Source organism: Halostagnicola sp. A56 (assembly GCF_000691505.1).
GTDB lineage: Archaea > Halobacteriota > Halobacteria > Halobacteriales > Natrialbaceae > Halostagnicola.
Genome location: NZ_JMIP02000014.1, coordinates 1 through 55,975, shown reverse-complemented (window position 1 = coordinate 55,975; position 55,975 = coordinate 1). Strand labels below are relative to the sequence as shown.

The window sequence follows — 55,975 nt, the reverse complement described above, 5'->3', positions numbered from 1 at the left end:
CGCGCCCGAACGACTACGTTTCGAAATCGGCGGCTGCGTTCGTCTCGAGCAGCTCCCGTTCGCTGTCGGAACACTCGAGGACGAACTCGGCGCCGAAGGCCGTCGCCGGCGTCTGTGCCCCCGCTGGAACGTCGCCCTCGAGCACCCGCGTTGCGGCCTCGACGGCCGATTCGGCGGTCAGCGCGTAGGGATTCGGCGTTCGAATCCGGCCTCGAACGGTTTCCTCGCCGTCGCTGACTTCACCCCAGACGACGGTTTCGCCCGTCTCGAGGGTCGACTCGCTGGGCCCGTCGATCAGGGCGTCGATCGCTGCTGCGCCAGTTTTTGGACCGGACGGCTCTCGAGTAGCCAGCCGATCGACTCGATGGCGGCCATTGCGGAGCCGGCCCACGATGGCATCGCGGCGTACACCGCGACGTTCTCGATGCCGGTCGTCTGCGCCGCGGTGACGACGTCGCCGAGCGGGACCGCGACGGCGTGTTGGGGGCCGTCGCCGAAGTCGATCCGCCGGCGTCGAAGACCGGGCAGTCGGACGAGCGTCCCGTTCTTGCGAGCGACGGCGGTCGTTCCGGCCTGATTGACGAGCGTCTTCGCCGTCCCTCTCGAGACGCCCGACGGCGCGGGGATACCCCGCCGCGAATCCATTCCCTGAACGCCGAGTGCGAGGTCGGTCGCGCTCGGGAGCCGTTCGGCCAGAAACACCGCCAGACAGTCGGTCGGGACGACGTCGAACCCGACGCCCGGAAGCAGCGTCACGCCGGCGTCTCGAGCGCGGTCGTCCCGGCGTCGAATCCGCTCGAACACGCGGAACTCGCCGGTGATGTCGAGGTAGTCGGTTCCGGTTTCGAGACACGCCTCGACCAGCGGCTCTGCGGTCTCGACGAACGGGCCCGCGCAGTTCAGGACTGCGTCGAACTCGGCGAGAAGGGATGTAACATCGTCCTCGAGGGAGAACGTGCGGGACTCGAGGCCGTGCTCGCGAGCCTGCGCGGTGACGCGCCCGTCGTCCCGTCCGGCGACCGTCGGGGAACCGCCGCGCGCGACGGCTTCGCGGACGATCAGCCGACCGGTGTAGCCGTACGAGCCGTAGACGAGAAGCCGCTCCATGCGGTTCGCATCGAGGTCGAGTCGTGTAAAGCTACGGCAGACGCGTGCTACTCCGTCTCGTACTCGACATCGCGGTCCACTGCTGGACCGTTCGTCTGGCGGTCCGCACGTCCACGGTCGCCTTCCGAACCGCGGCGCTGCTCTATGTCCTCTATCGTTTCCGTCTCGAGCAGTCGCTCGAGCTTGCGCTCGAACTGCTCGTCGGTCAACTCGCCGGCGGCGTAGCGGGACCGGAGCATCTCGAGGGCCTCGCGGTTGTTGGACTCCGGAGTCGTCGTTGGGTCGGAGCGGCTGTCCGATTCGGTTTCCGTGTCCGTACTCGTGTCCGACTCCTCCCAGGACCCGTCTCCCCACCACTCTTCTCGGTCCGTTTCGTCGCCGAACACCAGCGCGACGATCGGGATAACGACGACGTATCCCACGAGGAGGACCGCGAGCCAGAGGCCACTATCGACTCCCAGGAACATGAGCGCGAGCCATAATCCGGTAACGACCATCGTCGTGATCTCCGTGATGTTCTCACGGACTCGCGTCGCCGGATCCTCACTCATAGATGACACCTCATGGGCGACGATGAAAGATGTTTCTACCGATTTGAGAGCGAACGGCAGGACGAGCGATCCGAGTTAGGCGAGCGTCTCGCCGAGCGTCTCGAGTGCGGCCTCCTCGACGGCGTCGCGTTCGCCGACGAGGTACTCGATGTGGCCGTCGCGGCCGCCGACGGCCGAGACGCCGGCGTCGGGAACGCGCTCTGCGATTCCAGCCGCGAGATCGCGGACGTCGAGTTCTTCGGTCGCGCGGACGTGCAGTTCGGCGTCGCCGACGCCGAGCGTGACGAACGGCGGCTCAGTTCGCGTTCGTTCGCGACGGTGAAGCGCGTCGAGTAGAAGCGTCGTCGTCGGGAAGTTATACCGGTGCGTGAACGAACCGGTGTCGAGCACCGACACCGTCACGCCGTTGACGCCACGGGCGGCGCAGTTCTCCGAGGCGGCCTCGAGTTCGGTCTCGAGTTTGTCGCGGAACTGTTCGGAAACGTGGGCCGCGAGATCGCCGTCGTCGTCGAACAGCAGGTCGGTGACGAGTTCGCGTTTGTCCTTGTAGGACTGATAGAACGCCTCGAGCGCGACGGCTTCGCGGCGCTCGGCGAGGGTCTCCTCGTCGTAGCCCGCATCGGTCGCGAGCGTGAGGTAGGACTCGGGAACGTCCTCCCAGTAGCTCACCGCCGGGAGGTGCTCTAGGTCGCCGCGAACGTCGTCGTTGACGGCGGCGGCGACGTTCGCCCCAAGCGCCGTCGACGTCAAACTGGAGACGTCGGCTCCGGCGAGCGACGGCGCTACCGCGAGCGAGACGCGTCGGTGATCTCCTCGTCGGCGCGCGTGTCATCGATGACGATCGACTCGGTGTCGTACAGCGAGAGGAGGTCGTAGCCGTCCGCGGACTCGGCGGTCGCCCCGGCGTCGACGAGGATCACGAGCGGCAGTTGTTCGCCGTGGCGCTCGCGGGCCTCGAGCATCGAGGTGACGTCGTCGGTCGCAGCGTCCATGTCGTAGACGCGACCCTCGAGCGGCCGTCGCTCGAAGTAGTGATAGACGGCGTCGTCGCGGGTGTGTTTCTCACGGATCAGCGGCAGGACGGCGCGCTCGATCGCCGCGCCGGCGATGTAGCCGTCGGCGGTCGCCTGGTGGCGAACGACGATTGGACGCGACTCCATCACCGCGCGACGAATCTGCGTCGCGGCGTCGAACAGTTCGTCCTCGACAGCTGACACCGCGTCGTGATCGTCGATGAGTTCGAGGACCGACGGGCGCGCTTCCTGTTCGATCGCTTCCTCGAGTCGCTCGAGGATAGTCGCGCGCTCGTCGTCGGTCAGGACCTCGAGCGCTTCGGTCTCGACCTGGAGGTCGCCGTGGTGGCGCTCGACTTCGCCTTCGAGCGCGACGGCGTCGTCAATCTCCACGTCGGGGTAGGCTCGCACACCAGCCTCTTCGAAGGCGGCACATTCGACGGTGCCCGTCTCGTCGCTGAGTTCGAAGACGGTCGGACCGGACGTCTGTCGAATGCCGGTGATCTCGCCTTCGAGGCGAACGATGCTCCCGACCTGCGAGTCGATGTCGTTGACCGTCGTTCGGTTCAGTGACGGTTCGGTTCCGAACTCGAAGTCGGTGTCTTCGCCAGCCTCGGCCTCGGTCGCCGCAGCGGCTTGCTCGGCTGTCCCGGCGGCTTCGGTCGTTTCCGGTGTGTCGGTCGTTTCGGTCGAACTGGCCGTCTCCGTCGAACTCGAGTCCGTACCGACCGAGTCGGTCGCCGTCGATCCGCTACCGTTGGCGGCGACTTCGGCGCTCGAGTCGGCTGTCGACGCCGCGGATTCGGTCTGATCGGTCGACTCGTCCGTACCGTCAGCAGACTCGTCCGCATCGTCCTCGAACTCCTCGGGACGGAGTTCGTCGTCGGCGGTTTCGATCAGTTGGCCGCGGAAGTCGCGGTCGTCCTGTCTGATCGACCAGCCGAGGTCGATGTTTCCGTTGTCTCTGACGTCGAGAACCTGGACGTAAACGCTATCTCCCGGTTCCCAGTCGAGACTCTCGAGTCGCTGGTCCAGTTCGCTTCTGTGCAACAGTCCGGTGACGTGGTCGCCGACGTCGACGAAGACGCCGAAGTCGGCGTAGCCGTCGACGGTACCCCGGTAGAACCGACCGGGCGAGAGCTGTGAGGCGGCGGTGCCTTCGAACTCGAAGGCGACATCCTCCTCGTGGACCTCACAGACCAAGCCGTCGACGGGCTTGCCGCAGATGATACAGTTACCCATCTACTCGCACCAAGCAGGTTCGGACTAAAACTGTTGTCGAAATGCGTCCGCGACGGTCACCGCCAGCGGTCGCGATCTCGATCTTCCGGATACCGCCGTTTCTCTGACTCTCGAGCGACTRKTCGGCCGGCGGCGACTGGCGGGACCGGATAGCCGAGCGTGGTCCCGTGCTCGGGGCAGGCGAGCAGCAGCAAGTGCCTGTCGTGGCGGGCGACCAGCTGCCGATCACAGTGGGGGCAGCGCTCGTCGGTGACGCTCTCGCACGGCTCGGTCTCGCCGTCGTACGTTCCTGATCGAATCGCGGTGACGACCTCGAGGGCGGCGATTGTCGGCCGGTACTGTTCGTTTTCCTTGACGACGAACTCGTCCTGTAGCGTCTGGAGGTGGTAGTTGAATCGGCTCGTATCGTCGACACCGACTCGATCGCAGAGGGTCGAAAAGGAGAGCCAACCGGCCGACCAGGCCGCTTCGTAGTGGTCGGCGAGTTCGAACAGAATCTCGAGTCGCGTTTCGTCACCGAGGGCCGCGTACGCGTCGTCCGGAACGGTCCGAGTCATGTCGGCCATGCGTCTGCGATCGGTCGCGATTCGGATAGCTATTCCGGATATGACAGACGACAGACTTAAAATCCGTTCAGAGAATACATATTTACGAACGGTTCGACATGTCGTCTATGGTCGAAACGACAAGTCAGACTGACACGCTCGAGTCGCCAGTCGGGCAGATGTCTCGAGGCCGTGCGTTGGTAATTGTCGCGCTTCTCGGTATCGCCGCGGTTCTCTCGAATACAGCGTTTAGTCTCCTCACTGTCCCGTTCCAGCCGGGATCGGAGTGGGTAACGTTCGTTCTCAGCCTGCTCGCGGTCGAGGCTTCGTTTCTCGTCGTCGGCGTGGGATACATGTGGTATCGGCCGGCCGTCGACGTTCCGATCCAGTCACCGAACCGGCACGATTGGGGTGTCGCCGTCGCGGGCCTCGCTGCCGGGCTCGCCGCCGTGACGCTCTCGTTTGCCAGTACTGACGCATTGATACCCGCCGTCGAGGTGTCGCCAGGATTCACGGAGTATGCGGGGTACGACTCCTCGTCGGCGATCGTTCTGGTCCTCGGTGCGGTGCTGTCGCTGCTCGTCGTCGGTCCCGTCGAGGAGTTCCTGTTTCGCGGCGTGATTCAGGGGCGTCTGCGAGCGGCGTTCGGACCGGTCGCGGCTATCGGACTGGCCGGGTTCGTGTTCTCGTTTTTCCACGTATATCCGATCTTCTTGCTGGGACCCTCGGCCGCAGGTATCGTACACATGATCGCGTACTACACCGTGATGGGCGCGATCTTCGGTGAGACCTACGAGCGAACGAACACGCTCGTCGTCCCCGTGGTCGTTCACGGTGCGTTCAACACGATTTTGTTTCTCGGTTCGATGGCCTTCGTCTAGTTCGTTCCACCGTCGGTGACGCCCCCAGACGGCAGATTCACCGCGTTTCCCCACCGCGTCCGCTTTCTGCTTCTCTTCTTTCCGCTCGGATAGCCCCGACTCCGGCTATCAGAACGGCTCACGATCGAAAAACGCCGCGTGAATGTCCGGATCTGAGAGCTACCTGTCTCGATAAGAAGCGGGTTCGTTCGCCGTCGTTTCGACGAAACCGTGTTACAGCCGACTGACCGCGCCGATCGCACTGGAGAGCGGCGGCGCGTCGAAGAGGTCGAGTCCGGTGTATGCGTTGGTGCCGGCACAGTACAGATCTCGAGCCGTCTCGATGACCGCCTCGTCGAGCGGTTCCGGGTCCCGTTCGCACAGCGACTTCCAGTCGGCGACGTCGCGGCGCTCGGCCTCGGCTTTGGCGTGTTTGACCGCTTCGACCCACTCGGGCTGGGTCCGCTTGTGGTACTGTCGGAGCACCTCCTTCGATAGCTGGGTGCCCTCGTGGCTGAATCGGTTTTCGTCGAAGGTGCCGACCACGTCGGCGACTCGAATCTCGCCGTCGAAGGTGAGACACTCGATCTTGCCGTCCTGGTGGACCAGTTCGGCTCCGGTCGCCTGCTCGGTGATGATCTCGTTGACCTCGCGGGCGAGCGCCTCGAGGTCCGTAATCGAGGCCTCGCCCGCGATGTAATCCGCCTCTTCGCGGTCGAGGTATCGGTCGCCTTCCTCGTACTTCGTCGAAAATTCGACGATCGGATTCTCGAGGTCGACCGACTCGTCGGGCCAACTCGAGAACTCGAGGCCGTGGTCCGCCGGTTCGGTCCGTCGGCGGAGGCTCGAGCCGATCGGCACCGTGTTTCGGAAGACGATCTCGAGGGGGATCAGGTAGTTCGAGCCCGCCTCGGCGTGATAGGACTCGTAATCGTACTCCCGGCCCTCATTCGGGAGATTGGGTACCTGCGTCAGATCGATCTCCATCTCCCAGGGCGGGCGCGACGCGTCTTCGAGTCGGCTCACGTCGCCGTTCACGCCGACGCCGCGATAGTGGGTCGGCACGCCCGCCCGCTCGAGCAGTTCGAAGTTGAACGCGCCCATCGTACAGAGCGTCGCTCCCTTCTGTGGGATCTGGTCGGGCATCTTGCCCCAGTCGAACACCGAGTAGTCGTCGGTGAAGACGAACGCGCCGCGGCCGAGCGAGTCGGCCGTCGCCGGTTCCTCGATGCGAAACTCCTTGACGCTCGTCATTCGTGGCACCTCGTCGAGTGGCCCCCGCGGTTCATACTCAACGTCCCGTGTCCCCATCGTAAGAAGTTTTCAGTATTCGTCGCGGACCCGTTCGCTCGAGCGTACACACGGCGGCCTCGAGCAGGGAGTGCTCGGTCCGGTTCGATTCGACCCACCCCCGGAATCCGGTGCTCGGAGATAGCGGCGACTTCAGCCACGTTTCACCACGTTTTTGGCGCTGTAACGGGTTCGTTGCTACGATGGAGCGACCGGTGACCGAGGCGGACCTCGAGTTCGAGCACGTTCCCGAGACCGGACAGTCGTTCGAGAACGCGCTCGAAAAAGCACGGAACAAGGACCGACTCACAGTCGACGACGGGATCGAACTGTTGACGACGGGAACGGATGTTGACGGGATCGACCAGCGACGGAAAGAACGGGTCCTCGAGGCCGCAGACCACCGGCGCGCGGACGTCGTCGGCGAGGAGGTCACCTTCATCGCGAACCTGAACAACAACGTCACGACGGCCTGTAACGTCGGCTGTCTGTTCTGTAACTTCAAAGACGCCGCTCACACGTTCGAATCGGACGCCGAGATGGAGAGTCAGGGCTTTACCAAAACCCCCGCCGAGTCCCGCGAGATAGTCGGCGACGCGGTCGACCGAGGAATCTACGAGGTCACCTCCGTTTCGGGGCTTCACCCCGCGTTCGCGCTCGACGACGAGCATCTCGAGATTCTCGAGGCGACCGAAAACCGCAAGGAAGTCAACTACAAGCCGCCCAAACGGTACGACACCGATCCCGGCACCTACGCCGAACAGATGGCGGCGATGAGCGTCGACGGCGTCCACGTCCACTCGATGACCCCCGAAGAGGCCTATCACGCCCGGCGCGGTACCGACTGGTCCTACGAGGATGTTTACAGCCGCCTTCGAGACGCCGGCCTCGATACCGTCCCCGGCACCGCGGCCGAGATCCTCGTCGAGGAGGTCCGGGAGGTGATCTGCCCCGGCAAGATCAGTACCGACGGCTGGCTCGAGGCGATGGAAGCCGCGGCCGACGCCGGCCACGGCCTCACCTCGACGATCATGTACGGCCACGTCGAAAACGAGGCCCACCGAGTGATGCATTTAAAACGCATCCGCGACCTCCAGGAGCGCGTCGACGGCGCGATCGCCGAGTTCGTCCCGCTCTCCTTTATCCACCAGAATACGCCGCTTTACGAACACGACGTCGTCTCCAGCGGCGCGAGCACCGACGAGGACGAACTGCTGATCGCCGTCTCGAGGCTCTTCCTCGACAACATCGACCACATCCAGTCCTCGTGGGTGAAATACGGCGACGAGCAGGGCCTGAAGATGCTCTCCTGCGGTGCGGACGACTTCATGGGAACGATCCTCTCCGAGGAGATCACCAAACGCGCCGGTGGCGAGTACGGCGAGTTCCGCTCAGTCGAGGACTACGTCGACCTCATCACCTCGATCGGACGCGTCCCCGTCGAGCGCTCGACGGACTACGAAAAACGCCGCGTCGTCGACCCCGACGACCCGCCGTTCGGACCGCAACTCGGGCCGAAAGCCGACGGGACGCCGTTGCTGGCTCGAGGCGACGATACCGTTCCCGCCGACGACTGACGCCGTTTTTTGCCGTCTTGGCGAGCATCCCTCACCCCGAATACGAAAACTCGAGCACGTCGCCCTCTTCGATGCCCCGTTCTGTGGTCCACTCGTAGTTGACCTCGAGGACGAACTGGCCGTAGCCCGGATATCCCTGTTCGGAGCCGTCCTCGTTCGGGCCGGGCTCTGGCGCGTGGTGAATCCCCGTGATGACGCCCTCGCTGTCGGCGTAGATGATGTCGATGCCGAAGGACATCTCCCGCATGACGAATCGCAGATCCTGCTCGGAGCGGTTGATGAAGATCATGCCCCGATCCTCGGGCAACTCCTCGGTGTCGCTGAGCCCGAGCCACTGCAGGTCCGATGTGTCGGCGACCGCCGCCGTCACCTCCCCGAGTTCCTCGCCCTCGAGGGTCATCACGCTGACCTCGGTCTCGTCGTAGCCGGCGTGGACCGCCGCGGAGTCGTCGTCGCTCGAACCGTCGTCGCCGCCCGACTCGCCGTCCCCGCTCGCGCTCGTGTTTCCGCTCGCCGGGTCGCTATCGTCGGACTCGGTACAGCCGGCGAGGCCGAGAACGCCGACGCTCGCGGCGAGGCCGGTCAACAGGCTTCTTCGATCCGAAGCCGGTGGGCGAGGCGATGTCATCTGTGCATTTCTCACCACGAAGCCACTGATAAATATTTGTCGATCGTCACGTGTACGTGTACGTTTCTCTCGAGGGACGGCCCGATTCGGGAGCTTTCGTCGACCGGTCGTCACTCCTCGATGCGCTCGCGATCGGCGACCGGCTTCTCGAGGTCGAACTCGATTTCGGTCAACTCCTTGGAGACATCCCAGAGCTTTCGGGCCGTCTCGCGATCGTAAGACTGCTCGGCCGAGCGCTGGCGTTCCGGCGCGCCGCGCATGTTCATGAAGCCGCCGGGGCCGTAGTACTCCCCGCCTTGAACGTCGCTCGCGGTCGCCGCGTACAGCGTCGGCAGCGCGCCCGTGGCCGCCGACTGAGCGAGCACGGCGTTGGCGACGTCCATCAGGAGCTTGCGGGTGACCGAGCCGTCCATCTCGGGCGCTCGAGCCTGCAGCGACGTGTCAGCGTAGCCGGGGTGGACCCCCACGCTCAGCGCGTTCGGCGAGACCGAGTCGAGTCGCCGGTCGAGTTCGTAGGCGAAGAGCAGGTTCGCCAGTTTCGACTGGGCGTAGGCTCCCTGCCGGCTGTAGTCGGCTTCGCCCTGCAGGTCGTCGAAGTCGATCTCCCCGCGCTCGTGGAGACCGCTCGAGACGGTGACGACGCGGGCATCGCTCGCGAGGCGATCGAACAGGACGGCGGTGAGCGCGAAGTGCCCGAGGTGGTTGACGCCGAACTGCATCTCGAAGCCCTGGGACGTCTCCCGGCGCGGAATCGCCATCACGCCCGCGTTGTTCACCAGCACGTCGAGTTCGACTTCCGAGGAGCCGCCGTCGGGGTCGACCGCCTCGTCGAACCGCTCGGGGAACGATCGGACCGACTCGAGGTCGGCGAGATCGAGTTCCGCGACGACGAGGTCGCCCTCGATGTCGGGCCCGTTCTCGGTCCGGATCTCCGCTGCGGCCGACTCGCCGCGGTCGACGCTGCGACAGGCCATGACGACCGTCGCACCGCGGTCGGCGAGCACTCGCGTCGCTTCGAAGCCGATGCCGCTGTTCGCGCCGGTGACGACGATTGTGCGCCCCGACTGGTCGGGAACGTCGGCCGCGGTCCAGCTCATACCCACGCTACGGGCTACAGCCGTTTGATAGCTCGGGTCGCGGTATCCGCGACAGATCCGTCAATCGTTTGGGACCCACCTCGAGCAGATCGTGGACCCTCGGTCACCGTCTCTTCGTTCGGATTCTATTCTCCATTGGATGCGTTGTCGAAAGAGTGCTCGTCTGCGGTGAGATCAGCCGAGACGAACGTCGATGGTGCCATAAAACAGTGGAGTTTGCCGGGGGAACCATCAAGATTTGCCTCGGTGTCGGCCCTCCATGCTCAGCTCGAGCGTCCAGCGGAGGTCGAGTTTCGATGGCTGAGACCACCGTTACTACGGAACAAAAGCCACTCGCGCTCATCAAACGCGCCGTCGAACTCTACCGGGACGGCGGCACGGAGCGACTCAAACGCGGGGCCGAAGAGTACCTCCGGATCAACACTCCGCTGCTCGAGAAACCGCAGTATCAGGATCGACGGATCGACAACGAACGGCGCTGGGAGTACATCGAGACCCACATCGAACCTGAGCACGAGTCGGTGCTCGATATCGGCTGTGCGGAGGGGGTTTTCTGCGCTCGAGCGGCCGAGTGCGGGCTCTACGCCGTCGGCGTCGATTCCGACGACGAATCGATCAGGATCGCCAGAAACACGCATTCCGGTGACACGGCAGCCTTTCGCGCCCAAGAGATCACACCGGAGACGGTGAGCGACCTCCCCGAATCCGACATCGTCCTGTTTCTGACGGTCCATCACCACTGGGTCAGCGCGTTCGGCTTCGAGTCGGCCGCGGAGATGATACGGATGCTGTGTGAGAAATCCGACCTATTCGTCTACGAACCGCCGGGGGATCGGTACCTCGGGAGCGAAACCAACGACCTCCCCCAGCCACTCTCGGAGTACTACGCGGATCTCTTTCGAGAAATCGTCGGTGACGACGCCCGGATCGTCGCCACGTACACGTCGTCGTACACGGGTGCCGGGCGCGAGGATCCGATCTTTATCGTGGATACGAGCGAGCGTTAACATCACAGGACCGAGAACGGAGGTCCGAGACGACCAACCGGAAAACGGAGGTCCGAGGTAATCGACTGAAAAACGGGCGCTCGAGGCGACCGACCGGAACACGGCTCGAGACGTGTGGTCGAAAAACGGCCGCCACTGTGTCGAACTCACCGTCCGTCGCTCGCCGTTCACTCCGAAATTTCGTTGTTCTCCATGGCGACGGTTTCGGTGGCAACGAACTTCGCGAGCTGGCGCTTTTGGTGATTATCGACCAGGTGGTGCTCTAGTTTGTGGCCGTGTCTGATCTGTGCGTGACAAATCGGACACTCGAGCGGCGGTTTCGTTGCCATACTGTGGCCAACGGATCCGGTCGGATACGTCTGTTGCTGGCGATTTCAACTATTTCTATAAACGTAGTGATGGGAATCTAACGCACTTTCGAGGCCGACTCGAGTCCGGCCGTTCGAAGAGACCGTTCAACGGCGATCACGTTCGCGCCGTTATCGAATGACATTCCCTAATTCCCGCCAGCAAAAGGCCCGAACGGGCCTGACGTTGGGTTCCCCAGCGACGGGGATGCGTCGGAGAAGAATGGCCGTTGACGATGATCGGTTGCTGGCAACAACAGATTCCCCCCATCCTCCACCTACGCAACTTGCGATAGCAAGTACGAGCATATCAATCTTATCGCCGGCTCGAGAGGACGGATTACTTTGGTGGCCGGCTGCGGCGGCTTGCACACGTCCGGAGAGTGAATATACGTCCGAGTCGCCGACGACGAAGTATGATGTCCGAATCGACCGGAAGTATGCAAACTGCCGAGCGGCCGGCGAGCTGCCCGTACTGCGGGACCACGAACGATTTCGTCTTCACGTACTGTCGGAACTGTCTCGGTGAGCTCCCGTCTGCTCCGCGGGGGGACACCGCGCTGGACGGATAGTCGAACCGCGACCGTCGCTCGACTCGAGTACCCACGACCAACTCGGGTTCTCGAAACGGACAGTTCACGATCGTTCAGTGAACTATATCCGGACAGGCGTTGGCGGAGTACTACGTGTGAACCTCGCTACGACGCTCGATCGAGTGCTCTCGACGATGGGGTATCCGTCGGTGACACACGGGCTACTCAACCGATACGCGGAGGGATTCGACCTCGAGATCGCCCGATCGGCCCGCGTCTCAAACGGCAGTCTCCTCCGTGGCTCGATCGATCTCGGGCCGCGGACACGAATCAGCCGAGGGTGCATTCTCAACGGCGAGGTGACGGTCGGCAAACGGACCAACTTCGAGCCGAACTGCGACGTGATCGGCGCCGTCGAGTTCGGCAGGTACTGTGCGATCGCAAAGCGAAGTACGTTCCAGCAGACCAACCACGACACGCGAAAGCCGTCGCTGCAGATCCGGCTGTACGACGAGGTGCTCGACAGCGAGTTACCCCCGACCTCGAGCGGCCCCATCTCGATCGGCAACGACGTCTGGGTCGGCGTCGACGCAACAATCCTCTCGGGCGTCACCGTCGGCGATGGAGCGGTCGTCGGGGCCGGATCGGTCGTCACAGACGACGTCGACCCCTACTCGGTCGTCGGCGGCGTGCCGGCCGAGCACATCAAGTGGCGGTTCCCGAGAGAGGTGAGAGAGGAGCTGCTCGAGCTCGAGTGGTGGACCTGGGACGAAGCGCGGATCAGGCGGAATCGAGGCTTTTTCGAGCGACGGCTCGCCGACGAATCCGACGTTCCGACGCCCGTCAATGAGAGGGTTGGAGAGGAGCTGTAAGCCGAAGACCGAACGGAAGAACGGACTACAGCAGCGCCGAGAGCGCGAGCGTGATCCCGAGCGCGCACGCGGCCCAGTCGGGCCGCGAGAACGAGAGTGCGGGGAGCGTCGGATTCCACGAGAAACACCGCGCCTGCATCGCGAGCGACAGCCGATCGGCTCGAGCGAACGATCGCGAGAGGCCGAGGACGCCGATTCGTCGGACGCGGTCGACGACGCCGCGTTCGGTTCCGAGTCGGACGGCCATCGCGCGACGAATCTGTCGCAGATCGGCCAGAACCACCGGAACGAACCGGAAGACCAGCCCGACCCCCATGCCGAGCAGTTGGCCGAGTTTACCGGGAATCGTTCGTTGAACCGCCGCTCGAGAGTCACGCGCGGGAGTCGATCTCACGTACGCGGCACTGCACAAGAGGAGCAAGAGGACGCGGTAACTGGCCAGTGCGGGGCTGATCGCGTCCGAAAGGACGATCCAGGGAGCGCCGAGCGTGAGCATCGACACGACCGGCGCGGCCGCCAAGATCACGAGCGCGAAGCGATACCCGTACAGGGCTTGCCAGAGCCCCACACCCGCGACGGCGAGCCCGACCAGTACGAAGCCGGTAAACGCGATCAGCGGAACGACGTCGGTGTGTGCGAGCGCCGTCGCGGCGAATCCGACCGTTACCGCCAGCTTCGAGCGCGGATCGAGACGGTGCGCGAGGGTGTCGTCCGGCTCGTAGGTCAGCATCCGTCTCGCACACCCCCAGAGACGGTTCGTTCGGCGGTGCGATGGGACGCCTCGATGCCCCGTCCGAGGCGGCGTTCGAGAGCTTCCGTCCGCTGTGTGGCGGCGATTCCGCCGATGCTGGCGATCACATCGATACTGGCGATCATGACGGTGCTCGTACGTCGAGGCCGTCCAGTCGCTCTACGACCTGCGATGGCGGGCCGTCCTCGAGTATCTCTCCCCCTCGCATCACGACGATTCGATCCGCGAGACTGGCGACATCGCGAAGATCGTGGGTCGCGAGTACGACGCCCGTTCCGTCCCTCGAGAGGGCTGCGAGTCGCTCGAGGACGGCCTCGCGCGACGGTTCATCGAGACCGGTAAACGGTTCGTCCAACAGCAGATGCGTCGGGTCCATCGCCAGTGCGCCGGCGATGGCGACCCGAGACTGCTCGCCGCCCGAGAGCGTATCGATGCGCTCGTCGCCTCGCCCCTCGAGGTTCACCGCCGCGAGCGAGTCCTCGACCCGGCGATCGATCGCCGCGTGTGAGAGGCCAAGATTTTCGGGACCGAAGGCGACGTCGCTGGCGACGGTCGCCGCGACGAACTGATCCCGCGGGTGTTGAAACACCATGCCGGTGGCCGTCCGGGCCGCCACGGGATCGTCCGCGACCGGGACGCCGTCGACGAGCACCTCGCCAGAGTCGGGCGAGAGGAGCCCGTTGCAGTGGCGAAGCAGCGTCGTCTTGCCGCTCCCGTTCGCGCCCGCCAGCAGGACGAACTCGCCGTCTTCGATCTCGAGCGAACAGTCCTCGAGCACCGGGCGGTCCTCGAAGCCGTAGGTGACGGATCGGAACTCGATCATGTGTGGTGGTAGATTCGGTGGGTCCTCACGTCGCCTCGATGAGGCCGGATCGAACGATCGCGACCGCGGCGGCCATCTTGAGCAGGTCGCCTGGGATCAACGGGAGCGCGGAGATCATAAACGCATCGAGAACCGCGATGTCGGTCACCCACGCGTACCACAGAAATCCGGCAAGATAGACGACCGCTGTCGCCACGACGAGTGCGAGGACGATGATCGGCAAGAAGACCGAGGCCGGATCGCGGAGATTGCGTCCGCGGTGGACGATCGCACCGGTGAGCGCGGCTCCGACCGGGAACGTCAAGAGGAACCCGCCGTACTGTCCCAGCACGACGCCGAGTCCGCTGCTGCCGCCGGAAAAGATCGGCGCACCCAGAACCCCCGCGAACAAGTACAGGACGATCGCGAACGGTCCCCACACCGGCCCGAGATACAATCCAGCGAGAAAGACGACGAGCATCTGAAGCGTCCCCGGTACCCCCGCGATCGGGACCGCGACGGACGCGCTCGCCCCCATCAGCGCGGCGAGCAACGCCGCTCGAGCGAACGCCCGGACCACGTCCCCCTCGACGAGATCGACCGACCCCTGTTCGGTTTGCATACCCCCTCTCGTTCGTAAACCGCTATCAAAACTTCGGTTTACCGAGTTTCGCTCCGCGGCCTGCACCGCCCTCCAGCGGTGTTCCTAATCGAATCTTACCTGTCGGATATTCCGACCGGTCGAACGTTCCCTCCCTCGAGTCTCGAGTGGCGGGATTTCTGGGCGGTTCGATCGGTGTGTGGGACCTCGTCAAACGCGGCAATCCGGTATTGTATCGTCTCCCTAACTGGAACGAACGGGGTGCTTAAGCGCCGATTCGTTCCGGTAATCGGTTGTATGGTGATAGATAGCACGGGCCACTTGGCGAGGGGGAATCAGGATAGTGGATCGGGCGGAGGCGGGCAAACGAACGGGTCGGCAGCGACGGCTGATCGAGAAACGATCGCCACCGAGGGGCGAGAGAGACGATGAGCCGCCGGGCACTCGTCGTGTCGGCGGTGATCGCCGTCTCGATGGTCGTGAGCGTCGTCGCCCTGCCGTTTCTCGGTGGCGGGCTGTCGGACCCAGAGCCGATGAACGGTGACGCTTTCGAGAACGTCGACGCTAGGACTGGGGATGATCGGACCGGGGTAGGCGAATTCGCCGCGACGGAAGACAGCCAACTCGAGACGGTCTCGATGGCGTCCGGTCCGGTACAGTCAGTCCCTGGTCCAGTGCAGTTGGCACCAAATTCGCCACAGACGCCCAGCTCGCCACAGACGGCGACCGCGTCCGCATCGCTCACCCAGGAGGATCAAGACGCCGTCGAGGCCGGTGTCGAGGAGGGCGTCGACCTCGCTCAGGCCCAGGGCGTCGAGATCACACAGGAACAGCGGGCGGCGGCCCTCGAGGCGGCCAACGCGTCCGCTGACCAGTATCAGGAGGCGGATGCCGAGCAGATTCAGGCGGCGACTGCGGGGGCGGTCCACGGCTCGCTGATGCAAGCCCAGGCGGCCAACGCGACGCAAGTTCAGGCCGTGGTCGGCGGCGCGACGGAGGGCGCGCTCTCCCAATCGCAGACGGTCAACGCGAGTCAGCTACAGAGCGCGACCTGGGGCGCGGCACACGGTTCGATAGCCCACCACCAGCGCGTGACGGTCGAACAGCTACAGGTGGCGAGTTTCGGCGCGGCCACGGGCGCGGCGACCAGTGCGGGTGAAACCGGGGTCGATCACGCGCCGAAGATCCAGGAAGCCGCGCAGGGATCGGCCTACGGCGTCTTAGAGCAGTACCAGACGATCACCGCCGAGCAGCGCCAGCGGGTCACGATAGCGCACGTCCAATCCGCCGCGGCGGGCGCGGCAGGGGGCGCGCTCGAGGGAAGCACCGAGGCGGCCCTCGAGGGAGAGCAGCGACTCGAGGTCGACCAGCGCCAGGAGGTGACGGTAAAGCAAATCCAGAAGGCCGCGACCGGGGCCGCGAAGGGGGCGCTCGTCCAGCGACAGGCGGTGAGCCTCGAGCAGACGCAGGCGGCGGCCCACGGCGCGGCAATGGGACCGCTGAAACAGCTCCAGACGGTCTCGATCGAGCAGGTACAGCGGATTTCGATCACGCAGGTCCAAGAAGCTTCCTTCGGCGCTGCGACGGGAGCGATCGTCCAGAGTCAGGACGCGTCGGTCGAACAGATTCAGGCCGCGGCCGACGGCAGCGCACAGGGCGTGGTCGTCCAGCAGCAGGCGGTCTCGATCACCCAGATACAGGCCGCTGCGACCGGGGCGGCGACGGGAGCCGTCGATTCGGCGATCCAACGACAGGCCGTCGAAATCGAACAGGTCCAGGCCGCCGCCTTCGGTGCCGGATCGGGCGCGGTCAGCCAGAGCCAGGTCGTCGACGCCGTGCAGATACAGGCGCTGGCCGAGGGCGCGTCAAGCGGCGCGTTACGCCAGACGCAGGGGGCGTCGATCGAACAGGTGCAGATCGCGGCCTCGAGCGCCTGTCAGGAGACCGCGAGCGCGATCCAGTCCCAGCGGATTAGCATCTCGCAGGTGCAACTCCTGACCCAGGAGACCGCCAGCGACGCGGTCGCGTACGCGGTTTCCGAGGGGACCGACGACGAATCCCGGATCGTCCAGTACGTCGAGGTCGAGATCGTCCAGCGAATCGAGACGGTCGACGAACTCGAGGGCGACGCGTCGATTTCCGTCGACGACCAGAATAGCACCGGCGAAACCGTCACCGTCGACTCCGTCTCGCTCTCGGAGGGCGGATTCGTCGCGGTCTACGACGGCGTCGACGTCGGGCTCGACCCGAATGCGGTCATCGGGAACTCGGAATACCTCGAGTCGGGCGATCACGAGGACGTCGAGATCGAACTCGACGAACCGCTCTCCGCGGACGGGCCGATCGTCGCGGCGGTCCACCACGACACGACCGACGACGAGCGCTTCGAGTACGTCGAGAGCGACGGCGCGGACGACGAACCCTACGTCACGCAGGGCGGCCTGCCGGTGCTCGATAGCGCGTTCATCACGCTCGAGGACGACGAACCCAACCCGCCGGACGAGCCCGAAGCGACGCTCGAAGTGGCCGACCAGACCGGGAACGGTTCGACGCTCGTCGTCGACGAGGCGAACGCCTCCGTCGAATACGCGATCGCCGCCGAATACGACGGCGAGACGGTCGAGAGCGACGCCTTCGAGGCGAACGAGTCGGTGACGAACGAGACACTCGAGCTTGAGCCGCCGCTCGAGGACAACGCGACGATAGATGTCTCGGTCCGGGACGCCGAAAACGAGACGGAACTGGCTAACAACTCGATCGAGTACACGCTCGAGGATGACGAGCCGGAGCCGCCGGACGAACCCGAGGCGACGCTCTCGGTGAGCGACCAGACCGGGAACGGCTCGACGCTCGTCGTCGACGAGGCGAACGCGACGGTCGAGTACGGACTGACCGTAACCGACGAAGATGGAGACCAGATCGGTGCGAATGAGTCGTACGACGCGAACGAAACGATCACCAACGAGACGCTCGACCTCGCGCCGCCGCTCGAGGAGAACGCGACGCTCGACGTGGCGGTGGTTTCGACGGGCGAGAACGGGCTCGACGACGGCGAGGTCCTCGAGAACGAATCTCTCGAGTACACGATCGAACCGGACGACGCGTCCGAGGCGTTCGCGGCCGAGTTCCCCACCTGTTCGCGGGCGGAGGTGACGGGATCGCTCGAGGACGGCGACCGGATCATCGTCGCGACCACCTTCTACACGAGCGGCGGGATCGGGAACAGCCTCGGCGAGTACTCGGTGACGGTCGGCGACGACATCGACGCGCCGCTCGAGGAGCCAATCGTCTTCGAGGTCGGCGAGGACTTCGCGGTGAGCGAGACTGACGAAGGGCCGGTCGTCGAGATCCCTGGCGGCGAGTTCGGCGCGGCCATCGTCGGCTTTAGCTCACCCGACGCGACTCCCGGAAGCGTCGATTACGTGAACCCGAACGCGAGCGAGTGCGTCGAGGAGGTGCGCCCGGAACTCCCCGAACTCTCCGTCGAGGACGCGACGCCGACCGACGACGGCATCACGGTGACCTTCGGCTACGACAACCCGAACGACGCGGCCCTGCTCGTCGAGAGCGAACTCGAGGGGGCGACCGCTGACCAGCCTCCGACCGAACTCGAACCCGGATCGGGGACCTTCACCGTCGACTGGACGCCCGAAGACGACGACGAACGACTGGCTTGGGTCGTCGACATGGGCTTTTACGACTACGAGGAGCCAATCGTCGTCGAAACGGACCCGGCGGGCGAAATCGATCCGACCGAACCGGCCGAGTTCGCGGTCGATATTCTCGAGCCGATCGAACCGGTCGAACGGGGCGAGGACCTCGAACTCGAGGTCGACGTGGAGAATATCGGTGGGGAAGAAGCCGAACAGTCGATCGATCTCGAACTCGATGGCGTGACGGGGTCCGCCTCGGTTGCGCTCGCGGCGGACGAGAGCGAAACGGTTTCGTTTGCCGTCGACACGTCCGCTCTCGAACCCGGCGAGTACGAGGCGACGGTCTCGAGCGATAACGACAGCGATGCGGCGACGGTGACGATCGAGGAACCGCCATCGGAGGAGACAGACGCAGTCGAATCTGGGAACGGTGGCGATGGGAACGCGAACGGAAACGTAGCCGCGCCCGGCGACGGTGAAACCGGTACTCCTAACGACGGCGAAAACGCTGCGACTAGCGACGGCGAAAGGGATCCCACTGAAGCGGACGAAACCGACGCGGACACGTCGACTGAAGCACAGCCGGGGGCCGGAGCAAGTGGCTCGAGCACGGACGAATCGAACGCCGACGCGCCGCCGACGGACTCGCCGCAGAATAGCGGGCCAGTTGCTGACGACGGCGGATCGATAGACGATACAGCAGGCGGCGACGAACCGGACGGCGGCGATAGCGTCGGATCACCGGCGCAGGCGAACGAAACGGCCCAGACGCTCGAGTCGGCCGGCTGATCGGATTCGTCCACGACGGGATCGATTTCGCCACGACAGCCGATCGCTACGGGCGAGAAACGCGTCGGTACGCGTCTCTCGAAGGCCGCCGAAAACCAAACTGCCGTCTGATCAGTGCTGGTGGCCGGTCGCTTCGCCGAACGTGACGCCGAACCGCTCCTCGAAGAGGTCCATCACGCGGGACTCTTGGGCCTCGAGTTCTTCGTCCGTCCCCTCGCCGTGGTGGACGACGTGGTGGGCGCGACTCGCGAACGAGAGCAGCGCGACATCGCCGATGGTCTCGGTCGGGGTCTGGTCGCCTTCGGCGACGAGGTCGAGGAGTCCCGCCGGCACCGTCACGGTCTCCGTTTCCTCGCCGTCCGCGTCTATCGAGAAGGTTATCGTCTCAACTTCGTCTGTCATACGTCTACCCTCACGGAGCCAGCCTAAAGGTGCTGTGACTTGTGTCTCCCGGCCGACTGGTGGCGAGTGACCGAGTACGTTTCAGTGATCCGGAGTGTCGCCTCGGTGTTTTTGCCCGTCGACGCCGTACCGTCGGGTATGCCATCAGTCGAACTCGAGGAAGAGACGGTCCAGCGACTCGACGACCTCCGCATCGAGGACGAGTCCTACGACGAACTGATCACCGAACTCATGAACATCTACGAGACGAGCGAACTGACGCTGTTCCATTCGGGCGACTGATCCGACATCGGTCCGACGAGGCTCCCCTTGTGGCTCGCGGCTCGTTCGACCCTTGCTGGATCCTCGTTCAGACCCCGCCCCGAACCGTTCGGTCCGAGTTCAGTTTTCAGCCGCGGCGTCGCAGACGGACTGCCAGCGGTTGTTCGATTCGAGGCGGGACTGCAACTGGTCGGCGTACTCCTGAGTGAGCGTTTCGGCGGCCTCGCGTTCCGCGTCGTAGGACCCGCCCGACGATCCGCCGCCCACGCCGAGCGCGCTCTTGATCGAATCGACCACGCCGCCGGAACTCGAGCCATCAGCGCCGCTCTGTCCGCCGGCACCCATCGCACCCATCTGCGATCGCACGTTCTCGAGTTCGGGGAGGATGCTCTCGACGTTGTCCGTGTTGGCGACGATCCGAGCGTCGTCGGGGGTTTCGGGCCGCTCGATCTCGAACTCGGTCGCGGTCATGATCAGGTTCCACTCCTGGCTCGAGAATCGAGAGCTCTGGACTCGACTGGAGAACTCCTGATCGAGGGACATCCGTTCGCCGACGATTCGGTCGGTCCACGCGTTCTCGCTCATAGCTACCGGTTGAACGGGTGATGGTATCAGGGTTTCCCTGTCGGGAACCGATCGCGAGAAGTGGTGGGCGGTACCAGGTCGAACGCGACAGTTCAGACGCGCCGTTTCGCGTTCGGTCACTCGCCGACGTGGTTCGTGATCGTCGTGTGCGCGCCGATGAGCGCGCCCGCGAGGTCGAGGTTTTCGAGGTGCGTCCCTTCGTCGATGATCGAGCGCCGAATATCGCCGTTTCGAACCGTCGCGTCGGGGAAGATAACCGCGTGGTCGAGCTCCGAATCTTCGAGGGTCGCCCCCTCCATGACGTGGACGTTCTCGCCGACGGAGACATCCTCGAGGGTCGCCGTGTCGGCGATCATCGACGCGCCGTCGAGATGCCAGGCGACGGCGTCGAGGTAACTCTCGGGCGTACCGATGTCGAACCACGCGTCTTCGAAGGTAAAGGCGTGGGTCGGCTCTCGGTTTTGCAGCCACTGGACGAACCAGCCGGGTTCGTCCGGGTTGTTCCCGTCCTCGAGATAGGTTCCGAGTAGCGAGATAGAATCGCGCGGGAACGCATAACAGGCGATCGAAACGAGGGTGCTCTTGGGGTCGTCGGGCTTTTCCTGAAAGTCGACGACGCGGTCTCCCTCGAGTTCGACGAGTCCGTACGAGGACGCCTTCTCGCGGGAACCGACATCGTAGGCGGCGAGCGTCGGCGTCTCGCGTCGTTCGAAGTAATCGATGAATTCCGGGATTTCGAAGCTGATCAGGTTGTCGCCGGCGATCACCAGCAAATCGTCGTCGACCGCTTCACGCTCGACGAGCTGGGCGAGGGCGCCGACGACGCCGAACTTGTCGGCTTCCTCGCTGGTGTCCTCGATCGATAGCCGTGGTTTTTCGAACTCGGATTCGGCGAGGTGTGTCTCGAAATCGGTCGCGAATCGTTCGTTCGTGCTCACGTACACCTCCTCAATCCGATCGTCGTCCTCGAGCGATCGGAAGATCCGATCGATGACGGTCGAGTCGCCGATGGGGAGGAACATCTTGGGCCGATGTTTCGTGATCGGCCACATCCGGGTCGCGAACCCACCTGCCAAAACGACGGCCTTCATGCTCCGGCTTTCAGCGGCAGTATGTAAGTCACTTACCCTTTCTTCGGCGGGCGATCGGCACTCGAGAGACCGAACAGCTATCCCTCGTCGGGCGCTTTTGGTGGATATGCGAGAAGCCGACGAAACGACGCGACAGCGGCTTGCAGACGAACTGCGAGGCGAGGCGGCGACCCCGAGCGAGCTGGCGGTCGCCCTCGATCTGACGCCCCACGCGGTCGTTCGACACGCCCAACACGTCGCTCGATCCGTCGATAGCACCGACGAGGAGTTCCTCGTCGCGCCGCCGACGTGTCGAGACTGCGGGTTCGACGGCTTCGACGACCTGCTCAACCTTCCCTCGCGATGTCCCTCCTGCAAGAGCGAAGCGGTCGACGAGCCGGTACTGACCGTCGAGTGATCGCCGCCACCCGCTCGACATATCCCGGTCAACGCGTACACGTCCCGGTCAACGCGTGAACGTTCGTGCGATGGGACCGTCATCAGCATGAGACCGTACCGAGGAGCGGAACGAATTGCCACGGTTTCGACACTAATATTTAGTGTGGAGGCTAGGTCCAGAGACGTGAACCGCCGCGATTCGAGGAATCCATGACTACGCCTGCCCACCCGCCGTCCGATTACGCCGAGCTAGCACTGGCAGCGCTCGAGTGGCTCGAGTCCCGGGACGAACTGCCGGAGACGGTCGACGAGACGCTTGCGGTGCTCGCCGATCAGCGACGACGACTCCTGCTCGAGGTGATGGACGAGTACGGCGAGTCTATCACGCTCCCGGACGCCGCAGAGGAGGTCGCAAAGCGGGAGGCAGGCCAGCCGGTCGCGGAACTCTCGGCCGAGGAGGTTGCGAACGTCTACATCTCGCTGTATCACGACCACCTCCCGCGACTCGTCGGCGCGGACTTAGTCGAGTACAATCAGGATCGGGATCTCGTCTCGCCGGGCCCGCTTCGAAACGTCGAGTGACGACTGCCGTCTCGGATGTGCAATCGTTCGATCAGAACTCGACGTTCGAGGTCGACGCTCGGTCGGCCTCGTCGGTCGGAATCGGTCCGGGTCCGAGGAGGTCGTACCCCTCGTCGGTGAGATAGACGTCGCCGTCCTCGACGGCAACCTCGAGGGCCGTGAGATACGCGCCTTCGCAGGGACCGAACGTGCAGACGCCCGAATCGGCCTCGAAGTACGCGCCGTGATTCTCGCAGATTATTTCGCCGTTTCGCATCGCCGCGCCGGTCCCCTTGTCGAGTTTGATGTGCGTGAAGTGCTGGCAGTAGTTCAGCCAGCACTCGAGTTCGCCCGCCTGGCGAACGAGAATCGCCTCCTCGACCTCGTTCGCGTCGCCGTCGGTCTCGACCACGCGAAACACGAACGTCGACTCCTCGGGAACCCCCTCGAGTGCGGTGATTCGGCGTGTCGCGTCCATCGCCGGTGGCTTTCGCTCGAGCCGTGGTCAACGTTTCGAAGACTGGCGGGCGGTGACCGTTTCGAACCTGTCCGGAGTTCGTGCGAGAAACCAGCCTATCGACGACGGGCGAGTCCGACACGCTTATTCGCCGAGGCCACCGAAAACGGTGTAGTGAGTACCGACACGCCCGACCCGACCGAAACCGAAGCGTTCGAGCGGGTCTGTGAAACGCTCGTCGAGCGGATCATCAACGGCGAGGTCGAGCGCGATGAGGTCGAGAAGGCCAAACTCGAGGCCTGTTCGGAGCACTCGGCACCGAAAGTTCCCAAAAACTCCGAACTGCTGGATTACGCGCCCCAGGAGTACCGAGAGGATCTGGAATCGGTTCTCCAGCGCAAACCGGTTCGAACCGCCTCCGGCGTCTCGCCGGTGGCGATCATGACCTCGCCAGAGCGGTGCCCGCACGGGAAGTGTCTGTACTGTCCCGGCGGCCCGGACTCGGAGTTCTCGAGCTCCCAGAGCTACACGGGCGAGGAGCCGGCCGCCGCCCGCGGCGTCCAGAACGACTACGATCCGTACGGACAGGTCACGCTTCGACTCGAGCAGTTGCGCGAGATCGGCCACCCGATCGACAAGGTCGAGTTGATCCTGATGGGCGGCACGATGACCGCCCGGAGCCACGACTACCAGGAGTGGTTCGTCAAGCGAGCGCTCGAGGCGATGAACGACTACGACGTGGACAAAGAACCCGAACCCGCCCAGGGCGTCAGTTTCGCGGAGGACCCCGAGGAGTACGAGTGGACGTATCTCGAGGACGTCATCGCGGAGAACGAGACGGGCAACGTTCGGAACATCGGGACGACCTTCGAGACCAAACCCGACTGGTGTGACCCCGAGCAGATCGACCGGATGTTGGATCTTGGCGGGACGAAAGTCGAGGTCGGCGTCCAGACGACCTACGAGCGGATCAACCGGGAGATGCACCGCGGCCACGGCGTTCAAGAGTCGATCGAGGCGAACCAGCGCCTGCGAGACGCGGCGTTCAAGGTCGGCTTTCACATGATGCCCGGCCAGCCGGGAATGAGCAGAGAGATGTGTCTCGAGGACTTCCGGCGCATCTTCGAGCAGGAACAGTGGAAGCCCGACTACCTGAAGATCTATCCGACGTTGATCGTCCGCGGGACGGCGACCTACGACTGGTGGCACAGAGGCGAGTACGATCCCTTAGACAACGAGGAAGCCGCGGAACTCGTCGCCGAAATCAAGGACATGATCCCGCGCTATACGCGACTCCAGCGGGTCCAGCGTGACATTCCGGCGGACTACATCGACGCCGGCGTCTGGAAGTCGAACCTCCGACAGCTCGCGCGCAAGCGCATGGACGAACACGGCTGGGAGTGTGACTGTATCCGCTGTCGCGAGGCGGGAATGAACGACGCCGAACCCGATCGCGTCGAACTCGACGTGATGAGCTACGAGGCGAGCGGCGGGACCGAACACTTCATCAGCTTCGAGGACTTCGAACAGGACCTTCTGATCGGCTTCTGCCGGCTTCGATTCCCGAACGACCCGGTCAGGGATGAACTCGAGAACGCGGCGCTAATCAGGGAATTGCACGTCTACGGCTCTGAAGTCACGATGGGCGAAGACGGCGAGACGGACCAACACCAGCACCGCGGCTACGGCCGCAAATTGATGAACCAAGCAGAATCGCTTGCCGCCGACGCCGGCTTCGACAAAGTGAGCGTCATCTCCGGGATCGGCGCTCGAGAGTACTACCGGAACAAACTCGGCTACCATCAAGACGGCCCGTACGTGAGCAAACGGCTCTAACCCGCGACGACGGATCGTCCGTTCGTTTTTGATCACTCGATTCGTCGACGATTGGAGTCCGTCGAACGTCGCCGAGAACCGCGACTCCCGGACGAAATTCGCACTTCGATCAGCATAAAATTTATAATCGTAGGTGGGGTCTGGGAGTAACGACTGCACTTCCCAGTAACTCCATATTTTATGAGAGCTAGTGCATGGTGGGTTTAATACCGTCCGAAATATACGATATTAGCCACTCATTCATGTGGTTTCACATGATAACGTGATAATCAATGAGAGAAACAACAATCGCAATCATCCTCATCGTCGCCGCGAGTGTCGGTACAATTGCCGTCGCCGGGGTCACCAACTCGAGTGGCGATGACTTGACCGATCGGGATACCAAGCCAGATGACGGTAAATCGAACGTACTGACCAACGAGTGCCACGACGCGCTCAACGCGTCGAACGAATCCATCGACGCCAACGTCTCCGTCGACGAATTACCCGACGACGCCGAGATCGAGTGCGAAGAGATGGACGACGAATCCATGTTAAACATAACCATCGAAACGAACGACTCGAGCGACGACGGAACCACGGTCACCTCGACGGTACGGACGATCGTCTGGGATACTGAAGACGAACGCGTCGTCTCCCACAGCGTCGCGACGAGCACCTCGTCCCAGAGCACCGAATCGAACGGCTCGACGACACAGCGCACGTCCACGAATCAGAGTAGCACGATCGTGACCGGCGAGGAAAGCGTCGACATCGATCGAGGGGATGTCGTCGCCGAAGACGGCGAGGACGGTGAAGACGGCGAGATAAACGTCAGTACTGGGTAGTGAAACGTCAGTACTCGGAACTCAGTACAGCCTCTCAGTCCTCGAGCGTTTCTCGCCCCTTCGCTTCCGCGCGTCGAAGCACCTCCCGGACCGACCACCGGGTCTCGAGTGCGACCGCCGCCGCGTCGTCGTACTCCGCGCTCACGTCGTAGACGGTCCCATCCGCGTCGCTCGCGATTTTTACGCCGATGTCGTAGCGCTCGCCGTCGCGCTCGAGCGTGACGGCTTCGAACGCCCGATCGGCGATCCAGCGGTGGGTCGCGCCGGTCTCGCGGATGCCGAGCGTTCCCGTCTCCTCGGCCAGCGTTCGGGTGACACGCTCGCGGTTCTCCGGTTTGCAGATGACCTTCACGAGATGCCCCGGGCGGGACTTTTTCATCGTCGTGGGGAGGATCGAGACGTCTCGAGCGCCCGCTTCGGCGAGCGTTTCCTGTAGTCCGCCCAGCACCTCCGGCGTCGTGTCGTCGAGGTTCGTCTCGAGGACCGTGATCTCGTCGCGCACGAGCGGCCCCGCGGCGTCGGCCTCGCCGACCAACACGCGGAGAACGTTAGGGTGTGGATCCAGGTCGTAGCCGCCCGCGCCATAGCCGGACTGCTCGAGCGAGAGCGAGGGGAGCGACTCGACGCCCTCGGCGACGTGGCCCAGAATCGCCGCCCCCGTCGGGGTGAGCAGTTCGGTCTCGACCGGTCCCCCGCGAAGCGACCAGTCTGCTTGCGTGGCGATTTCGACGACCGCGGGGGTCGGAACCGGGTACTGCCCGTGGCTCATCGAGATCGTACCGCCGCCGGTAGCGAGTGGCGTGGTGACGACGCGATCGGCGTCGATGTCGTCGAGCAACAGTGCCACTCCCACGACGTCCGCGATGGCGTCGTCTGCCCCGACCTCGTGGAAGTGGATCTCCTCGAGGTCCTCACCGTGGACGCTCGCCTCCGCTTTGCCCAGCAGTTCGAAGACTGCGAGCGCGTCGCGTTCGACCGCCGGCTCGAGGGCCATCTCCTCGACGATTTCACAGACCTCGAGGTAGCTTCGGTGCGGGCCGTGACCCTCGGCGTGGACGGCGTCGCCGTCTCGAGCGTCGCTGTCGTGGCTCACGTGCTCGCCGTCGTGGTGAGTATGACCGTCGTTTTGGTGACTATGGCCGCCGTGATCGTGCTCGTCGTGGTTGTGGCCGTGACTCTCGTGACCACCGCCGTCGCCGTGGTCATGACTGTGAGCGTGATGACTGCTGCTGTTGTCGTCGCCGTGATCGCCGCCGTCGCGGTCGGTATCGCCGACTTCCTCGAGGCTGCCGTCGGCTCCGGTTTCGGCTCGCTCCTCGGACAGAACCACGTCCACCGTCGTCGCGGTGATCCCACACTTCGTCGTCTCGTCGATCCGGTACTCGAGCGACAGCGCGTCTTCGACTGGCTCGAGGACCGCGGGGTCCCCGCCGGCGTCGAGGAGGGCTCCGAGTAGCATATCGCCGCTTGCCCCCATTCGACCGTCGAACGCCAGGAGTGTCATGTCTACGAGGGCGGGAGGTGGTACCAAAAGTCCTCGTTCTTCCGACCGAGTGACCCGCGGGATCTGGTCGCCGTCATGACGGCGAAATCGGACGACGCCGGTACATCTATGTACCTCCCTGTCCGACCACCATATGTTAGACGATAGCATGGTCGAACGCCGGTTCACAGCCGCTGCTCACACGAGCACAAAACCTATCCGATCACGTACCGGAGTTACAGACAACGCCGTCCATCCCGAAATATGAACGAAGTTCAACTCGAGGTTGCGAAAGCGTACCCGAACGACTCGGGGCGCGGTATCGCCCGACTTGATCCGGACACGCTGTTGCATCTCAAGCTCAGTCCGGGCGACATCATCGAAATAGAAGGTGCAGACACGACCGCCGCGAAGGTGTGGCGGGCCGACCGACAGGACTGGAACACGGACACCGTCCGAATCGACGGGTTCACGCGACAGAACGCCGACGTGGGGATCGGCGAACGGGTTACGATCCGGAAAGCGGAGGCGACGAAGGCGAACAAACTCGTCCTCGCGCCGCCCGAAGAGGCGTCGGTGCAGTTCGGTTCCGACGCCGCCGGCATGGTCAAACGCCAGATTCTAAAACGTCCGGTCGTCGGGAAGGACATCGTCCCGGTTATGTCCTCGACGAACCACCCCTTCATGCGTTCGCCGGGACAGGCGATTCCCCTGATCGCGGTCGAGACCGAACCGGAAGGTGTTGTCCTGATCACGGAGGATACTGACGTGGAACTCCGAGAAGAGCCGATTTCAGGCTTCGAGAAAACCGGCGGTGGTATCACCTACGAGGATATCGGCGGCCTCCAGAGCGAGATACAGCGGGTCCGCGAGATGGTCGAGTTGCCGATGAAACACCCCCAGATCTTCAAGAAACTGGGGATCGAGCCGCCACAGGGCGTGTTGCTCCACGGCCCGCCCGGGACCGGCAAAACGCTGCTCGCGAAAGCGGTCGCCAACGAGACCTCCGCGAGTTTCTTCTCTATCGCGGGCCCGGAGATCATCTCGAAGTACTACGGCGAGTCCGAACAGCAGTTGCGCGAGATCTTCGAGGACGCAAGCGAGGAGTCGCCCGCGATCATCTTCATCGACGAACTCGACTCCATCGCGCCCAAACGCGAGGATGTCACGGGCGAGGTCGAACGCCGCGTCGTCGCGCAGTTGCTGACGATGATGGACGGCCTCGAGGCCCGCGGCCAGGTCATCGTGATCGCCGCGACCAACCGCGTCGATTCGGTCGATCCGGCGCTGCGACGACCCGGCCGGTTCGACCGCGAGATCGAGATTGGCGTCCCAGACGAGGTCGGTCGCGAGGAGATCCTGCAGATCCACACGCGCGGGATGCCCCTCTCCGACGACGTTAGCCTCTCGCACCTGGCGGACGAGACCCACGGCTTCGTCGGCGCGGACATCGAGAGCCTCACCAAAGAGGCGGCGATGAAAGCGCTCCGACGCTACCTCCCCGAGATCGACCTCGACGAGGAAGACATCCCGCCGAGTCTGATCGACCGGATGATCGTCAAACGCGACGACTTCGGCGGCGCGCTCAACGAGGTCGAGCCCTCGGCGATGCGGGAGGTCCTCGTCGAATTACCGAAGATCTCCTGGGACGACGTCGGCGGTCTCCACGAGGCCAAAGATCAGGTTCAAGAGTCCGTCGAGTGGCCGTTGAACAACGCCGAACGCTTCGAACGGATGGGTATCGATCCGCCGGCGGGCGTCCTGCTGTACGGCCCGCCCGGCACCGGCAAGACCCTGATGGCGAAAGCCGTGGCCAACGAAACCAACGCGAACTTCATCTCCGTCCGCGGGCCACAGCTCCTCTCGAAGTGGGTCGGCGAGTCCGAGAAGGCGATCCGCCAGACCTTCCGCAAGGCCCGGCAGGTTTCGCCCACGGTGATCTTCTTCGACGAACTCGATGCGCTCGCGCCCGGCCGCGGCGGCGAGGTCGGATCGAACGTCTCCGAACGGGTCGTCAACCAGCTGCTGACGGAACTCGACGGCCTCGAGGATATGGGCAACGTGATGGTCATCGGCGCGACGAACCGCCCGGACATGATCGACCCCGCGTTGCTCCGCTCAGGTCGATTCGACCGCCTCGTCATGATCGGCGAACCGGACGTCGAAGGCCGCGAGCGGATCCTCGAGATCCACACCGAGGACACGCCGCTGGCCGCCGATGTCAGTCTCGCAGAGATCGCGGAGATCACGGACGGCTACGTCGGCAGTGACCTCGAGTCGATCGGACGCGAGGCGGCTATCGAAGCCCTTCGCGAGGACACCCAGGCGGACGTCGTCGAAATGCGCCACTTCAGACAGGCGATGGAGAACGTTCGCCCGACGATCACCGACGACATCCTCGACTACTACGAACAGATCAAAGAGGACTTCGCGGGCGGCTCGAGCGTGACCGAACCGGGAACGGGTCGCCGGGGCAGTCGTATCGGATTCCAGTAACTTCCTCGTCTTTTCGCTCGCTACTCGAGCTAGCGGGTGTCGATCGTTCGGTTCCTCGACGAGCGTGGTCGCACGGTTACTGTGAGCGGGGCTTCAGTCGCCGGTACGAACGTCACCTCAGTCTCCGGTGAGAACGGACACTCGATAACGATCCGTTAACCGACCGTTTCGGCGGGACACGCACTCGTTGGGAGCGGACACGATCGCGATTTTGCCGCGACTGGCGCAAATTCGGGTCATGGGGATAGCTGGCTGGGTTTTCCGCCGATAGTCGTCGATATCTGGCGTCACATTCGCCTTCATTCGTCTGAATTCTCCACAACTTCTCGAGACGATCGGGGCCCTATTTCCACGCCAGCGGAGTAGCCCGTTCTATCTCGAACAGTAATGTCAAACCAATCACCACACGATCGCCGGCGGGCCTCGTCGGGCGAATCGGTAGACGGACAGAACGCGACACAGCGGCCGCTCGAGCGCTACCTTCCGTCGGTCGCGAAGCCGATCCGAGTGGCGAGTTTCTGGCTGGCTATCGTCCTGCCGTTCTTCTACATCCCGCTTTTGCTCACCGGGCTCTCGAACGGGGCGGAAACCGGAACCTTCCTCGCGCTGCTGGGGTGTAACCTCGGAGCGCTCTACGTGGGCCACTCCTATCGAATCGACGACGAACTGTGACCGGTGGATGATTCCAGCCGCTGTGACTGGAGGGCAGTTCCAGCCGTTGTGACTCGGGACGGTTCTGGTCGTTGTCATTGGGGACGGCTCGAGTCGTATTGCGAGCGCTATCGACTCACGGAGGCGATCGCGCGTCGGATCGCTTCGCGCTTGACGAGGAGAAAGCCGGTGGCGATACAGGCGAAGCCGACGGCCGTCGCGGGCTCGATCGCTTCCTCGAGGTAGAGCCAGCCGACGACGGCGGCCACGATCGGGGCGACGTACGAGACCATGTTGATCTCGACGGCGCCGAGTCGCTCGAGCAACTCGAAGTAGAGCAGGAATCCGACCGCGCTCGCGGCACACGCGAGATACGCCAGCGCACCGATCGCTTCGGGGGTGATCCATTCCGAGGGATCGATCGGTTCTCGAATCGCGAGACTCGCGCCGTGCATCACGAGCGCGCCGCCGAGCATCGACCAGGCCTCCATGGTCTCGATCTCGATCGGCGCGTCGATCCGTCGGACGAGGACGCTTCCGAGCGCGAACGCCGTCGCGGCGAGAAAGACCAGTAGCGTCGCGATTACGTCCGTCGCGAACAGGTCGGACGGATCGGGGCGGGCGATGATCGCGACGCCGAGAAGCCCGAGGACGACGCCGCCAAGCCCGGTCGGCGAGAGCGCATCGGCCGGGAACAACACCCGCGAGAACCCGGTGGTTAGAACCGGCGAGAGGCTGACCAGGATCGCCGCGGCGGCGGCGGTGGTGTGGCGCTGGCCGACGAACAGGAACGCGTGGTAGCCGGCGATGAGAAACACCGCGCCGACGGCGACCGCGTACCACTCCCGGCGTCCGCGCGGGAGCCAGTCCTCGGCGGCGTAGGCGGCGTAGCCGAGCATCAGCAAGCTCGCGATATCGTAGCGAAACGCGGCGAACAACACCGGCGGGAAGTGTTCGAGACCGGCGCTGATCGCGACGAACGCCGATCCCCAGAGGAGCGAGAGGAGAGCGAACAGGAAGACGGGACGACTTCGACTCACGCATCTCCGTTCGAGTCGCGAATCCTATACGTTGTGGTATTCCGTCGATGAGAGCGGAGTTCGATGTAGCTATCGTCCTCGCTCGAGCGACGATGTAAGCCAGCCCCGATCGGGAAGCTTCAGGCTCGTATTGGTGATCCAGAATTTGGTGTATTGCATAACTCCCTGTGCTGTTCGATGCGGTTTCACGGGTAGATACCTGGCAAAACTTTAAGTTGCCTTCAGAACCAACGTGAGGTATGGCCGCCCACGGCCGCCCCGCACTGCGGGACCTGTTCGACGAGTCGCCGACCCCACACATCGCACACCCACCCCGAACCCACCATCGAGACTTCTACGTCGCGACGGACGGGTCGTTTCGGCAGACGGGTGGCGGGCTCGGCGCAGTTATCGAAACCAGAGATGGCACTCGAGTCGCGCGCGTTGCGACCGCGGATGCCCCACCCGATAACAACGTCGCCGAGTATCGTGCGTTACATCTCGGACTCGACGTACTGGCTGCACGCGCACCGCGACACGCGAGCGTCGGTGTTCTCATCGATCACGATTCGTTAGCCAGCAACGTCAACAACGCGATTCTGGCGACGAACCACCCCGATCGGAAGCCCCCGCGACCGTTTTCGATCCCGTCGAACACGGAACACCACTGGCGGGGGATTCGGGCTCGAGTCAACGGCTTCGACGAGATCCGTGCGGCCCGCATCGATAGCGACCAGAACCCGGCTCACGCGCTCGCGAACGAGCCGTCCCAGTACGAACACGTCAACCGGGAACTCGATCGGTGCGTGCTTCCCGATCCGCCCGAGCCGACGATTTCGGAGGTTCCGCCGCCGTCTCGAGCCAACCGAAACGGCGGTCGCGCCTCCGATTGATCGGCGCCGTCGCTTCAGGCGGGCAGTCGTTCGATCCGCCGATCGCATTTCGAGGCGTCGGTCGGTCCGCTAACAGCTTCGACCGGTTCGGTTCGATCACTCGTGTCGATCGTCCCACATCGATCGCTCCGGTTCGAACCGCCATCGTTATTTTCTCGCCCTGAAGAATCAATTTCGATGAGTCTTCGCGTCGCCGTCGCTGCGCCGTTCGTCCAGAACGGCACAGACAGACTTCGAGAAAACGAGTTCGTCGTCGCGCTCTCCCTGGATCGGGACTGGTTTTCCCCCGATCAGGCGACGCGGCTGATCGATGTCGCGACCGGCGAGGATCTCCTTTCGCGAGACGGAACTGACCTCGAGCTATCGTTCGACCCTGCGACGGTGACGATCCCCGACGACTTCGTTCCGGACGAGGACATCCTCGCGGAGCGGTCGGCGTTCGAGCGCGTCCTCGATGCGCTCGTCGCGGAGGGGACGGAGAAACACGAGGCCGTCGGCGCGATCAACACCCTCCAGCGGGAACTCGATGTCACGATCGAAGCCGCGGCCGTCGTCTACGCGCGCCGGGAGGGAATCGACGTCTCCGATCTAGCTCCCGTCGCCAGAGACGCCTTAGTCGGGTCCGAGGACTGAGCCCCCGCGACCGAAGACGATTACTCCGTCGGGGCCAACCTGGCCGTATGGTCGAGACGCGAGTTACGGACGGCCGTCGAATCGCCGAACTCCTCGCGAGCGAAATCGACGGCCGGGAAGACGGCCACCTCGAGCGGCTGGCTGTCGTCGACGCCGACACGGACGTCGAGCCGACGACCGACGGCGCTCGAGCGTACGATGTCGAACAGATAGGGGAGCCCGAAGGGATGGTAGTCATCGCTCGTGTATTCGTCCACGAGGATCGCGTCCGCGTCGAATTCGAACGGGGACACGAGCGCGCGGCAGCAGCCGCCGAGTCGGTCGGGCTCAGAGTTCGGCCGAAAGCGACGACGCCGCCAAAAACACTCGTGTTCGTCGAAGATGGCGGGGAAGTCAAACGAGCATCGGACGTCTTCGACGACGTGAGCCAATCGATTGCGGAGTGACTTTTCTGGGGTTTCCGCCGTAGAAAGCGTGTCCACTCACTCGAGCGTCGCGAGCACGCCCGGAAGCTCCGCCGCGATCGAATCCTGCGCCAAGTGGTCGGCGGCCCGGTCGTCCGGCGCGGGGCCGTCGGGTTTCAGCACCTGGATCGCGTCCATTCCGGCGTTGGTCGCGCCGGCGATATCGGCCTCGACGTCGTCGCCGACGTAAACCGCGTTCCCGGCGTCGACGGCCAGTTCGGACAGGATCGCGTCGAAGGCTCGCGGGTCGGGTTTGCCCGCCTCGAGTTCGCCTGTGACGAGCGCCGCGTCGAAGGTGCATTCCCAGCCCAACGTCTCGAGCTTGTCCCGCTGGGCCCGGACGGGGCCGTTCGTGAGCAGACCGACGCTGTAGCGGTTCCGGAGGTCATCGAGTAGCGATTCGACGCCGGTGACGGGCGACAGCGAATCAGCGATGGTCCGGCGGTACGCGACGGCGAGTTCCTCGGCGTCCGCGTCCGTCTCTCGACCGGCCAGCAGTTCGGCGAAGATGGGTTTGCGAGTCGTTCGCGTGAGGTGCTGGCGGTGTGCGTCGAGGTACGACTCGCGGCTGATCGACGGCGTCCCCGTCGCAGCGGTGACATCCTCGAGAATCGTCTCCCGATCCCGGTCCGGGACGGCGAGCGTTTCGTCGAGGTCGAAGACGACCGCCTCTACCATGCTCGGTGCAAGGAACCGGACGGGTTTGAAGGTATCTCTTTTCGAAGTTCAGTATCTAGTTTCCAGGCTGTTTCTCGGTACCTGCGACGCGCTCGAGTCGCGGGACGAGCGCGGCTTCGACGCGGTCGGAGTACTGCATGAGCGTCGTCCCGAGGATGCTCATCAACAGTACGTAACCGACCGAGAAGGCGTAGATCGTATCGACGACGCCCGTCCCGATCGCGCCGCCCGAACCCGAACTGGTGACCGCGATGACGGTACTCGCGATGATCAGCGAGAACTCCCCGCGGGTGACCATCCCGAGGCCGACGCGGATCGACCGACGCTCGTCGAGGTCGTAGATCCGACCGCCGAGGTAGCCGCTGACGAGTTTCGCCGGCGTCGTGAGTAAGGCTGCGATCACGATCATGCCCGCGACGCCGCCGAAGACGCTCGGATCGGTCAGCAGGCCGATCCAGAAGAAAAAGACCGCCGCGAACGTGTCCCGCAGGGGCGCGAGCAGTTGCTCGAGGTCGTGGACGTGGTCGGTCGAGGAGAATGCCATCCCGACGAAGAAAGCCGCGACGGCCTCGCTGACCCCGAGCGAGAGGGCGGCGCCGGAGACGAGCACAAGGACGCCCAGCGTCCGGAGGACGAGAAACTCGAATGAGTCCGTCTCGAGCAGTTGCTGGAACCACTCGCTTCCGAAGTAGACGAGCACCAGCAGTCCGACGATGAACGCCATCGCGGCGCCGATCTGACCGATCGCGTCGCCGACGTTGCCGCCACCGAGAACGAGCGCCGAGACGACGGCGAGGTAGATCGCGATGAACAGGTCCTCGTAGACGAGCGTCCCGAGCATCGCGTCGGCCTCGTCGTTTGCGATCCAGCCGAGGTCGATGAGCGATTTGGTGATGATCGCCGACGAGGAGATGTAGACGATTCCGGCGAGGATGAACGCCGCCAGGAGGTCGCCGAAAAAGAACCAGCCGAGTACCAGTCCGACGCCGAAGTTCAACGCGAGGTCGATCGACCCGGCTTTGCCGATCCGGTTTCGGGTCTCGAGCAGTCGTTCGAGGTTGAACTCGAGGCCGAGAAAGAAGAGCAGAAAGACGATTCCGAGCTCGGCCCCGAGGTAGATGAAGTCGGTCTCGGCCAGGTAGGGGAACGTCTCGCCGACGACCGGGGTGAGGAACTCGGGGACCGGCGCGGTACCGAGGACGTACTCGTTCAAGACCATCCCGAACAGGATGTACAACGGGATGACCGACTGTCCGAGTCGATTCGCGAGGACGCCGGCGCTCGCCGCCGCGGCGAACAGGACGCCGATCTCGATCAGCGTGGTTTCAGTCGCCACTCGCTGTCACCTCCTGCGAGCCCTCCACGGCGATCACTCCCGCCCGCCGTTCCCGAGCAACTGTTCGAACTCGATGCAGTCCTCGCGCTCGCCGACGACGACGACCGTGTCCTCGGCCTCGAGGACGGTTTCGGGCGTCGGCGGGGTGATGACCTCGGAGCCGCGCTGGATCGCGATGATCGAAACGCCGGTCCGTTCGCGGATCTTCGCGTCGGCGATCGCCTGCCCGACGAGGTCCGAATCCGCCGGCACGCCGTACCACTCGATGAACGTCTCGTCGGTGAGCATCGTTTCGACCCGGTTCGTCTTGACCGGCTGGAAGTACGCGCCCTCGAGGATCGTGCCCACTTTTCGAGCCATCCGATCCGGGAGTTCGAACAGTTTGTCGCTGTCTGCGTCCGCGTCGGCTTTCAGGTAGACCTCTCGCTTTCCGGTGTTGTGCGTCACGATAACGAGGCGTTCTCCCCCCTCGAGTTCGACCTCGTATTTCTTCCCGACGCCGGGAAGATCGCTCTCGTAGATAGTCATACCTGCTAGTCGAGACGGACGGATATTAAATACCGTGACACCGGGACCGGGTGATGAACCATCGTCGCTTGTCACCGATTCCGTTCGGGAGTTCGAATGTTCGAGGTGGCGAGGACCCGATCAGAGACGAGGATCCGATCAGGACTGTTCGGCGTCTCGGCGCGCGACGATGCCGAGTCCGATCCACGTGATCACGGCCTCGTCGTCCTGGTTGTACGCCGTCAGTCTGGTGTCGACGTGACCGACCGTCGGGTCGTCCTCGAGCGGTCGTTTGTCGACGACTTCGACGGTCATCGAGAGCGTATCGCCGGGCGTGACGGGTTTGATCCAGCGAAGTTCGTCGATTCCACGTGCCCCGAGCCACGCCTCGTCGGCGATATTTTCGACGAACTCGCGCATACACAGCGACGCCGTGTGCCACCCGCTCGCGATGAGTTCTCCGAACATGGAATCTTCGGCGGCGTCCTCGTCGACGTGGTACGTCTGGGGATCGTACTGCTCGGCGAACTCGATTATCTCGTCTTTCGAAACCGTTCGATCGCCGAAGGAATGGGTATCTCCGACTTCGATGTCCTCGTAGTACGTTGCCATGCCTCGAGAACGCCGGTGAACCGAGAAATAGCTTGCTGGTATCGATCGACCCGAGCCCCGACATCGCGTCGGCGTTCGAACTCTCTGCGTGGAACCCTTTGCGCGGGAATCCGGGACGTTTCGACGCGCCAACTAGTCGTCCGAGTTCGCAACGCCCTCGAGCAGGTACGTCGCGCTCTCTACGTTCGTCGCCAGCGCAGTGTCGTGGACGTCACAGATGCGCAGCAGGGCCGAGATGTCCGGCTCGTGGGGCTGGGCGGTCAGCGGATCCCGCAGGAAGACGATGCCGTCGAGTCGCCCCTCCGCAACCTGCGCGCCGATCATCAGGTCGCCCCCGAGCGGTCCCGACTCCATGCGGTCGATCTCGAGGTCGGTGGCTTCCATCAGTCGCTTGCCGGTCGTTCCGGTCGCGATCAGGTCGTACTCGAGCAGTTGCGATCGGTGGGCCTGTGCGAACTCGATGAGTTCCGGTTTCTTCTCGTCGTGTGCGATGAGCGCCAGTCGCGTCATAGGTCCTACTGACGTGACGTTCTCGGATAGGTTCTCCCCATCACCATCACGCGTCGTCGGCGCTTGAGCGCCGGCGATAGCCTGGTCGGCGTCGCTGAGTCGTCGGTCATCGCTGAGTCGTCGGTCATCGCTGCGTCGTCCGTCGTCGCTGCGTCTCCCGCTCGAGGCGGGGCCGATAGCAACACTTTCGGCCGTCGGGTTTGCACTCGAGGGCATGAACTTCTTCGATCGGCTGCACGACCGCATCGTCTCGGTCGACAGCGTCGTCAGCGTCGGGCTGGATCCCGACCCGAAACGCATCCCGGACCACCTCGAGGGGTACGACCTTCCGCGGTGGGCGTTCAACCGCCGGATCATCGACGCGACCCACGAACACGCCGCGGTCTACAAACCAAACGCCGCGTTCTACGAGGACCCCGACGGCTGGCGCGCCCTCGAGGAGACGGTCGCCTACGCCCACGGCAAGGGCGTCCCGGTCCTGCTCGACGCCAAGCGGGCCGACATCGGCAACACGACCCGACAGTACGCGCAGATCCTCGAGACGGTCGACGCGATCACCGTCAACCCCTACATGGGTCGTGACTCCCTCCAGCCGTTTCTCGCCGAGGAGGAAGCCGGCGTGTTCGTCCTCTGTCGAACGTCGAACCCCGGCGGCGCGGATCTGCAGGACCTCGAGCTCGCGTCCGGTGAACCGCTCTACGAACGGGTGGCGGCGCTGGCAGACACCTGGAACGCGAACGACAACGTCGGCCTCGTCGTCGGCGCGACGAACCCGGACGAACTCGAGGAGGTCCGAGAGCTGGCACCGGATCTGCCTTTCCTCGTGCCGGGCATCGGCGCGCAAGGCGGCGACGCCGAAGCCGCCGTCGAACACGGCCTCGCGAACGGCGTCGGCCTCGTCAACTCCTCTCGAGGGATCATCTTCGCCGGCGAGGACGCGGGAGAAGAGTTCGCAGCCGCTGCCGGTCAGGCCGCGGCGAAGTTGCAGTCCAGATTGAACAAGTACCGAGACTGAGATATCGGACCGATACCGAAACCGAGCCACTGAATCAGTGTCGGAGCTGAGACTGGGCGGTTTAGACGCCGCTGGTGGCTGTTTTTCAACGGTGGGCCGTTTTTCCAGCGGTGGCACTAACCGGTCGGAACAGTCCGGTCAGAACCGATGGATATCGGTATCGTCGGGCTGCTCACCCGGTCGCGCCTGGGCGGCACAGTCCGCACAGAGCCCGAGCCCGCGGTCGAAGTGTTTCTCGCACACCAGCGCTCCGCAGTTCTCACACCGGGCCTGGGCCGGTCGCGATTCACAGATCTGGCAGAGCCCGCTCACGCTCATACGTCCCCGTAGGGAATCCAGACGCTTGAAACCGCTCCCGGAATCGATCGGTCGCCGGGAATATTCGCGCCGGAAATGAGCCATTGTCCAGTGTCAACAGCTGACACGCAACGAGAAGGCTTTTGCGCTGTGACTCTCTACCGTGGCACATGAGCCGTGACCGGGCCTTACTCGAGCGGGCCCTGGAACGTGGTGAACAGGACGGCGGCAGCGTCGAATTCAAAGAACGACTGCTTCGCGATGTCCACCTCGAGGGCGGGCGACGCGAGAGTCTGGCCGCCCAACTGCGACACCGCGTTCTCTCCGGCGACGGCGAAGCAACGTACGTAGTCGGCGTCACCGACGACGGCGGCCTCGCGGGGATCGACGCGGAGACGTTCTCCGAGTCGATGGACGTCCTCTCCTTGCTCGCCGAGGAGGCCGACTGTCACATCGACGACGTACAGACGTGGGGCGTCGGCTCCGGTACCCAGACCACCGCGGCCGGCACGGATCGATCCAGCCCGAGCGACGACACCGCCTCGTCGAACGACAACGGCCTCGTCGGCGTCGCCCAAATTCGCGAAGGTGCGGTCCTCGAGACCGACGACGAACACGTCGTCGTCGGAACCGCGGGCCACGTCGATCACGGAAAGAGTACGCTCGTGGGCTCGCTCGTAACCGGCAAGCCTGACGACGGCGACGGCGCAACGCGGGCGTTTCTGGACGTCCAGCCCCACGAAGTCGACCGGGGGCTCTCCGCCGACCTCTCCTACGCCGTCTACGGCTTCGACGACGACGGCCCGATCCGCGTCAAGAACCCGAATCGGAAGAGCGACCGCGCCCAGGTCGTCGAGGAGGCCGACCGACTCGTCTCGTTCGTCGACACGGTCGGCCACGAGCCGTGGCTTCGGACGACGATCCGCGGACTGGTCGGCCAGAAACTCGATTACGGCCTGTTAGTCGTCGAGGCCGACGACGGGCCGACGCGGGTCACCCGCGAACACCTCGGCATCCTGCTCGCGACGGAGCTGCCGACCATCGTCGCGATCACCAAGGTCGACGCCGTCGACGACGACCGCGTCGAGGCGGTGACTCGCGAGGTCGAACGGCTGCTCAGAGAAGTCGGCAAGTCCCCGCTCAGCGTCGCGCGCCACGGGATCGACGCCGCGGTCGAGGAGATAGACGATACCGTCGTCCCCATCGTCGCCACCAGCGCGATCACGATGGCGGGACTCGAGACGCTCGACGAATTGTTCGATCGGCTCCCGAAGACGGCGGGCAACGACGGCGAGTTCCGGATGTACGTCGACAGGAGCTACTCGGTGACCGGCGTCGGCGCCGTCGCCTCGGGGACGGTAATGGCGGGATCCGTCGAAGCGGGCGACGAGTTACTGCTCGGGCCGATGCCGGACGGCCGCTTCGAGGCGGTCGAGGTTCGATCGATTGAGATGCACTATCACCGCGTCGATCAGGCCCAGGCGGGTCGGATCGTCGGCATCGCGCTCAAGGGAATCCAGGAGGACGCCATCGAGCGCGGGATGGTTCTCCTCCCCGCCGACGCCGACCCCGAGCCAGTTCGCGAGTTCGAAGCGGAGGTCATGGTCCTCAACCACCCCACTCGGATCGGCGAGGGGTACGAACCGGTCGTCCACCTCGAGACGATCGGCGAAGCCGCCGCCTTCTATCCGGAGGACGGTCGCCTCCTGCCGGGTGACAAAGGGAAGACGACGGTCGAGTTCAAGTTCAGACCGTACCTCGTCGAGGAAGGACAGCGATTCGTCTTCCGCGAGGGCCGCAGCAAGGGCGTCGGCACCGTGACGGGCGTGAATCCGGCGGACTGAGTCGCTCCGGCGAACTGACCCATCTCACGCATCATCTCTTTCTATACCGACCAGAACCGTCAGCGGAGCCGATACCTGTCCGCATCGACCGCGACGAATTCGAGGAGCGCGGCCCACTCGAGGAGCCGTTCGGTGCGTTCGAGCGCCTCCTCGCCGCTCGCTCGAGTCCGAACGCGGTTGCAGACGTCCGCCGGCTCGAGCGGCCGGTCGGCCGCCTCGAGCGTCTCGAGGATCGCTTCGACGCCAACGACCCGCTCCCGAAACGCCGTTCGAAGGGACTCGAGGTCGATCGCTCTCGTTGTTTGCGTGAAGCCATCAGGGTCATCTCTCGCCAACTCCAGCGCCCGGAGGAAGGTCAGCCAGTCCGCGGCCTCGTCGCGCTCCTCGAGGTGCGTGCGGTCGATCAACCACGTACAGCAGTCGATCCCCTCGTCTGGGTGCTCCGGAACCGCCGCTCGAACCGTCGCTACGGCCGCGAGGTCGGCGGGTGGTTCGGGAACTGGTTTGAATCGCATAGCGAGATGCGTAGCAGTGTGAACGGGACGATCAGAGATCGAACGACTCGACGAGCAGCGATTCGTTCGTCTCGCCGACGACGTACGTCGGACCCGAGAGGACGTCGATCGTCACCTTCCCGGGCGCGAACAGATCGGCGGGGACCTCCGAGAAGTCCCACTCGAGGTCGTCGAAGATTTCGGCGAACGGCCGGCCGTGTTCGTCGGCGGCAGTCGAGGGAACGTGCTCGAAGAAATCCGCGTCCTCGCGGACGACGAGGTGTGCCGTGCCGCCGTAGGCCAGCGCGTCGTTCGTGCGGGCGATCGCCTCCCCTTCGTCCCCGGCGACCGGGGCGACCGGCGCTCGGCCGCTTGCCGAGACGATATCTCGCGGATCGTAGCCCAGTTCCGTCAGCCGGAACGTCGCCAGTTCGGCCGCTCTGGCCGCGCTCGTCACGCTGCCGACGAGGCTCCCGGTCGAGTAGGCGAGCAAGAAGACGCCACTCGATTCGACCTCGGCGAGGTCGGCGACCTGCGCTGCCGCCGCTTCCGTTGGTTGCTCGTCGGTTTCGACTGCGAGTGCAGTGAGGTCGAATGCGTCGGTGTAGCCCATCTGACGAAACTCGGTTTCCTCGGCGACCAGCGCTCGAGCGGGGCCGCTTCCGAGTCCGTCGAAATCGTCGGTCGTGAGTTCCCAACTCGCCTTCTGCGAGCAAAGCAGCGCGAGCGCCGGCTGGTCGGTCGAGAGGTCGACGTACGGTACCGGTGCGTCGCCGATGTCGCCCAGCTCGGTGCTCGGGGTCGCTAGACCGGCTGTCTGGATCTCCGTCAGCAATAGTCCGGCTTCGATCCCGCCGTCGAAGTCGATCCCGAAGTCGAGGACCGTCGACTCGTTTTCGAGGTCGTAGCCGCCGATGTTCAACTCTTCGGCGTACTCGAGGGCTTCGTCGACGAGTTCGATCGCCATTCGGTTGAGACTCTCCATAGGGTTCGCTTCACCTGCCTCCCTAAAACAGTTTATCAGTTCGAACCCGGAAACAGCTGACACGTGTCTTGCGTTTAGATCCTTTCGTCGCGACGCCGCTTCGGCGTTGTAAAGCGGTGGATTGGCCGGCAAAATATCGTTTCGGACTCGATCGGCACAATTGACGATCAGGCGACTTCCTCGCGCTCGGCCCGGTCACGTATCACGTCGCGCAGGTCGTCGGCCTCGCGAAGCTCCTCGAGTTCGTCGCGTTCGACCAGCGCCGTGCCGTCGACGGCGTCGCGTTTGGCCCTGTCGACGACGTAGACGGAGTGCGTTCGGGTCACCTGCCCGATCGAACTCATGATCCGGGCGCGCTTTTCGGCCGCTTTCGTAAACTCCGAGTGGCCGGTTAGAAGGACCTCGTTGTCGCCATCGTCTCGATCCTCGCTGATCGCCTTGAACGGGGATCGGAGCGTCGGGTGAACGCTGTAGCCGGCGTTCGACAGCACCGCGACGACCTCCTCGTCGTCGGGGTCGGCGGCCGGGTCCTCGGGAGTCGAGTCGCTCTCGTGGACGTCTTCTGCCCCCTCGAGCACGTCGACCGGACTGGTGAGTTCGGACGTGAACAGTTCCTCTAAGGCCATCGCGACTTCGATGGAAGCGTTCATGCCGTCCTCGTACTTCGAGACGGTGCGCCGGGAGACGCCGAGTTCGTTCGCGAGGCGACCGAGACTCCAGTCGCGGTCCTCGCGCTCGTCGGCGAGCAAGTCGCCGTCGATGTTGACGTACAGGCCGCCGGGTGCGGCGTAGATCAGCGGCGGCACGCCCTCGATGAACAGGTTGTAGGCCGTGTCGGGGCTGAACACCGGAACCCCGTGTCGGAAGTAGACGACGTCGGGTTTGAGGTCCTCGTCGCGACTCCGCAGGCCGATAACGAGCGGCGTCGCGTGAAGGTAGGTTCCGAGCCGTTGCATCTCGTGGCCGGTCGCCCGATTGAACGCGTCGATGTTGCCGAGAATTTTGACGAGCAGGAGGTCGTCGCCGCGGCGTGCTGCGATGTCGAAACTCTTCGGTCGAATCGCACACCGGTCGCTGACCACAAAGCCCGCGTCCTCGAGCATCGCGGTGACGTTGCCGACCAGTGCGGATCGGGACATGGGATAAAGTAAGCGACTGCTTCTACATAAGGGTTGTCCCGCACATCCCCCGTTCCCGTATTGCGTTTTCCCGAAATATCAGAGGTATATTTATATAGTATCGTTCTCCCGATCGAGGGACGTTCGAGGCGCAGTCAGCTAGAATTCGACGGGCGATTCGCGAAACGATCCGGCTCGATGCGCTCGAACGGTGACGGCGCGGCGAGCGTGCCCGGCATCGGCGGCTTTAAGGTCTTCCTGTTCGATTGTCCCAGTATAATGGCACGAGATACCATCTCAACGCCGAACGACGAGGATAGAGGAAGTCGGGGCGACCCGGCTGGATGCGAAATTCCGCGATTCTGAAAATCGCAGTTCATCACTCTTGCCCGTAACACACTCCCCCGAACAGACGATTCCGTCCGACCGTACCGTCCGCCTGCTCGATACGACGCTTCGCGATGGCGAACAAGCACCCGGCGTCTCGCTCTCTCCCGACGAGAAAGTCGAGATCGCTCGAGCGCTCGAGCGCGCGGGCGTTTCGGTTATCGAAGCCGGAAGCGCCTGTACCGGCGCGGGCGAGCGACAGGCGATCTCTCGGGTCACCGACCTCGATCTCGAGGCGCGCGTGACGAGTTTCTGCCGGGGAATCCAGTCGGATATCGACCTCGCGCTCGAGTGTGACGTCGACGGAATCCACCTCGTCGTGCCGGCCAGCGACCGACACGTCGAGGGGAAAGTCGGGACTTCCCGGGAAGATAACCTCGAGAAGACCGCGGAACTGGTCTCCTACGCGAAAGACCACGACCTCTGGGTCGAGGTCATCGGCGAGGACGGCTCGCGCGCGGATCTCGACTACCTCGAGACGCTGGGAGAGACCGCACTCGAGGCCGGTGCCGACCGAACCTGCTTCGCCGACACCGTCGGCCACACGGGCCCGGAACGCACCGCCGAGGCCGTCTCGCGACTCGCAGAACTCGGTCCCGTAAGCGCACACACACACGACGATCTGGGACTGGGCGTCGCGAACGCCCTTTCTGCGATCTCCGCCGGTGCCGACCTCGTTCACTGTACCGTCAACGGACTCGGCGAGCGCGCGGGCAACGTCGCCTTGGAGGAGGTCGCCATCGCGCTCGAGCACGTCTACGACGTCGAGACGCTCGATCTCGAGGAAGTGTACGACCTAGCGCAGGTCTGTTCTCGGGCGACCGGCATTCCGCTCGCGCCGAACAAGGCCGTGATCGGCGAGAACGCCTTCACCCACGAGAGCGGCATCCACACCGACGGCACGCTCAAGGACGACAAGATGTACGAGCCCTACGAGCCCGAAACCGTCGGCCGCGAACGACGACTCGCGCTCGGGAAACACGCCGGCCGCGCGGGCGTGAAAGCCGCGCTCGAGGAACACGGCGTCGACGCGAGCGACGACGAGGTCGCCGACATCGCGACGCGGGTGACCGAACTCGGCGACCGCGGTCGACACGTGACGGACGCGGACCTGCTCGCTATCGCCGAAGACGTCACCGGAACCGAGCGCGAGCGCGTCGTCGAACTGGTCGACATCGCTGCGACCAGCGGGGGTCCGATCCCGACCGCGAGCGTTCGCCTCGACGTCGGCGGCGAGGAACGCGTCGCGAGCGGCACCGGCTCCGGGCCGGTCGACGCCGCCGTCTCCGCCGTCCGCGAGGCGCTCGGCTCCGCGGCCGACGCCGAACTCGAGTCCTATCACGTCGACGCGGTCACGGGCGGCACCGACGCGTCGTGACCGTCGAGGTGACGATGTCTCGGGACGATCGCACCGTCACCGTCGCCCGTAGCGAGGCCGATATTACCCGCGCCAGCGTCGAGGCGATGGTCGACGCGCTCGATCGACTCCTCGAGTCCGATCGACAGGCGCTCGCGATGGCTGACGACTAAGGTTCGGTTCTCGGAACAGTTTCTCTCGATTCGACTGCTCGGCTCGAGTTCCGGTCAGTGAAACCGCCGTTCGGTGATCAGGCCGCGCGGATCGAACAGGTAGACGAACCCCAGAAACAGCGCCATCAGGACGACGAACACCCGAAGAATTTCGACGACCGTGGTCGGTACGCTCGGCTCGAGCGTCGTCGCCATGATGCACGCGACCGCGATCCAGATCGTCCCGACGACGAGTCGTGGGCGTTTGTCCATACCCGATCGTCTCGCTCGAACAACGAGAATCGATCGCCTTTCGCTCGAGCGGGCGGCCGATCAGCGCTTTCGTCTCTCGTGGTTAGCTCTCGCCTTTTCGCGGTCAGCACTCCGGTGGCTATCGCGGTCATCGCTCCCGTTTTCCGCGGTTACTCGAGGCGATACCGCAACAGCGCCGCGATTCCGCCGAGATTCGAGAGCTGTTGGCCCGGCGGGAACTCGCTCGAGAAGACCGTCACCTCGCCGCCTTTCTGTTCTGCGGTGCGGACGATGTCGTCGACGTCGAGCGCCCACTCGCCGTCGGGGCCCCGTTCCTTCCGGAGTTTGTCGTCGAGGATCAGCAGTTCCTCGATCGCGCCGTACTCGGCGGCTTTGCTGACCTCTTCCGGCCCGTAGGCCGCCTTCGCGCCCTCGGCGATCCGGCGAGTGAGTTCGTCGATGGCCTCCGCCTCGCTTTCGATTCTGGTCTCCTGCTGGACGTCAGCGACCGCGCCGCGCTTGAGCACTTCGTGGACGCCCCGGTCGCCGACCGCGGAGGTATCGACCATGGTTATCAGCTCGGTCAGTCCGGCGTTGTTCTTCTCGAAGTGTTTGCGCGCGTCCTGCTTCGTGAACCCCGGACCCGCGAGGATGATCGCGTCGACGTCCATCCGCGAGAGCACCGCCGCGAGTTCGTCGAACAGTTCCGAGCGGTCGCGCGCGAAGTCGCCCTTACCGGTCGGCCCGGAGATCGTCGCCCGCTCTTCGGTGCCGTACTGGGCGACCGTGTGGACGTGTGCGGCCCCTTCCTCGACGGTCGCGATGGCGACGTCCGGATTCTCCGTCGCCTCCTCGGCTTCCTCGAGGCGCGCTTCCTGATCGGGTTTGAACCACTTTTCGATCGAGAGTTCGTCGCGCTCCTCGACGTTCAGCGTGTGGTGAAAGCCGAGTTGGTCCTCGCGCGAGCAGGCGACGATCTCGCCGCCGACGCGCAGGCGGTTGGCGAACTTGTGGAACTCGATGTCCTCGACGGCGATGGCGACCCACATGGGCTCGCGCTCGCCGCCCGTATCCCGCATCTGCTCGTCGTTTCGCTGAATCCGCCGGGTCGTATCGCCCGCGACGCGGTCGCCGGGCTCTAGGACGTACTGCAAGTGCCAGAGGTCGTCGATGCTCTCGGGGACGACCTCGACGCGCTCGCGGCCGCCTTCGACCTGCTCCCGGCTCTTGATCTGCATGGGCGTGTGTTCCGCGGGGGTGGGTAAGTGCTCTGCGATCGATCGAGGTGCAGCGGATGCTCGAAGGCATAGTGGATGCTCGAGGTCGACTCGATTGGACGCAGGCTCGAAATAACACTGTCGAGTACGGGCTCGAGTCGACCCGGTAACATCGATGTCGCCGCCTCGTTTTGTGTCTGGACTGCCTACCGTCGGGTATGAACCAACTCGTCGACGGGGAGTGGCGGACCGATGCGTACGAGACCACCGGGGAGCACGGCTCATTCGAACGCCAGGAGACGAATTTTCGGAACGAGATTCGAAACGAGCCCGACGCCCGATTCCAGCCGGAGGCGGGTCGGTACCACCTGTACGTTTCTTACGCCTGTCCGTGGGCCCACCGAACGCTGCTCGTCCGGTCGCTGAAAGGGCTCGAGGACGCGATTTCGGTGTCGGTCGTCGACCCGTATCGCGACGAGGACGGTTGGCAGTTCACACCGGAGAAAGCGGGCTGTACGCCGGATCACCTGTACGATTCGGACTACCTGCGGGAACTCTACGTCCGCGCCGATCCGGACGCGACCTGTCGCGTGACGGTGCCCGTCCTCTGGGACAAACGCGAGGAGACCATCGTCAACAACGAGTCCGAAGAAATCTTGCGGATGCTCGATACCGAGTTCGACGACATCGCGAACCGGGATGTCGACCTCTATCCGGAGGAGTACCGCGAGGAGGTCGACCGAATCATCGACGACATCTACGAGCCGATCAACAACGGCGTCTATCGGGCTGGCTTCGCAACCGAACAGGAACCGTACGACGAGGCCATCGACGATCTCTTCGGCGCGCTCGGACGCTGGGACGAGGTGCTCTCTGACCAGCGGTACCTCGCCGGCGATCGACTCACGGAGGCAGACATCTGCATGTTCACGACGCTCGTCCGGTTCGATCAGGTCTATCACACCCACTTCATGTGTAACGTGCAGTTCATCCGCGAGTACGAGCACCTCTGGCCGTACCTCCGTGATCTCTATCAGACGCCCGGCGTCGCACAGACGGTCGAGATGGATCACATCACGGAACACTACTACACGACCCACCCCGACGTGACGCCGTCGGGAATCATCGCCCGCGGTCCGGATCTCGATTTCGAGGCCGCACACGATCGCGACGAGCTTCCGGGCGGGCCGCCGACGGAACTGGCCGCCTCGAGCGCCGACGACTGACGGTACAGGTATCGTTCGGCAAGCGGTACGCAGCGAGCGGCGACACGGCGAGAATCTTTTTGACGGCTCCGCGTCGACTCGAGGGCGTGCGACTCGTCCACCACGCCGACGGAGCGCGGGAACCGCTCGCGAGCGATGTCGAGGTTGCGGACGGCCTCGTAAGCCAGACCCGCGGGCTGATGTTCAAGCGATCGATTCCCGACGGATACGCGCTCGCGTTCACCTACGATACCGCGACGGCTCGAGACATCCACATGCTGTTCGTCTTCATGCCGCTCGACGTCGTCTGGGTTCAGGACGACGTCGTCCAGCGCGTCGAGACGCTTCGGCCCTGGCGCGGGTTCGCGAAGGAAACGGCGGACCTGATCGTCGAACTCCCGGCGGGAACCGCGAGCGCGGTCGACGTCGGCGACGAGTTGATTCTCGAGGACGGCTGAATTCCCTGGCCGTTACGGCATTTGTCCAGTTACGACGACGTACTAGTTGTCGGTGTTCTCGAGGATCGTCTGATACTCCTCGAGCCACGGTGGACGATCCGTGTACCGCCACTTGGCCCACTCGGCTTTTTCACCGGCGTAGTACGCTCGATAGGCTTCGACCGGATCTTCGCGTCGATATTCCTCCGGCATGGCCTGCGGTCGCCGAGTTGGCTCCGTCGCCTGGAATTCGATTTCGTCGGGGTCGATCCGCTCGATAACCTGCCAGCTCGCGTGGTCCTCGTCCTTGTCGTAGCGCTCGACGAACTCGGCGTTGAGCGCCGCGGCGTGCTCGCGGAGTCGGAGCCAGTTCGCTCGCGATTCGATCGCCCACCGGGTCACGGGGTGGTCGACGTGGGTCGAGCGATAGAGGAACTCCGCCTCGAGCCCGTTCTCCCGCGCGGCGGTGCACAAGACCTGAGCCGCCTCGAGGAGGAGCTTGTTCACGTGCTGGTCGCAGTGATAGCGAGCGGCCAGCCGCGGGTCGTCGTCGAGCCAGAAGACGTTCATGGGGTCCGTAGACGGCGACGCTGGTTGAGACCGTCGCCTTACGAGTTTGGTCTGTCGCGCAGTTGTGAACGTCGGGAACCGTATCAGTTCGGGCGAACGCAAAATCGCCCTCGAGAGCGTGTACGTTCTCGAGAACGCTGTCGCCGAATCCGTGCTGCCGAGAGCGGACGGGTGCCAGTAAACCCTCCCCAATCGTGTCGGCGATAGCTCTCGGGTGCAGGGCGCTCGTTTCCGTAGACAGTACTAGTTCAGTCGATAGCAGCGGCGTCCGTGATGAGTATCGAAATTTGGTATCGGCTATTACCGTTTTGACCTCCGCAAGTGGCGGGTTGGCGGCCGTTACTCCGACCGCGCTGTCACCGGCTCGAGGGCCAAACCCGGTTGTGGTAGCTGCAACGGTTCTCGAGCGGGTAACCACTACAATACAATCAGTGTTCGGATGTAATTATCCGAGTGCATGGAAGAGCATTCGAATCCCGAGCGATCAGACGGAGAACGATCGAACTCACGCGACGAACGACGAGCGTCCGATCAGCAACGACGAGTATCTGAACAGCGATCTACACCCGCTGTTACCCGACGCCGAGCGCTCCAGACGGGCGCGTTGGCGGGTGCGGGAGCCGTCCTCGGTGCAATCGGATTGGGAACCGGCAGCGTCGCGGCAGCACCAGCGGGGAGTCGACCCGACGATATCATCCACCTCGACTACGACGAGTACGACGACATCAGCGACCTCTACTGGCTGTCCAACGGCGACGTCGACAACATCAATTTCGTCTCCGATCCGGTCTACTCCGGCGAGAGTGCGATCCAGATAGAGGTCAACGGCGACACCCACTGGGGCGCAAATGCCCACTACGAGTTCGAAGACGGCCTGTTCGAACTCAACACCCGCATGCGATTCGCACTCAACACGAACTGGTCGATGGAAGGCCGCGATCCATCGAACTGTCGGCTCTGGAACTGCGCGCTCTCCCTCGGTGAAGCTTCCGCCGGAGGGGACGTCCCTGACGGGACCAACGGCTGGAGCAACCGCATGTACGTGACCAGCCGCGGAACGGACCCCGAAGGCCCGTTTCACCTGCTCTCGGACACCTACCACATCGACGCGGCACAGGATCACAATTACATCATGGACGACGACGAGTACGCCCTCGCCCAGCCGAATATCGTCCCCGGTGTCTGGTACGACTTCGAGAGCTATGTCTGCGTGAACTCGGTCTCCAATGGCGAGGCCAACAGCGACGGTATCGTCCGCTATTGGCTCGACGGCGATCTCATCTTCGAGCGCGAGAACTTCAGCTTCACGTCGGACCTCGGCGACAACATCATCGACACCACGGGCCCCGTCAATCACTACGGCGGCCGCTACGAGGCGCCGAAGGATCTCTTCAGCTACTACGACGATCATTCGATGGCGCTCAACGGCACCTTCGAGTTCGAACCCTGCGGGTCCGGTAACTGTACGACGACCCCTGAAGAGGAGTCGGATACCGAGTTCGATGACGATTCGTCCTCTGATTTGGGGTCGGACGACGAGACGGATTCGGACACCGCCGGCGACGTGAGCGAAGACGATATCGAGGAAGCGCTCTCCGACGCCGGCGTGGAGCTACCGCAGGGGTTCGGTGAGCTGTTCTCGCGGTAGGCCAAGCGCCGAAACCGTAGACCCGAGACGAACTCGACGGTGAAACCCGCTCGAGGCGGTACCGCGAACTGGCCTTCGCCCTCGCCAGTCACGACGGCTCGCGACCGGACAACCGGTCTGACGGGGACACAGAGGTAGCTGAACTGCTCGGAGTTGGGAGGTTACAAAATTTCTGATGGGACCGCCGAGAGTCGAACTCAGGTCCTACGGACCCCATCCGCAGAGGATACCACTACCCCACGGTCCCGCGTATTGACCGATGGGAGTGTAGCGTTTAAGCGTGTCGTTTCACGAAAACCGGACGGCGGCGACTCCGAGGGTCACACGAGTACGCGCTCGAGTTCCACGACGGTCCCCGTCTTGCTCGTAGCGTCACCGACCAGCGTTCCGAGACAAACCGCCGCTCCGTTCCGCGTGTAACAGGCGACGAGCGAACCACGATCTGCGTCCGGGACCTCGAGCACGCCGGGAGCGTACACCGGTGCGCCTTCGGCAACCTCTCGGGCCGCACTGTCGGCGATAACAACTGAAGGAATGTCCTCGAGGATTCGTTCGCCGGGACCGACGAGTTCGAAGAGTGGTTCCGGATCGTCGTCCTCGAGCCAGAAGGCGAGCGCGTCGACGAATTCCTCGGCGGTACAGAGCGTGCCGTCGTCGAACGGTTCCGTCGCCGTTCGACGGAGGTGGCCCATGTGGCCGCCGGTGCCAAGCGCCAATCCGATGTCGTGACAGAGTTTCCTGACGTACGTGCCGCTCTCGCAGCGAATCCGTAACAGAACTTGTCGGTCGGCGGTTTCGAGCACCTCGAGGTCATACAGTTCGCGAACGCGCAGGCGACGCGAGACGGCGCTTTTCCGAGGGGGTTTCTGGTAGATCGGTCCCTCGAACTCCTCGATGACGGACTCGACGTCCGAGGGGACCGGCGCGTGGGTCTCGAGGACGGCGACGTACTCCTTTTGGCCCTCGAGAAACGCCTGGGCGAGGCGGGTCGCGTCTCCGAGCATGACCGGGAGGCAGCCGGTGACTTTCGGATCGAGCGTCCCCGCGTGGGCCGCGCGATCGATCGACGTTTCGGCGTCGGCCCGCTCGAGCGAGTCGGCGACTGCGTCGCGGAGCCAGCCGCTCACCTGGTGAGAGGACGGCCCGGGCGGTTTGTCGAGGTTGACGACGCCGAAGCTAAGCAACTCGGTGGGAGAGCGGTCGTCCGGTGGGCCACGGAGCGCCATCAAAACTCGGCGTCCAGTTCGATCGGGGCCTTCCCTTCGTCCCCCTGTCGGTCGTATTCGTCGACCGCGGTCACGAGCATGTCGAGGACGGCGTCGGGCTCCCACCGGGCGGTGTTGACCGAGAGATCGTAGATCGTCAGATCGCGGATATCGATCCCGTAGTACTCCTGATAGCGCTGGGCTTCGCTGGCTTCTCGAGCCTGCGTTTCCTCAGTCGCCCGTTCCGGGTCTTTCCCCTCTCGCTCGGCGATCCGCTCGCCGCGAACGCTCGCCGGAGCGTCGAGCCAGAACCGGAAGTCCGCAGCGTCACCAGCGAGCCAGCCCGCGAGTCGCGACTCGAGGACGAGGTCGTCTTCCTCGATCGCGATCTCGCGGAGTCGCCGATCCAAATCGCGGTCGATGTCGTCGTTTTCCTCGGCGAGTTTGTTGAACTCGAGGGGCGTATAGCCGCGTTCGTCCGCGAGTTCTCGGAAGATATCACCGCCGCTCACGTGCGAGAGATCGAAGGCGTCGGCAAGCAACTCAGCTGTCGTGCTCTTTCCGCTTCCCGGCGGTCCGGAGACGGTGAGTAACATATCTCACCTCCTCGCTACCGGGTAAAATGGGTTTTGAATCGGACGCGATAAAGCCGGAGAGAGGAACACTCGAGCGACGATGGTCGAAGCCGAGACGGGATACTCGGTGTCAATCGGTCGATCGGCGTAAAAACGAATGCCGTCGTTTCTGTCCTCTTCAGGTACCCGTAGGCGTCATGTCGATGTTGAGCGCTTTCCGCAGCAACTGCGTGATGCTCATCGAGCAGAGGAAGTACCAGACGATCCATCCCATCATCGGTCCGAGGATGCCCTGTTTCAACCGGATCTCACCGACCAGCGGCATGATGACGTACTGCTCGGCGCCCTGGAGGTTCGAGACCCTCCAGTACATCCAGAGGAACAGCGGAATCGTAAAGAGCATGATCCAGACCATCGGACGGAACTGCTCTTTGAACATGCCCAGATTATCCGCCATGGCTTCCATCTGTTCCTCACGAGCCTTCTCCATCTCGTTTTCGAGCGCCTCGAGTTCCGCTTCGCTCGCACCGCGTTCTTCGGCTTCTTTCTTGCGCTCGCGAACGTCCTTCTGTTTCTCCTGTACCGCGTTCAGTCGCTCCTGGTACTTGCCGATGCGCTCGGTGTTCATCAGGTTCGCCTGAAGCAGGGTCGAGTAGAGACCGGTTAGCATCGCGACGGCGATGATCACCGCGTAGAACGGAAGTGCGGCATCGAGCGGCCCGAAGATCGTATCGACGGCTCGCCCGACCGCGTCCCCGATCGAGTTGATCCAGTAGCCGAACATCAACAGGAGAGAGGCGGCACCGGCCATCTTGTCCCACTGGGACCACTTGGACCCTTCTTCGTCGATATCGACGTCCGGCACGTCGAGTCCACCGGCGTCGCCATCGCCGTCTAACGCCTCGTCGTAGGCGTCCCGATTCGCGATTTCGAATCCCTCGTCGCCATCAACCAGAATACCCTTCTCGATCAGCCGGCCCCACTGCCCGCTCGAGAGATCGTCGCTGACGTCCGACCACTCGACCTCTCCCCCGTTTCGATCCGCCGTTTCGCGGATCGACTCGAGGGCGTCGGCCATCGAAGCGTCCTCGCGGACGAGAGTGTCGATTTTATCGGCTGTGCGAGTCATCTATTCGCCCTTTGGGCGGTCCGATATACAAGTGTTTTTCTTCGAATATCGGACGGCCGATCGACGGCGCGCGATGTGGCTCACCGTAGCGAAGACGGATCGACACTCAGTAGCTGACAGCCATCAGGTGGCCGACTCGATCGTCTCTCTGACGTCGTCCCAGACCTGATCCGGCGTTTTCTCCCCGTCGACGCGCTCGAGCAGGTCCGCCTCTTCGTAGTGTTCGATCACCGGCTCGGTGTTCTCGCGATACACCCGAAGCCGTTCTTTGACGGTCTCTTCGGTGTCGTCGTCCCGCTGGACGAGCCGTGCTTCGACGTCGTCGTCTTCCGGCGGGTTGTACTCGACGTGATAGATGTCGCCGGTCTCCGGGTCCAGACGTCGGCCGGTGAGGCGGTGGACGAGTTCGTCTTCGCTCACGTCGAGCATGAGCGCGAGGTCGAGTTCCGTCATCGACTCGAGTTCAGACGCCTGCTTGAGGTTTCGCGGATAGCCGTCGAGAACGAACCCGTCGGCCTGGGACAGCGCTTCGTCGACGATCTCGTTGACGACCTCGTCGGGGACGAGCTCGCCGGCGTTCATGTACTCGCCCGGCGTGTCGTACTCGAGGCCGAGGTGGGAGATGTCCATCTCCTTGTTCGCTCGTAGCGCGTCCCCGGTCGTGATGTGCTCGATGTCGAAGTGATCGGTAATGTTCGCACTCTGTGTGCCTTTCCCTGCCCCGGGCGCACCCAGGATCAAAATTCGTGGCGATGCCATATCGAGCAGTACCGCACCGTCGCATAAAGGCTTAAAGAAACGAGCACGTGAGACGAGTGTGACCAGATTCGACGCGTCCGACCCCAAATCTCGGCGTTCGCTGTACGTCGATGCGATTGCCGCTCATCGGGATCGAGGGAGCCAGTTCCTCACGATTGAAGTCGACGAGAGCGCGCTCGGTGAGAACCCGGAGACCGCCGATCTCGGCGTCCCATGGCTCCAGTTTGCAGAGGGCATCGTAAACCTCGATTGCACAGATGACGAACTCGAGCGGCTGAAATCACTCCTCTCCGAGTTTCCCGCGTTTAGCATCGACGAGCTGACCCGTCCAGAAGACACTGACGGTGTGAACGTGCGCGTGAGTGCGGCCGCCGATCCGGATCGAATCGCGCAGTTTCTCGAGAGGGTGATTCAAACCGTCTACGCGTTTCCCGACACGACGAGAGTCTGGGTCGTCGAACTGTAGAAACAGTGATACGACAGCCCGAGCGTGCGCTAGCGCGCAGTCGAACGATGTTTGACAGTTCGCGCGCTGGACACGGGAGGTCGTCGAGAGCGAATACTCGAGGGTGCCGGAACAGGCACGGCATTCATGGCCCGAACATCTTCGCCTCAATGGCCGGCTCGAGCGGTAATACGTAGTTTCTCTCCGAAATGAGTGGTTCAAGAGCGACAGAAAAAAGACCCGTGGGTCAAAGAAAGACTCACGGACACCGTGGAGCACACTCCCGTCGACGTGACACGGAGGACCGCTTCGGCGTGCGTGGGGCGCGGGAAGCGTTTCCAAATAGATAAGTGCTCCCAGCGTGCATCGTCCGACATATACTCGGTATACAACAGAGGTGAATACAATCTACAGCGCACTTCCAACTCCGACTCCACTGCAGATGGGTTCCGGTGCTGGAGAGATGACACGTGTGGACGTGTTCGAGGAGATCTTCCTCGTCTTTCTAGCACTCGGCACGCTCGTCGGTGTTCTCGTCGTCGCGTATACACTGTACAACGCGTACAAGTATCGTGATACGGGAGACCAAGCCGACGACGAAAATCTGCCGGCACTCGGAGAACTTCCGACGGGCGGCGGCAGCGGCAAAAAACTATTCGTCTCGTTCGCGCTGAGTGCAGCGGTCGTCATCGCACTCATCGCCTGGACGTACGGGATGCTTCTCTACGTCGAGGACGGACCCGACGAACTCGACGAAGACGCGGTTCAGGTCGACGTACAGGGCCAGACCTTCAGCTGGACCTACCAGTACGAAAACGGCCTCGAGCCCAGCGAACTGGTCGTTCCGGCCGGTGAACCAGTCTCGTTAAACGTGACGTCGAGAGACGTCTGGCACACCTTTGGGATAAGTCAAGAGCGGGTGAAAGCCGACGCAATCCCCGGTGAACACGATGAAACATGGTTCACCGCCGACGAAGCGGGTACGTACGAAGGTGCAATCGAATGCTTCGAACTGTGTGGTCCGGGCCACTCCGATATGACGGGCGATCTGATCGTCTACGAACAGGACCGATACGAGGAGTGGGTCGACGAGCAGTTCACTCTCAACATCACGCTCCAAGACGGAAACGAGGAGCGAGTGACCAGCGGCGTCGACGAGCTCACGCTCGAGCACACCGAAGAAGACGGTCACGACTACTCCTACGACGGTTCCGAGTTCGAGAACGGCTCGATAACGATCAACGAGATCGATCAGGGCGGCACCTACAACCTCACGATCACGCCGACGGACGACTCCGAGTTCGAGTCGGTCGAGGAGGAACTCGACTTCACCGGACCGGCCGAGGAGACGTACACGCTCGAGTCGCCGAACGCCTCGAGCGAGGAATCAGGAGGTAACAATGGAGGAGACGACACCGGAAGCGACGAACAGGGAGGTGAGAACTAATGAGTGATCTGCCGCCGAAAACGTCCATCAAACGCTGGCTCGTTACGACGAACCACAAGGACGTCGGCATACTGTATCTCGTCACGGCGCTGTTCTTCTTCGTCCTCGGAGGGCTGCTCGCGCTGGTGTTCCGCGTCCATCTCTGGGAGTCCGGCGGAACCGGCCTCCTCTCGAGCAGCGGCTACAACCAGGCAGTGTCGGCCCACGGGCTGTTGATGGTGTTCTGGTTCCTCTCACCGATCGCGAGCGGACTCGCGAACTACTTCGTCCCGCTACAGATCGGAGCCAAGGACCTCGCGTTCCCTCGATTGAACGCGTTGAGCTACTGGTTCTATCTGTTCTCCGGACTGCTATTTGCCATCTCGTTCTTCCAGGGTGGAACGTACGCAGGCGGGTGGACGATGTACGCCCCCCTGAACGTGCCAACGTATACGCCGGCAGTTCAGGCGACGACTGGCGGGACGGCGACCATCTTCGCGTTGATACTGTTCG

Annotated in this window: 55 protein-coding genes, 1 tRNA gene and 3 pseudogenes; 24 read left to right on the top strand and 35 right to left on the bottom strand. The window is 63.7% G+C overall.

What is annotated here, in order from left to right; translation table 11 throughout:
- Positions 1-13 precede the first annotated feature (13 nt).
- The 4 genes and pseudogenes from EL22_RS02050 to EL22_RS02035 form a co-directional block, all read right to left on the bottom strand.
- Positions 14-1,107: pseudogene (locus EL22_RS02050) on the bottom strand (saccharopine dehydrogenase family protein).
- A gap of 47 nt (positions 1,108-1,154) precedes the next feature.
- Complete coding sequence (locus EL22_RS02045; RefSeq protein ID WP_050049932.1) at positions 1,155-1,658, bottom strand: SHOCT domain-containing protein; 504 nt, start codon at positions 1,656-1,658, stop codon at positions 1,155-1,157.
- Between the two features lie 75 nt (positions 1,659-1,733).
- Positions 1,734-3,913: pseudogene (locus tag EL22_RS02040) on the bottom strand (DHH family phosphoesterase).
- Positions 3,914-3,969: 56 nt separating this feature from the next.
- Positions 3,970-4,479, bottom strand: coding sequence for a hypothetical protein (locus tag EL22_RS02035; protein WP_231587863.1), 510 nt, complete (start codon positions 4,477-4,479; stop codon positions 3,970-3,972).
- Positions 4,480-4,586: 107 nt separating this feature from the next.
- Between EL22_RS02035 and EL22_RS02030 the strand changes: the two genes are divergently transcribed.
- A complete protein-coding gene (locus tag EL22_RS02030) occupies positions 4,587-5,339 on the top strand; it encodes a CPBP family intramembrane glutamic endopeptidase (RefSeq protein ID WP_050049931.1) in 753 nt (250 codons plus the stop codon).
- Between the two features lie 213 nt (positions 5,340-5,552).
- Here the strand turns inward: EL22_RS02030 and EL22_RS02025 are convergent, their stop codons facing one another.
- A complete protein-coding gene (locus tag EL22_RS02025) occupies positions 5,553-6,572 on the bottom strand; it encodes a phosphoribosylaminoimidazolesuccinocarboxamide synthase (RefSeq protein WP_050049930.1) in 1,020 nt (339 codons plus the stop codon).
- A 239-nt stretch (positions 6,573-6,811) separates the two neighbouring features.
- On the opposite strand from EL22_RS02025, the gene cofH reads away from it, so the two are divergent.
- Positions 6,812-8,185, top strand: a complete 1,374-nt coding sequence (gene cofH / locus EL22_RS02020) for a 7,8-didemethyl-8-hydroxy-5-deazariboflavin synthase subunit CofH (RefSeq protein WP_050049929.1) — start codon at positions 6,812-6,814, stop codon at positions 8,183-8,185.
- Positions 8,186-8,216: 31 nt separating this feature from the next.
- Here cofH and EL22_RS02015 read toward each other — a convergent pair whose 3' ends face one another.
- The gene (locus EL22_RS02015; protein ID WP_050049928.1) at positions 8,217-8,813 is read right to left on the bottom strand and encodes a DUF192 domain-containing protein; all 597 of its coding nucleotides are present in this window, start codon (positions 8,811-8,813) and stop codon (positions 8,217-8,219) included.
- A 110-nt stretch (positions 8,814-8,923) separates the two neighbouring features.
- Complete coding sequence (locus tag EL22_RS02010) at positions 8,924-9,910, bottom strand: oxidoreductase (RefSeq protein WP_050049927.1); 987 nt, start codon at positions 9,908-9,910, stop codon at positions 8,924-8,926.
- A 296-nt stretch (positions 9,911-10,206) separates the two neighbouring features.
- On the opposite strand from EL22_RS02010, the gene EL22_RS02005 reads away from it, so the two are divergent.
- Positions 10,207-10,917 (top strand): bifunctional 2-polyprenyl-6-hydroxyphenol methylase/3-demethylubiquinol 3-O-methyltransferase UbiG, encoded by a 711-nt coding sequence (locus tag EL22_RS02005; protein ID WP_050049926.1) that lies wholly within the window; start codon positions 10,207-10,209, stop codon positions 10,915-10,917.
- Positions 10,918-11,084: 167 nt separating this feature from the next.
- Here EL22_RS02005 and EL22_RS17825 read toward each other — a convergent pair whose 3' ends face one another.
- Positions 11,085-11,246 (bottom strand): hypothetical protein, encoded by a 162-nt coding sequence (locus EL22_RS17825; protein ID WP_197075826.1) that lies wholly within the window; start codon positions 11,244-11,246, stop codon positions 11,085-11,087.
- 706 nt (positions 11,247-11,952) lie between these two features.
- Here EL22_RS17825 and EL22_RS02000 point away from each other — a divergent pair.
- Entirely contained in the window at positions 11,953-12,669 is a 717-nt protein-coding gene (locus tag EL22_RS02000; protein ID WP_050049925.1) for a CatB-related O-acetyltransferase, read from the top strand.
- A 25-nt stretch (positions 12,670-12,694) separates the two neighbouring features.
- Here the strand turns inward: EL22_RS02000 and EL22_RS01995 are convergent, their stop codons facing one another.
- Genes EL22_RS01995 through EL22_RS01985 form a run of 4 tightly spaced genes read right to left on the bottom strand, consistent with a single transcriptional unit; the run spans position 12,695 to position 14,844 of the window.
- A complete protein-coding gene (locus tag EL22_RS01995; protein ID WP_050049924.1) occupies positions 12,695-13,399 on the bottom strand; it encodes an energy-coupling factor transporter transmembrane protein EcfT in 705 nt (234 codons plus the stop codon).
- A complete protein-coding gene (locus EL22_RS16975) occupies positions 13,393-13,545 on the bottom strand; it encodes a hypothetical protein (RefSeq protein ID WP_156184027.1) in 153 nt (50 codons plus the stop codon). The genes EL22_RS01995 and EL22_RS16975 overlap by 7 nt, the downstream gene beginning before the upstream one ends.
- On the bottom strand, positions 13,542-14,243 hold the full coding sequence (locus EL22_RS01990; protein WP_050049923.1) for an energy-coupling factor ABC transporter ATP-binding protein: 702 nt from the start codon (positions 14,241-14,243) through the stop codon (positions 13,542-13,544). Before EL22_RS01990 ends, EL22_RS16975 begins: the two co-directional genes overlap by 4 nt.
- A gap of 25 nt (positions 14,244-14,268) precedes the next feature.
- The gene (locus EL22_RS01985; RefSeq protein WP_050049922.1) at positions 14,269-14,844 is read right to left on the bottom strand and encodes a biotin transporter BioY; all 576 of its coding nucleotides are present in this window, start codon (positions 14,842-14,844) and stop codon (positions 14,269-14,271) included.
- Between the two features lie 407 nt (positions 14,845-15,251).
- Between EL22_RS01985 and EL22_RS01980 the strand changes: the two genes are divergently transcribed.
- Complete coding sequence (locus tag EL22_RS01980) at positions 15,252-19,265, top strand: hypothetical protein (RefSeq protein ID WP_050049921.1); 4,014 nt, start codon at positions 15,252-15,254, stop codon at positions 19,263-19,265.
- 111 nt (positions 19,266-19,376) lie between these two features.
- Here the strand turns inward: EL22_RS01980 and EL22_RS01975 are convergent, their stop codons facing one another.
- Positions 19,377-19,667 (bottom strand): hypothetical protein, encoded by a 291-nt coding sequence (locus EL22_RS01975; protein WP_050049920.1) that lies wholly within the window; start codon positions 19,665-19,667, stop codon positions 19,377-19,379.
- A gap of 138 nt (positions 19,668-19,805) precedes the next feature.
- On the opposite strand from EL22_RS01975, the gene EL22_RS17820 reads away from it, so the two are divergent.
- On the top strand, positions 19,806-19,949 hold the full coding sequence (locus EL22_RS17820) for a hypothetical protein (RefSeq protein ID WP_197075825.1): 144 nt from the start codon (positions 19,806-19,808) through the stop codon (positions 19,947-19,949).
- 99 nt (positions 19,950-20,048) lie between these two features.
- Here EL22_RS17820 and EL22_RS01965 read toward each other — a convergent pair whose 3' ends face one another.
- Together EL22_RS01965 and EL22_RS01960 are read right to left on the bottom strand one after the other, a co-directional pair.
- Positions 20,049-20,513 (bottom strand): DUF5799 family protein, encoded by a 465-nt coding sequence (locus EL22_RS01965; protein ID WP_050049918.1) that lies wholly within the window; start codon positions 20,511-20,513, stop codon positions 20,049-20,051.
- Between the two features lie 116 nt (positions 20,514-20,629).
- Entirely contained in the window at positions 20,630-21,604 is a 975-nt protein-coding gene (locus tag EL22_RS01960) for a sugar phosphate nucleotidyltransferase (RefSeq protein WP_050049917.1), read from the bottom strand.
- A gap of 106 nt (positions 21,605-21,710) precedes the next feature.
- Here EL22_RS01960 and EL22_RS01955 point away from each other — a divergent pair, with 106 nt between their 5' ends.
- Together EL22_RS01955 and EL22_RS01950 are read left to right on the top strand one after the other, a co-directional pair.
- Positions 21,711-22,001: a transcriptional regulator gene (locus tag EL22_RS01955; RefSeq protein ID WP_050049916.1), complete on the top strand. Its 291-nt coding sequence runs from the start codon at positions 21,711-21,713 to the stop codon at positions 21,999-22,001.
- Between the two features lie 191 nt (positions 22,002-22,192).
- Positions 22,193-22,564, top strand: coding sequence for a hypothetical protein (locus EL22_RS01950; RefSeq protein ID WP_050049915.1), 372 nt, complete (start codon positions 22,193-22,195; stop codon positions 22,562-22,564).
- Positions 22,565-22,595: 31 nt separating this feature from the next.
- Here the strand turns inward: EL22_RS01950 and EL22_RS01945 are convergent, their stop codons facing one another.
- Positions 22,596-23,021, bottom strand: coding sequence for a Rieske 2Fe-2S domain-containing protein (locus EL22_RS01945; protein ID WP_050049914.1), 426 nt, complete (start codon positions 23,019-23,021; stop codon positions 22,596-22,598).
- Positions 23,022-23,174: 153 nt separating this feature from the next.
- Here EL22_RS01945 and EL22_RS01940 point away from each other — a divergent pair, with 153 nt between their 5' ends.
- Both EL22_RS01940 and EL22_RS01935 read left to right on the top strand, forming a co-directional pair.
- Positions 23,175-24,836: a tRNA uridine(34) 5-carboxymethylaminomethyl modification radical SAM/GNAT enzyme Elp3 gene (locus EL22_RS01940; RefSeq protein ID WP_050049913.1), complete on the top strand. Its 1,662-nt coding sequence runs from the start codon at positions 23,175-23,177 to the stop codon at positions 24,834-24,836.
- Positions 24,837-25,108: 272 nt separating this feature from the next.
- Positions 25,109-25,663: a hypothetical protein gene (locus EL22_RS01935; protein WP_050049912.1), complete on the top strand. Its 555-nt coding sequence runs from the start codon at positions 25,109-25,111 to the stop codon at positions 25,661-25,663.
- A gap of 34 nt (positions 25,664-25,697) precedes the next feature.
- On the opposite strand, the gene larC is transcribed toward EL22_RS01935, so the two are convergent.
- On the bottom strand, positions 25,698-27,167 hold the full coding sequence (gene larC / locus EL22_RS01930; RefSeq protein WP_050049911.1) for a nickel pincer cofactor biosynthesis protein LarC: 1,470 nt from the start codon (positions 27,165-27,167) through the stop codon (positions 25,698-25,700).
- 243 nt (positions 27,168-27,410) lie between these two features.
- Between larC and EL22_RS01925 the strand changes: the two genes are divergently transcribed.
- Both EL22_RS01925 and EL22_RS01920 read left to right on the top strand, forming a co-directional pair.
- Entirely contained in the window at positions 27,411-29,642 is a 2,232-nt protein-coding gene (locus EL22_RS01925) for a CDC48 family AAA ATPase (RefSeq protein ID WP_050049910.1), read from the top strand.
- Between the two features lie 387 nt (positions 29,643-30,029).
- Positions 30,030-30,314 (top strand): hypothetical protein, encoded by a 285-nt coding sequence (locus EL22_RS01920; protein WP_050049909.1) that lies wholly within the window; start codon positions 30,030-30,032, stop codon positions 30,312-30,314.
- Positions 30,315-30,421: 107 nt separating this feature from the next.
- Here EL22_RS01920 and EL22_RS01915 read toward each other — a convergent pair whose 3' ends face one another.
- The gene (locus EL22_RS01915) at positions 30,422-31,333 is read right to left on the bottom strand and encodes a DMT family transporter (RefSeq protein WP_050049908.1); all 912 of its coding nucleotides are present in this window, start codon (positions 31,331-31,333) and stop codon (positions 30,422-30,424) included.
- A 239-nt stretch (positions 31,334-31,572) separates the two neighbouring features.
- Here EL22_RS01915 and EL22_RS01910 point away from each other — a divergent pair, with 239 nt between their 5' ends.
- From EL22_RS01910 to EL22_RS01895, 3 genes are all read left to right on the top strand, one after another.
- Positions 31,573-32,205: a reverse transcriptase-like protein gene (locus tag EL22_RS01910; RefSeq protein WP_050049907.1), complete on the top strand. Its 633-nt coding sequence runs from the start codon at positions 31,573-31,575 to the stop codon at positions 32,203-32,205.
- A 177-nt stretch (positions 32,206-32,382) separates the two neighbouring features.
- Complete coding sequence (locus tag EL22_RS01900; RefSeq protein ID WP_050049905.1) at positions 32,383-32,838, top strand: DUF2240 family protein; 456 nt, start codon at positions 32,383-32,385, stop codon at positions 32,836-32,838.
- A gap of 47 nt (positions 32,839-32,885) precedes the next feature.
- Complete coding sequence (locus EL22_RS01895) at positions 32,886-33,284, top strand: hypothetical protein (RefSeq protein ID WP_050049904.1); 399 nt, start codon at positions 32,886-32,888, stop codon at positions 33,282-33,284.
- A 36-nt stretch (positions 33,285-33,320) separates the two neighbouring features.
- Here the strand turns inward: EL22_RS01895 and EL22_RS01890 are convergent, their stop codons facing one another.
- The 5 genes from EL22_RS01890 to EL22_RS01870 form a co-directional block, all read right to left on the bottom strand.
- Positions 33,321-33,980, bottom strand: a complete 660-nt coding sequence (locus EL22_RS01890) for an HAD family hydrolase (protein ID WP_050049903.1) — start codon at positions 33,978-33,980, stop codon at positions 33,321-33,323.
- Between the two features lie 55 nt (positions 33,981-34,035).
- A complete protein-coding gene (locus tag EL22_RS01885) occupies positions 34,036-35,316 on the bottom strand; it encodes a cation:proton antiporter (protein ID WP_050049902.1) in 1,281 nt (426 codons plus the stop codon).
- A gap of 33 nt (positions 35,317-35,349) precedes the next feature.
- A complete protein-coding gene (locus EL22_RS01880; protein WP_050049901.1) occupies positions 35,350-35,844 on the bottom strand; it encodes a cation:proton antiporter regulatory subunit in 495 nt (164 codons plus the stop codon).
- 138 nt (positions 35,845-35,982) lie between these two features.
- Positions 35,983-36,435 (bottom strand): MaoC family dehydratase, encoded by a 453-nt coding sequence (locus tag EL22_RS01875; RefSeq protein WP_050049900.1) that lies wholly within the window; start codon positions 36,433-36,435, stop codon positions 35,983-35,985.
- Between the two features lie 132 nt (positions 36,436-36,567).
- Complete coding sequence (locus EL22_RS01870; protein WP_050050480.1) at positions 36,568-36,945, bottom strand: methylglyoxal synthase; 378 nt, start codon at positions 36,943-36,945, stop codon at positions 36,568-36,570.
- Positions 36,946-37,159: 214 nt separating this feature from the next.
- Here EL22_RS01870 and pyrF point away from each other — a divergent pair, with 214 nt between their 5' ends.
- Positions 37,160-37,960 carry an orotidine-5'-phosphate decarboxylase gene (gene pyrF / locus EL22_RS01865; protein WP_050049899.1) on the top strand — a complete coding sequence of 267 codons (801 nt, stop codon included), beginning with the start codon at positions 37,160-37,162 and terminating at the stop codon, positions 37,958-37,960.
- A gap of 138 nt (positions 37,961-38,098) precedes the next feature.
- On the opposite strand, the gene EL22_RS01860 is transcribed toward pyrF, so the two are convergent.
- Positions 38,099-38,278 (bottom strand): B-box zinc finger protein, encoded by a 180-nt coding sequence (locus tag EL22_RS01860; protein WP_050049898.1) that lies wholly within the window; start codon positions 38,276-38,278, stop codon positions 38,099-38,101.
- Positions 38,279-38,427: 149 nt separating this feature from the next.
- On the opposite strand from EL22_RS01860, the gene EL22_RS01855 reads away from it, so the two are divergent.
- The gene (locus EL22_RS01855; RefSeq protein ID WP_050049897.1) at positions 38,428-40,101 is read left to right on the top strand and encodes a GTPBP1 family GTP-binding protein; all 1,674 of its coding nucleotides are present in this window, start codon (positions 38,428-38,430) and stop codon (positions 40,099-40,101) included.
- Between the two features lie 59 nt (positions 40,102-40,160).
- Here EL22_RS01855 and EL22_RS01850 read toward each other — a convergent pair whose 3' ends face one another.
- From EL22_RS01850 to EL22_RS01840, 3 genes are all read right to left on the bottom strand, one after another.
- Positions 40,161-40,616 carry a hypothetical protein gene (locus EL22_RS01850; protein WP_050049896.1) on the bottom strand — a complete coding sequence of 152 codons (456 nt, stop codon included), beginning with the start codon at positions 40,614-40,616 and terminating at the stop codon, positions 40,161-40,163.
- A 31-nt stretch (positions 40,617-40,647) separates the two neighbouring features.
- Complete coding sequence (gene mch, locus EL22_RS01845; RefSeq protein ID WP_050049895.1) at positions 40,648-41,580, bottom strand: methenyltetrahydromethanopterin cyclohydrolase; 933 nt, start codon at positions 41,578-41,580, stop codon at positions 40,648-40,650.
- 167 nt (positions 41,581-41,747) lie between these two features.
- Positions 41,748-42,719, bottom strand: a complete 972-nt coding sequence (locus EL22_RS01840) for a transcriptional regulator (RefSeq protein ID WP_050049894.1) — start codon at positions 42,717-42,719, stop codon at positions 41,748-41,750.
- A 364-nt stretch (positions 42,720-43,083) separates the two neighbouring features.
- On the opposite strand from EL22_RS01840, the pseudogene EL22_RS01835 reads away from it, so the two are divergent.
- A pseudogene (locus EL22_RS01835) lies at positions 43,084-44,615 on the top strand ((R)-citramalate synthase).
- Positions 44,616-44,669: 54 nt separating this feature from the next.
- On the opposite strand, the gene EL22_RS01830 reads toward EL22_RS01835, so the two are convergent.
- Together EL22_RS01830 and EL22_RS01825 are read right to left on the bottom strand one after the other, a co-directional pair.
- A complete protein-coding gene (locus EL22_RS01830; protein WP_050049893.1) occupies positions 44,670-44,867 on the bottom strand; it encodes a hypothetical protein in 198 nt (65 codons plus the stop codon).
- Positions 44,868-45,016: 149 nt separating this feature from the next.
- Positions 45,017-46,084 (bottom strand): mRNA surveillance protein pelota, encoded by a 1,068-nt coding sequence (locus EL22_RS01825; protein WP_050049892.1) that lies wholly within the window; start codon positions 46,082-46,084, stop codon positions 45,017-45,019.
- Positions 46,085-46,281: 197 nt separating this feature from the next.
- On the opposite strand from EL22_RS01825, the gene EL22_RS01820 reads away from it, so the two are divergent.
- Positions 46,282-47,289: a glutathione S-transferase family protein gene (locus EL22_RS01820; protein ID WP_050049891.1), complete on the top strand. Its 1,008-nt coding sequence runs from the start codon at positions 46,282-46,284 to the stop codon at positions 47,287-47,289.
- 86 nt (positions 47,290-47,375) lie between these two features.
- Positions 47,376-47,726, top strand: coding sequence for a DUF192 domain-containing protein (locus EL22_RS01815; RefSeq protein WP_050049890.1), 351 nt, complete (start codon positions 47,376-47,378; stop codon positions 47,724-47,726).
- Positions 47,727-47,768: 42 nt separating this feature from the next.
- Here EL22_RS01815 and EL22_RS01810 read toward each other — a convergent pair whose 3' ends face one another.
- Positions 47,769-48,275, bottom strand: a complete 507-nt coding sequence (locus EL22_RS01810) for a hypothetical protein (RefSeq protein WP_050049889.1) — start codon at positions 48,273-48,275, stop codon at positions 47,769-47,771.
- Between the two features lie 604 nt (positions 48,276-48,879).
- On the opposite strand from EL22_RS01810, the gene EL22_RS01805 reads away from it, so the two are divergent.
- Positions 48,880-49,923, top strand: a complete 1,044-nt coding sequence (locus tag EL22_RS01805) for a hypothetical protein (protein WP_343123178.1) — start codon at positions 48,880-48,882, stop codon at positions 49,921-49,923.
- A gap of 176 nt (positions 49,924-50,099) precedes the next feature.
- Here EL22_RS01805 and EL22_RS01800 read toward each other — a convergent pair.
- The 5 genes from EL22_RS01800 to EL22_RS01780 all read right to left on the bottom strand — a co-directional run bounded on the left by EL22_RS01800 (position 50,100) and on the right by EL22_RS01780 (position 53,591).
- Positions 50,100-50,170: transfer RNA gene (locus EL22_RS01800), tRNA-Pro, on the bottom strand.
- A gap of 73 nt (positions 50,171-50,243) precedes the next feature.
- Entirely contained in the window at positions 50,244-51,149 is a 906-nt protein-coding gene (locus tag EL22_RS01795) for an RNA-guided pseudouridylation complex pseudouridine synthase subunit Cbf5 (RefSeq protein ID WP_050049888.1), read from the bottom strand.
- Positions 51,149-51,724, bottom strand: a complete 576-nt coding sequence (gene cmk, locus EL22_RS01790) for a (d)CMP kinase (RefSeq protein ID WP_050049887.1) — start codon at positions 51,722-51,724, stop codon at positions 51,149-51,151. The genes EL22_RS01795 and cmk overlap by 1 nt, the downstream gene beginning before the upstream one ends.
- Before the next feature lie 157 nt (positions 51,725-51,881).
- Positions 51,882-52,832, bottom strand: a complete 951-nt coding sequence (locus tag EL22_RS01785; protein WP_050049886.1) for a DUF106 domain-containing protein — start codon at positions 52,830-52,832, stop codon at positions 51,882-51,884.
- Positions 52,833-52,955: 123 nt separating this feature from the next.
- Entirely contained in the window at positions 52,956-53,591 is a 636-nt protein-coding gene (locus EL22_RS01780) for an adenylate kinase (RefSeq protein ID WP_050049885.1), read from the bottom strand.
- Positions 53,592-53,649: 58 nt separating this feature from the next.
- On the opposite strand from EL22_RS01780, the gene EL22_RS01775 reads away from it, so the two are divergent.
- The 3 genes from EL22_RS01775 to EL22_RS01765 all read left to right on the top strand — a co-directional run.
- Positions 53,650-54,057 (top strand): hypothetical protein, encoded by a 408-nt coding sequence (locus EL22_RS01775; protein ID WP_050049884.1) that lies wholly within the window; start codon positions 53,650-53,652, stop codon positions 54,055-54,057.
- A 376-nt stretch (positions 54,058-54,433) separates the two neighbouring features.
- Positions 54,434-55,483 carry a cytochrome c oxidase subunit II gene (coxB, locus tag EL22_RS01770; protein ID WP_050049883.1) on the top strand — a complete coding sequence of 350 codons (1,050 nt, stop codon included), beginning with the start codon at positions 54,434-54,436 and terminating at the stop codon, positions 55,481-55,483.
- On the top strand, positions 55,483-55,975 hold a 493-nt coding region (locus EL22_RS01765; protein WP_197075823.1), incomplete at its 3' end, for a cbb3-type cytochrome c oxidase subunit I. The genes coxB and EL22_RS01765, both read left to right, overlap by 1 nt.

Excerpts from the sequence above, each read along its gene's own strand:
- EL22_RS02045 (WP_050049932.1), bottom strand. The coding sequence starts at position 1,658 with ATGAGTGAGGATCCGGCGACGCGAGTCCGTGAGAACATCACGGAGATC.
- EL22_RS02030 (WP_050049931.1), top strand. The coding sequence starts at position 4,587 with ATGGTCGAAACGACAAGTCAGACTGACACGCTCGAGTCGCCAGTCGGG.
- EL22_RS02025 (WP_050049930.1), bottom strand. The coding sequence starts at position 6,572 with ATGACGAGCGTCAAGGAGTTTCGCATCGAGGAACCGGCGACGGCCGAC.
- cofH (WP_050049929.1), top strand. The coding sequence starts at position 6,812 with ATGGAGCGACCGGTGACCGAGGCGGACCTCGAGTTCGAGCACGTTCCC.
- EL22_RS02015 (WP_050049928.1), bottom strand. The coding sequence starts at position 8,813 with ATGACATCGCCTCGCCCACCGGCTTCGGATCGAAGAAGCCTGTTGACC.
- EL22_RS02010 (WP_050049927.1), bottom strand. The coding sequence starts at position 9,910 with ATGAGCTGGACCGCGGCCGACGTTCCCGACCAGTCGGGGCGCACAATC.
- EL22_RS02005 (WP_050049926.1), top strand. The coding sequence starts at position 10,207 with ATGGCTGAGACCACCGTTACTACGGAACAAAAGCCACTCGCGCTCATC.
- EL22_RS17825 (WP_197075826.1), bottom strand. The coding sequence starts at position 11,246 with ATGGCAACGAAACCGCCGCTCGAGTGTCCGATTTGTCACGCACAGATC.
- EL22_RS01995 (WP_050049924.1), bottom strand. The coding sequence starts at position 13,399 with ATGCTGACCTACGAGCCGGACGACACCCTCGCGCACCGTCTCGATCCG.
- EL22_RS16975 (WP_156184027.1), bottom strand. The coding sequence starts at position 13,545 with ATGATCGCCAGTATCGATGTGATCGCCAGCATCGGCGGAATCGCCGCC.
- EL22_RS01990 (WP_050049923.1), bottom strand. The coding sequence starts at position 14,243 with ATGATCGAGTTCCGATCCGTCACCTACGGCTTCGAGGACCGCCCGGTG.
- EL22_RS01985 (WP_050049922.1), bottom strand. The coding sequence starts at position 14,844 with ATGCAAACCGAACAGGGGTCGGTCGATCTCGTCGAGGGGGACGTGGTC.
- EL22_RS01980 (WP_050049921.1), top strand. The coding sequence starts at position 15,252 with ATGAGCCGCCGGGCACTCGTCGTGTCGGCGGTGATCGCCGTCTCGATG.
- EL22_RS01975 (WP_050049920.1), bottom strand. The coding sequence starts at position 19,667 with ATGACAGACGAAGTTGAGACGATAACCTTCTCGATAGACGCGGACGGC.
- EL22_RS17820 (WP_197075825.1), top strand. The coding sequence starts at position 19,806 with ATGCCATCAGTCGAACTCGAGGAAGAGACGGTCCAGCGACTCGACGAC.
- EL22_RS01965 (WP_050049918.1), bottom strand. The coding sequence starts at position 20,513 with ATGAGCGAGAACGCGTGGACCGACCGAATCGTCGGCGAACGGATGTCC.
- EL22_RS01960 (WP_050049917.1), bottom strand. The coding sequence starts at position 21,604 with ATGAAGGCCGTCGTTTTGGCAGGTGGGTTCGCGACCCGGATGTGGCCG.
- EL22_RS01955 (WP_050049916.1), top strand. The coding sequence starts at position 21,711 with ATGCGAGAAGCCGACGAAACGACGCGACAGCGGCTTGCAGACGAACTG.
- EL22_RS01950 (WP_050049915.1), top strand. The coding sequence starts at position 22,193 with ATGACTACGCCTGCCCACCCGCCGTCCGATTACGCCGAGCTAGCACTG.
- EL22_RS01945 (WP_050049914.1), bottom strand. The coding sequence starts at position 23,021 with ATGGACGCGACACGCCGAATCACCGCACTCGAGGGGGTTCCCGAGGAG.
- EL22_RS01935 (WP_050049912.1), top strand. The coding sequence starts at position 25,109 with ATGAGAGAAACAACAATCGCAATCATCCTCATCGTCGCCGCGAGTGTC.
- larC (WP_050049911.1), bottom strand. The coding sequence starts at position 27,167 with ATGACACTCCTGGCGTTCGACGGTCGAATGGGGGCAAGCGGCGATATG.
- EL22_RS01925 (WP_050049910.1), top strand. The coding sequence starts at position 27,411 with ATGAACGAAGTTCAACTCGAGGTTGCGAAAGCGTACCCGAACGACTCG.
- EL22_RS01920 (WP_050049909.1), top strand. The coding sequence starts at position 30,030 with ATGTCAAACCAATCACCACACGATCGCCGGCGGGCCTCGTCGGGCGAA.
- EL22_RS01910 (WP_050049907.1), top strand. The coding sequence starts at position 31,573 with ATGGCCGCCCACGGCCGCCCCGCACTGCGGGACCTGTTCGACGAGTCG.
- EL22_RS01900 (WP_050049905.1), top strand. The coding sequence starts at position 32,383 with ATGAGTCTTCGCGTCGCCGTCGCTGCGCCGTTCGTCCAGAACGGCACA.
- EL22_RS01895 (WP_050049904.1), top strand. The coding sequence starts at position 32,886 with ATGGTCGAGACGCGAGTTACGGACGGCCGTCGAATCGCCGAACTCCTC.
- EL22_RS01890 (WP_050049903.1), bottom strand. The coding sequence starts at position 33,980 with ATGGTAGAGGCGGTCGTCTTCGACCTCGACGAAACGCTCGCCGTCCCG.
- EL22_RS01880 (WP_050049901.1), bottom strand. The coding sequence starts at position 35,844 with ATGACTATCTACGAGAGCGATCTTCCCGGCGTCGGGAAGAAATACGAG.
- EL22_RS01875 (WP_050049900.1), bottom strand. The coding sequence starts at position 36,435 with ATGGCAACGTACTACGAGGACATCGAAGTCGGAGATACCCATTCCTTC.
- EL22_RS01870 (WP_050050480.1), bottom strand. The coding sequence starts at position 36,945 with ATGACGCGACTGGCGCTCATCGCACACGACGAGAAGAAACCGGAACTC.
- pyrF (WP_050049899.1), top strand. The coding sequence starts at position 37,160 with ATGAACTTCTTCGATCGGCTGCACGACCGCATCGTCTCGGTCGACAGC.
- EL22_RS01860 (WP_050049898.1), bottom strand. The coding sequence starts at position 38,278 with ATGAGCGTGAGCGGGCTCTGCCAGATCTGTGAATCGCGACCGGCCCAG.
- EL22_RS01855 (WP_050049897.1), top strand. The coding sequence starts at position 38,428 with ATGAGCCGTGACCGGGCCTTACTCGAGCGGGCCCTGGAACGTGGTGAA.
- EL22_RS01850 (WP_050049896.1), bottom strand. The coding sequence starts at position 40,616 with ATGCGATTCAAACCAGTTCCCGAACCACCCGCCGACCTCGCGGCCGTA.
- mch (WP_050049895.1), bottom strand. The coding sequence starts at position 41,580 with ATGGAGAGTCTCAACCGAATGGCGATCGAACTCGTCGACGAAGCCCTC.
- EL22_RS01840 (WP_050049894.1), bottom strand. The coding sequence starts at position 42,719 with ATGTCCCGATCCGCACTGGTCGGCAACGTCACCGCGATGCTCGAGGAC.
- EL22_RS01830 (WP_050049893.1), bottom strand. The coding sequence starts at position 44,867 with ATGGACAAACGCCCACGACTCGTCGTCGGGACGATCTGGATCGCGGTC.
- EL22_RS01825 (WP_050049892.1), bottom strand. The coding sequence starts at position 46,084 with ATGCAGATCAAGAGCCGGGAGCAGGTCGAAGGCGGCCGCGAGCGCGTC.
- EL22_RS01820 (WP_050049891.1), top strand. The coding sequence starts at position 46,282 with ATGAACCAACTCGTCGACGGGGAGTGGCGGACCGATGCGTACGAGACC.
- EL22_RS01810 (WP_050049889.1), bottom strand. The coding sequence starts at position 48,275 with ATGAACGTCTTCTGGCTCGACGACGACCCGCGGCTGGCCGCTCGCTAT.
- EL22_RS01795 (WP_050049888.1), bottom strand. The coding sequence starts at position 51,149 with ATGGCGCTCCGTGGCCCACCGGACGACCGCTCTCCCACCGAGTTGCTT.
- cmk (WP_050049887.1), bottom strand. The coding sequence starts at position 51,724 with ATGTTACTCACCGTCTCCGGACCGCCGGGAAGCGGAAAGAGCACGACA.
- EL22_RS01785 (WP_050049886.1), bottom strand. The coding sequence starts at position 52,832 with ATGACTCGCACAGCCGATAAAATCGACACTCTCGTCCGCGAGGACGCT.
- EL22_RS01780 (WP_050049885.1), bottom strand. The coding sequence starts at position 53,591 with ATGGCATCGCCACGAATTTTGATCCTGGGTGCGCCCGGGGCAGGGAAA.